We start from the raw sequence: 57,671 nt of genomic DNA, 5'->3' as shown, positions 1-57,671 counted from the left end.
CTATTCCGGGAGCTGACACTTGTCGATGCGCAGGATGCAGCTCGGATCTCCGACGACGTTTTGGATGAGGGGGCGAATCGGATGGAGTACGCTGTTTGGCCTCAAGTGGGGGGAGATCTTTCATCTGCAAGGCGACATGCGGCGTCGTTCCTGGACAATTTACCTGTCGAGAAGGACTACATAGCCATAGGCCGGCAGGACTGGATAGCGAAATGGACAACGATTGGAGATCATCACTGCCTTCTAGGGGAATCGAGTATCAAAAACGGAGCGTTCGATGAAGCGACCGAGGCCTGGCTCTGTGCGCTGACGGCCTTCGAAGTTGCCCGGCGGTTGGTTGACGAAGACGACACACGAAGAGCAGACCTTTCGACCAAAGTCGTTATGGGCATTCAGAGGCTGAAATCCTCCCTGTTGCGTCAAATAGAACAGGTAAAGATAGCGCCATGCGATCTGGCCGAACTCTTGGCCTACTACTTGCCAGCTGGCGATTCCGATGCGCCTGCCCCGGCGATCATTTGCATCAGTATGGAAAACGAAACAGGAGCGACCTTGCTTGGAAGGCTCCTGCCCGTGGTGGTTGGTCGAGGCATGTCGGTTCTCGTTATCTCTCACGACGACATCTCACATCAATCCAGCAGTCAATCGGCGGCCTTGCTATCTTGCTGCTTGGATTACTTGTTAGCTCGACCCGATGTGGATGGAACCCGAATTGGCGTCTTTGGGGAAGGTTTGTCTGCCGCTCTTGCAACTGATCTCGCTGCGTCTGATCGCAGCGTCGCTGCGGCTGTTTGCGACGGTGGTCTTTGGAATTGGGTGCGGACTCGAGCGGGCATCAGGTGGATCACTCGGGCCGTAGATGGAGCAGTCGAACACGATGCAATATCGGCGTGTCGCGCGCAATTAACATGCCCTGCTCTCGTGGTCGCCGGCGGCCGTGGCATCGTCAGCCTTTCGGAGGCGATCCAACTACAAGCTGATTGCATCGCGGCGGGGGCTGATCTGGACTTGGCAGTTCCGCGGATTATCCGTTGCTCGGGCGGCGAGATCGAAAATTTCATAACTTCCGACGACTCCATCTTCGGATGGTTGGAGCATAAGCTCTCCTCAGCTTCCGCTATCGGCAAAGTCTGATCGATGATTTAGATCTGTGGGCCCTTACTGAGCGAGTAGCGTGTTACGCCTTGAGCCTGAACTGCCAACGCGACCTCACCGCGGCGTCCTAAGGACTTCTGTCACGGCGCGATCCGCCAGGACAAAGCTGACAGCAGAAGTCTCTCGCAGCGCAGCGCCGCCCTTCCTCGAAAGCCATGACTGTGCTGCCTATCTCGGCGTCCGTGAAGCTGGCTTCCTACAGCACACCTATGTTCAATTTCTGAGATGCCAATCGGCTACTCCTCGCGATCGCGGCTAGTCGCTTGTTCAGGTAATCAACAGACGCCTCGTCTAGCCCGTCAAACATAGTGGAGTTTAGAGCTTCTCTCTTGATTGATAGTTTCGCAATTTCGGCACGGGCCTTTTCAGTCAACGACATCTGAACAAATCTTGCGTCGTCGAGCGAAGGCACGCGGGCTAGAAACTGGATGCTCTCTAATCTCTTGGTTTGGTTGGTCACAATGGCCGGATGGGTCCGGAGCTTGTTCGCAACCGCTATCCCCGAGACTCCGCGCCCCTCATCGAGTTCGACAATCGCCATTAGAATTAACCACTGCGGTTCGGTTATTCCTAACAGTTGAGCCCAGCCCTTGTGTATCTCCTGGATCTGGGAGTGAATCTCAACAATGTTCCAGATGAAGTCGCTAACGGCTCGGTCGAGCTGTTCTTTTCCGGTCATTTTGGTCTTTCTGCCAACCTTTAGTCTCACCGCTACAGCGCGCGGTGACCCAAGGAAACAACAGGTATCTGCCTTCGGCTAGGGAAAGAAGGCCCCAAAGAGCATGGGCGCCATGTAACTATACAATTGATTTATATAATTGAAAAAGATAATCATATCGGATCGGGCCGCGAATTTCTCGCCACCGACCTTGCGAAACCTCCAAGGAAAAGCCTCTAGGGTGCCCCCTGGGGGCTTTTTTCATTTGAAATTCGCCTTTGGAGCTGCGTTGCAGAATTGACACATGGCGCATCCAAAGAATCGCTTCATAAAAGTAATTAATTGCTACAATTGAAATCAGCAAGTACATGTCAACTGACACCGAGGGGGCGCCTCGAGTCGTTCCGTCAAGCAACCCAGCCCGTGGGGGTGAGGCTAGCCGCGGCGGATCTTTGAAGGACGGAAACGACGTTTCCAACTTGGAGGTTCATCCATGAAACTGACAAAAAGTCTCATCCTGGGCTCCGCAGCCATGCTCGCTGGAGCAGGAGCGGAGGCAGCCGATCTTCCCGTGAAAGCGAAGGCGATCGAGTATGTGAAGGTTTGTTCCTTGTACGGTGCAGGCTTCTACTACATCCCGGGTACCGATACGTGCCTCAGGCTGGGTGGTTACATTCGTGCCGAAGTCGGCTTGGCCACTAACGGTCTTTATGACACCGCCAACGCTGGTGTGGGTGCTGCGCACAACCGTCTCAGCAACTACTACACCGCCAAATCCCGCGAATATCTCTACATCGATACGCGCACCGCGACCGAGTATGGCATGGTCCGTACCTTCTTTGACGGGGCCTTCACCTGGACCTCGGGCGGATATTCCGGTGCCGGCACAAGCGCATTGAATGGCGCGACAGCCTACAGCTCATCGACCACCAATCAGATCTCGGGTGGCGGCCTGTCTGTCTGGAATGCGTTTATCCAGTTCGCTGGTTTCACGTTCGGTAAAGCGAATTCGCAGTTCTCCACGCCCTGGACGAATTATCCGGGTAACAACTTCGACGGTCTGCCGGGCGGCGGCGGCTGGGAGCCCGTGAACCAAGTCACCTATACTGCTGACTTCGGTCAAGGCATCACGGCATCCTTCTCCGCCCAGGATCAGGTCGCCAATTATACAACCAACATCTGGAACGTCAGCGGCGCAACGGCTGCGGGTCTGGCAGCCGGAGCTTATGGTCTGAACAACATTGGCGGTACGCGGTCTCCTGATCTTGTGGCCATGCTTCGGGTTGATCAGGCTTGGGGGCTCTTCCAAGCGTCCTTCGCCGCGCATGACAATCACGCCGGCTATTACGGCGCCGATGAAACGACGGGGCATCCGGGCGACAAGTGGGGCTGGGCTGGACAGCTGGGATTGTCGATCAAGAACATCCCGACTGGCGCGGGTGACACGATCAACGTGTCAGGCGTGTACACGAATGGTGCAAGCCGTTACAACTTCAACAGCTATTTGACCACGACCTTTAATATGTATGGCGGTACGGGCCTCACGGGTGCTTACCAGAGTGTCGGCCTTGCTGGTCTCTCAGACTCTGTATTCGTAACCGGTTCTGGTCAGCAGCTCACCACCACGTATGGCATCATGGGTGCTTACACCCACAATTGGAATCCGTACTGGAACACTGCTCTCTACGGTGGGTGGGCCGCTGTCCGATATAACACCACAGCCAAGGGCTATATCTGCGGTGCTGTCGCGCCGACCCTCGCTCTCTCAAGCGGCCTTGCTGGCTGTAACCCCGACTTCGATTACGGAGTGGTCGGTGTGATCACTCGCTGGACCCCGGTGAAGAATCTGACCTTCTCGGCCGATCTCGCTTACGCCATTCTAGACCAGAAATATGCGGGCGGAAGCACGGTGAACCTTCCGCTGCAATCGGGTCTCGCAAAACCGGCTGCAGCCTATGAGTTGAAGGACCAGGGCGCTCTCACGCTCCTGCTCCGCGCTCAGCGCAACTGGTAAGTCTTTCAAAGCAGCGGAAGGAGAAAAGAAGCGGCTCTACACATCTAGTTTTACCTCCAAGAAGGCCTCCGGCATGCCCGCCGGAGGCCTTTCATGTTGCCGCCACGATGAAGAACTCATATCCAAACGCAGAACATGAGCATCTTGGTCGCGCCGAGCGAGACTATAGCAACAAATCAGGATAACCTGCTCTTAGGTCGCTGTTGTACGCCTCGTAGAACCGGCGACCGCGACGGGAACCATCACCTGTATTCTTGAAGGCTAGGCCGCTCTGTCGAGTGAAGCTCCACGACGGCTCAGCGCCGGTCCGACGTGTTGTGTGCAATCCTTTACCCGAAATCACCACGTCCTTGAATAGCTGCAGCATCGAGCTCGGTCGCCCTTTGACCATCGACAATTTCGACCCGGAACGCTCGCCGAGTTGGAGATCGGCGATAGAATGACTGCGCTCGAGTGCATCGCCGCAACGCAAGCAAGGCGTCAGATTGACCGCGACCTAACGCTCTTTTGTTGACTTCGATGTGGTTGCTGACGCCGACACTCTGCCTGCCACTGCTCACGTCGCGGAAGCCCTTGCGAGTTGCAAGAAGTTCATGAGCAGCAAGTGCCCTTGTTGGGTAAGGATCGATTCCGGATGAAATTGCACACCAAAAGTTGGTTCATAGCGGTGGGCGAGGGCCATGATCTCACCTTCCTCCGAACGCGCTGTCACCATGAGATCGGGCGCGCATGTTTCGTCGAGCTCAACGATTAGAGAATGGTAGCGCCCAACGGACAGTGGGGAGGCGAGCCTATTGAACAATCCGCGGCCGTTATGCGTTATGTACGAGCATCGACCGTGCATTGGGCGACGTGCGCGCGCCACGCGCCCACCGAAAACGCTCCCAATACACTGGTGTCCGAGGCAGATTCCGAGAATTGGGGTGCGCCCCGAAAGTTCGCGGACAACAGCGGTAGATATTCCGGCCTCGGTTGGAGTGCCGGGACCAGGCGATATGACCACCCCAAGCGGCTTAAGGCGAACAAGATCGCTGACACTGATGGCGTCGTTCCGGATCACATCCGTTGCTTCACCGAGCTTGCGGAAGTAGCGGGCAATGTTGAAAACGAAAGAGTCGTAGTTGTCGATAATAACAATCAAAAAGCACCGGCTGCTTCATGAAATGCATCAAAGATCCGCTCGGCCTTGGTGAGCGTTTCCTGGTACTCAGCCTCGGGCTCCGACATTGCGGTTATGCCGCCGCCCGCATGAACCACAGCCAAATTGTCATCGATCGTGACAGTGCGGATTGCAATGTTTGTGTCCATGTGTCCGTTGAAGCCAATAAAGCCGATCGCCCCGCAATAGACCCCTCGCGCCACCCGCTCGATTTCAGTAATAATTCCCATGGATCGTATCTTTGGCGCCCCGGTTATGGAGCCGCCCGGAAAGCTGGCGCGAAGCAGGGTGACCGCGTCATTTGGCGTGGCGAGTTCGCCTGTAACAACCGATACGAGGTGGTGTACCGAGGCATAGGATTCGAGGCCGCATAGCGCTGAAACCTCAATCGAATCCGAGGTGCAAACACGTGACAGATCGTTACGCAGAAGGTCGACGATCATGGTGTTCTCGGCACGGTCCTTTTCCGACGCAAGGAGAATTCCGGCGCGGCGCCGGTCTTCTGCGGAGTCTTCGGAACGCGCAATCGTGCCCTTGATAGGCCGAGTTTCGACCATCCGTCCGTCAAGCTTCAAAAATCGCTCGGGCGAGCTCGATGCAATGGTCAACTTGCCGTAGCGCAGGAGTGCCGCAAAGGGGGCGGGGTTCAATACCCGCAATCGGCAGTAGAGGGCAAGCGGATCAAATGAGGCCGAGACCCGGGCAGTGAACTGTTGCGCGATATTGGCTTGAAAGATGTCGCCCGCTAGAATCAATTCGATGACGCGCTTTATCGCCGCAATGTACTCCTCGCGACTGAAATTCGAATGCCATGAACCGATTGCGCCGGCAAGGGCGGTTTGAGGCGCGGCTGGGCTGGCAAGCAGTGCTGCAAACTCCTCGGCTCTGCGGCGTGCACGCTTTGTCCTCCGTGCAGAATCCTGCTCCGGCCATCCCGTAGAGACGATCCAGCATCTGTCATCGCGGTGGTCGAAGCTGACGACCACGTCATAAAGATGCATGATGGCTTGAGGCAGACGCTGCCCAGCGATTGCCGGCGCTGCCAATCGCTCAAGCGTCCTGTTCAGATCATAACCAATGAAGCCGGCGACGCCGCCCTGGAAAGGCGGAAGATCGGGACAATGCTGCTGCGGGTAGTTGGCGAGCAGCGCGCGCAGAGCTTCCCATGGATCCCCCGCGAGAATCGATCCGTTGCAACTCGCCTGTCCTTCCGCAACTGTATAGGTGCCGAACGGGGCGCAGGTCAGATATGAGTAGCGCCCAAGTAGCTCATGCCTTGCCGCGCTATCGAGGAACGTAAGGTGAGCTCGCCCCGAGAGACGTCGCATCGCCGCGACGGGCTCGATCCACTGCAGCTCGCGGACGTGCATCGGGCGTTAACTACCTATATCTGGCGTGCTGTAAGGCGCGCTCTTGTACGAGATCTCCATCACGCGAGAGCGACCCTCGTCGGCGATCCGCAAGGTTCGATGATTGCGTGTCAGCGTAATCCCCCACCAATTGACCATAACGCAATCCAGGAACCTAGCTTGCCGCTTATGTTGAGCCGGAACATGCATCCGTTAATGCAGTGTAATCAGCCGCAACCCGCAGCTCCCGCAGTGGACGTACCGGCCTGATCGACTCCTGATATAGATCATGCGCTTTGTAAGCCGCGAGTTCAGTCTCGTTGTCGAACTCTCCATAGACCACGACATCGATATCGTTGCCGAGCTGGTCGGTCTTGCGATTGCGAGCCACCTCCAGCCGCCGTGCATGAGGGATTGCGGTGAGGACGGATAGACCGTCGATAATCTGATCGACATCGGCGTTATCTTTCGCGCTGAACAAGACGATGTGACGAATCATGGATGGCCGTGGGTGATGCCGCAAGAAGGTGGCATAACTATCCTCAGATCGAGTCCGCTGCAACATTAACGACCGCCTCCCCGCCAGATCTTCTTTCGAGTCATGACGCGGGAAGAACAAGGCGCTCAATCGCTTGAATGTGGCGCGCAAGCAGGTTGCAAGCGTGATTGACGTTGCGTGCGCGCAGCGCCTGCAGAATCAGGCGATGATCCTGATTGGGTCGCGGTCGCCACCCGCTACTTCGCACCATCGCGAACACCGATCGAGAATTGGCAAGCTGTAGCCCATCGAGGCTCGAAAGCAGGCGCGGCATAGCGCAAGGAGCGACCAGCGCACGGTGGAACTCGCGGTTAGCCATCTCGAAATCCTCAATCGTCCAGGCATTGTCTCCTTCAAGCAGCGCAATCTCGATCTGTGCCAAGTGCAGCGAGATGCGGCCGATCTTGGCTCGCATTGGCACCCGGTCTGATGCTGCCAACTTTTCACCCTTGATACACAGCGATGGCGCTGCCGGCGATGTCGCTGCCGGCATGCCACGTTGGTGCCGGCGCCGGAAGGCATCGAACTGTCGCGCTTAACGCTTGCCCACGAGGCTGCGGCTATCGGCTCCTGCCGGGGGTATTCTCATCAAGCAGGACTTCGTTCTCAAATCGGTTGGGGTTATCGTCCTTCCAGCGCACCGATCCAAACGGGCGCTCCAGCATTCGACGAACCCGTACAGGATCGGGGCCGATGTGAAAGGCTTCCGCCTCTCGCTCCAGCGCGCGCTCCGATAGCGTCGCACGGTTACGCTGCCGCAGGTAGTCGAACCATGTCGGGCAGTGATAGCGCTCGGTCCAGGATTCCGGATCGGCAATGTCGCGCGCTATCGACCATCCATAAGCGCCGTTACGCTGACGGGACAGCTGCACTCCCTGCATGGCATTATGGAACGCTCGCGCATTCTCATGTGCAACTCGATATTCGATCTCGACTACCAACGGCCCGCTTCGGCCGGTCAACGCCAGCTGCACGTTGGGATCATCAAGCAGTTCGGCTTCTTCACCGCGCGCGCCTATGCGTGGCATGGGTAACCAGAGTCCCAACAGAGGCGAGAGTAGCATCAACGCGCCCGACACCAGGAGCGCAGTTTCGACGCCAGCGGCGTCAGCCAGGCTGCCCCATCCCCAACTACCGATGGCAACCCCGCCTGATCCCGCCGCCTGATAAGCCGCGAGCGAACGTCCGGCAACCCAGCGGGGCGCCGACAGCTGTACCCCCACGTTAAACAGGACCCATGCTATCATCCACACGGCGCCGGCCAGCACCAGCGCGGCCGATGTCAAGATCAGGCCCTGGCTCAGAGCCACTGCAACAAGGCTTCCACCCATCGACAGCGTGCAGGCTCGAATGGCTGCCTCGCCACTCAAGCGCTTGCGCATTTCGGGGATGTAGAGTGCGCCGATTACTGCCCCGAGGCCAAAGGCGCTGAGCAGGAGGCCATACGTCTGCGCGCCGCCATGCAGGAGATCTCGTGCAACTATAGGCATCAGGGCAATGATTGCGCCGCCAATTACGCCGGTCACCATGGAACGGATCAAGACGATCTTGATCGAAGGGGAATTCGTAATGTATCGAACGCCGGAGACGATCGCGCGACTGAACTGTTCAGGCGGCAGCCGCGAAGATTGCGCTACGCGCTTCCATAGCAACAAAGCGACCATTAGCGGTAAATACAGCAGAGCGTTTAATGCGAATGCAGCCACTGCGCCAGCGGTCGCAACTATGATACCACCGAGCGCTGGGCCGATGCTGCGCGCGATATTGTAGCTGACACCGTTCAGCGCGACGGCAGCGGGCAGTGCGTCGGGCGGCACCTGCTCACTTATCGAAGATTGCCACGTTGGATCCATCAGCGCCACGCCGCTGCCAACGACAAAGCACAAGGCCAGCAACAGGGTCGGTGTGACCATGTCGAGCCATGCAAGCACTGTTAGCGCACTGGCACCGGTGAATGCAATGCCAAGCGAGATGAGCGACACGATTCGGCGATCATGCATGTCCGCAATCGCGCCGGCTGGCATTGCAATCAACATAACCGGAAGCGTCAGCGCAGTCTGGACGAGTGCGACCATGTCGGCCGATGACGTCATTTGTGTCATCGCCCACGCAGCCCCGACGCTGCGAATCAGAGCCCCCACATTTGAGAGAAGGCCCGCCAGCCAGATGCGACGAAAGGTAACATGGCGGAGCGGCGCGGTGATGCCGTCGCCGCCAAACGTCTCTGGCTTGCGCGTCTGGCTCATATCAGCCCCTGCCGCGCCTCCCTGGACCGAGGAGTCCAAGAGTCAGAAGGAGGCACGATGGTGCGCAGCGTCTGGCCAAGATCAGGTAATGCTTGTCCTGCGCGGTCGTGGGCGTCATTCTGGAAACAGAGCCGCTCGTACTGTAGTTGAACATCGTAAGCCACGGTCGCTCGACGCTTGAGCCCATCAATTTACCTTGGAATTCAGATTGTCGGCGAGTTCTCGCCCTTGGATAACTTTGAGCGTAGATGGATCATTCACTGAAACGCCACTCGCATCCCTCGTCCAGGAGTGCTGAACTCTCAGCAATTGCTAGATTACTGCATTAGCGGTGCAGAAATCTCGCGTAATATAGCGATGTAGCGTCGAAAAAGCGCGCGCAAGGGAGGCGCCTGCATCTCTCGCGTGATGAATCGTGAAGGAACCAGTGTCAAATCCGATCCCCGCTCGAATTGGGCTTCGCAACCTAACGCCAGGCGGGCGTGTTCGAGTACTCACAGTGTCGCACAGAGCGCGTCAAGCGAAGTTATTGGTTCTTTCGAAGCCTGACCATTTGGGTCGCCGAACAAGCCATACTTGATTCATCATGCTCCATGAAACAGCGGACGGTCGGATGCCGTCCAGATAAAAACAGCCAAAACATCGTGCGCGCGGCAAGATGCGATACGTGAATGAGGCCGGGCTGCTCCTCCGATGGAGAGGGCTGCAGTTATGATTGGCTACAAAGTCACATCCGGTTTGGATCAGACCAGATTACAATGATACGGCGTTTATTGTGCGGTGTTCGGGATATTTTGCAGGATTGCGGCTCTGACGACATGTAATGAACATCGAGTAGCTACGTTCGCTCAGCAATTACCGCTGTAGAGTGTCGGCAGAGCGATGGAAATCGCTGCAATTCGTCCAGGACAGCTTGAACGGCGCAAGATCTCTCATGCCGGCATCCTCTCTTTATCCTTGCGCTCGCACTTCTGGTCCTCGTCGGCTCCGCAGAGAGTTCAATCGCCCCTTCGCGGGGTCGTCTCGTTTGCACGCCACCTGTTCGACAAGATCTCTATTGCCTTTGGGGCGAATCTGGGGATATCCGTGCAACTGCCGGTTCTCGACCTATGGCAATGCGTAACGACCGCATCGCGGACGGATGCCTATTGTGGAATAGACCCAATCTACGCTTTCCAGCGATATGGATGGCAATCGCGTTGAAGGGCTGGACATTCGACAAGACGGTCAGTTGGGGTCGAATGCGATACGGGCTTGACGTAAATCGGCGATGGTCGAGGAAAATTATCGTGTCTCAGGCTGCTAGCGTTGCTCGCGAACCGTCGGGCTGCAGCTCCGGCGGCCCTAGCGTCTCCTCGCAGAACGTAGGAAGAGGTGTGAGCTTAGCCCTGCGGCGCGGAAGGGACGAGAAATTTGTCTAGGCGAGCGCGCGTGTCGGCTGCGCACGTTGCCAACAGTCAAATGTGCGATCGCACCATCCTTACTGACGGGGAAATCTGGCACTAAGAGGCCGCTGAGTGACAGCCGGCGGACTCTTCATCTTCGCTCGCAACGTAGTAATGTGCCGCGGCGATATTTTTGTGATGGAGACGTTATGTCTAACGAAGCCGGAAAGCCGATCAGGCCGCATTTGACAGAGAACTATCGTCCTGAGGTGATCAAGAAGAACTACGTGCGTCAGGCGCCTCAGCCAAGTAAAGGCGTTGATGGCAATTACGTTCCTCCGACAGATTCTGCACCAACGCCCACGCCCCCTCCAAATCCAAGAAAGGACTAGACGCGTCGGCGACGAAAATCGATTCGTGCTATCTGGTCTGCTGGGATGTAGGTAACCTCGTCGCCCCAGTAATCATCCGCCAGGGGATCGCGAGGAAAGAAGACCTCAGAAACAGACGATCGCACGTGGGTGACGTACATAAGTACGTCACCCTTTGCGCCGAGTACGCACGGACCATTCGGACTGGACGTGAACCTGCTCAGATCGTTACATTTCAACCAGGTGCCGTCTTTAAGTTTGACCGAAAGCTGGGTTGCAACCCTCTTTTGACTGAATAGCGCGATCCAAGCGCTCGGAAGTTCATCGGCATAACTAATGCGAAGTCTGCGCAAGACCGATTCGGAGATCTTTCGCCCGAATAGGCTCCAGCACCCGCCGACGACCAATGCAAAGATAAAGGCAACGAGCGAGGCCCAGCTTAGGGTAAGCCCAAGCAGAAGCTGGCTCGTGTTGTATGCAAACGCTGCGAAGAACCCAAACACCAGAGTCGAAAAAACAACGTCGATTGTTTTGTGGTGCTCGCGTATCCCTACATTCGCAACGAAGTATCCAGCGTAGCCACTCGCCAGGGTGAGGAGAGTGGCCCATGGTAAATTAATCAGCTTCGTTAAATCGTCCATGTCTTATTTGTATGATTATTTGCTTTCACTGAAAAGCGTAGTTGGATGCGCCTACGCTTGCACCTCGCGCGACGGGCCTATTCTTGCGTCGTTCAGACGAGGTGGTGGAGATAGCAGCCAATCTTGGCCAGCCGCGACAATTTGGAAGGAGTGGTGCGACAGTGGCGATTGCGGTGTGGATCATCGCAGGATTTCTCTGAATTGTCTGAGTAGCTCGTGTTCGCGTCGCATCGACGTGAGAGGGGAGGGTCTATCCTCGTATAACTCCCTCGCATCCCGGGATCGAGAGAGGATCTTCGAACGACTGGAAGAGCCGGCCCGCAAAAGGAGAGCCTATGCGCCAGACCATAAATGTGGAGGAACTGATGGAGACAGTGAGTCGGCGCCGGCGATCGTTTAACGCGACAACAAACGATCCGCTCGCCGTCAACTAAGAAAGCGGTTTTTCCGATTGCGACGAAATATAGCTTGTCTTCGACTCGCGCGGTCGATCTTTCTTTGAGACTATGATTAGCCGCTTGTGTTTGAGGGAATGGAGCGCTGCTGATCTGAAATGACCTCTTCGACGAGCACTATCTCTGAGCTATGTACGTCTAAGCGTCTACGATGGGGCGTCCTGTTGTTGATCTATTCGTTCGCAGAACGCGAACTAGCGCCCACGCCGCTTCTTCGCATCTTCTTGCGATAGTTGCAGCCAGGAGCAAAGTGAAGAGCCTTTCGCCTCTCAATGGTGTGAACAAAGGCGTCATCTGACGTTTAACATGGCAGCATATCTGCTCTGACGGAGCGGCTGGATTACGTGAAGGAGAATTTGAAATGGTGACCACGCGTGAAGTGTCTGTCGATGACGCTACAACGGTGACCCGGATGGTTGCTGCCCTGCTTGCCGAACTTAGGGTCGGCCACACGCAGCCAGCACTGGATGAGCAGCTAGTCGCAGACCTCCTCGCTATTAAGGAGCGCGTCTCAGGATTTCTCGCTTTTTCAGAGGAGTGCCCGGTCGGCATCATCATGTTGTCGGAAAGTGCTGCCCTTTTTGCGCGCGGAACCTACGGCATCATTACCGAGCTTTACGTGGTGCCAGATCAACGGTCGTCCGGGGTTGCGATGCGCCTCATTGAGGCCGCGGTGGGCCTGGGGACGATAAAAGGCTGGGCCCAGCTGGAAGTGGGAGCGCCTAATCAGCCGATGTGGAGCCGTAGCCCCAACTCAGCATTGTACCTGAAGGCCGGTTTTGCAGAGATCGGGCCCCGCCTCAAATTGCCATTGCATGGTCTGGCCAGCCGACGAGCGCAAGCGTGCCCTCCAGCACCATCGCGGTTGGATCCTCGGGGGCGACGTGCATCCCGCTGCGGCATCCCGAATTCATCTGCCGCAAGATTTGCTTGAGCGTCGATTCGTGGGTAAGTGATCGGCTCACGATGAGGTCCAGGACCGGTGTGATTTGCGGAAATTGTGGCTGTTGGGTCGATGATCGGCATGGCTGCGCTATCGTCAATGATTGCCGTCCCGCTGGTGATGTGGTGATGTCTACGCGTATGCTGACCTCGGTCAATCGAGCTCTACAGTTGGTTGTCGGGAGCGTAGCCATCGGGATTGGCGCGACCGACGTTGGCAGAATGATCGTTGATTCTCGTCGCCTTATCACTCTCAAAAACTCCGGGCGACTTCCAGCTCCTGAATAATGGCGCCAGAAATCGCTGCATTTCTGCATCATTCGCCGGACTAATTTGCAACATTGAGGTGCTCGGTCGGAAGGTCGCCGCCCATCAACCGTGCGAACGACCAAGGGCATTACTCCAGTCGGTCAATACTTTCTTGGCTAAGGAGCGCCAGCCGGCCCGAGGCGGGCGAGAGGACATAGCCTTTACGCGTGATCAACGCGATATCGCGCGCCAGCGACGGCTCCCTTATAGCTAGGACCTGCACCTTGGCGTTTGTCCCTGACGGTACGACGCATTTTGGGAGGATTGCAGCGCCCAGGCCGGCATTCGCCATTGAAATAAGGGTTTGGGCCTGCGAGAACTCGAATTTGGTCTGCAACTCGATCCCCACGCTGTTGAACGCCTGATTGAGGAGCTCGCGCAATGCGCTTGCCCGGTTCAGCAGCAGGAGTGGCATGGTCGCAAGTTGCGTCACCGTGACTGCCTTCTGTGTTGTTGGTAGTAGCGTCCGTGGAACGATTGCGAAGAGCCGTTCCTTGAGAATAACCTGGAAGCTTAATTCGGGGTCTTTGATTACGGGGCCAATGGCAAAATCGACTTCGCCCCCGCGCACACTATTGAAGAGGTCCGGGGGATTTTGCTCGCGAACGATCACCCTGATCGACGGATAGTGGTCCTCGAATAAGCTCAGAATTTTTGCCAACCGCGCGGAGGCAATTGTTGGCGAACACGCGATCATTACTCGGCCTCGCCGGATGTCAATCGTCTCTCGGATCTCACGGACGCTGGCGTCGATTGTCCGAATTGCCAAATGAGCCCCTTCAAGAAGCTGCTGGCCTTCAGGCGTCAAGCGGACCTTGCGTGTCGTACGCCGGAACAGCGTCACGCCGACTTGTTCCTCGAGTTGCTTGATTTGATTGCTGACTGCCGACTGCGATCGGAAGGTCAGATCGGCCACATAGCGGAAACTTAGATGGGTGGCGACTAGGATGAAGGTCTGAATGAGCTTGAGGTTTATGTCCGTGATTGGCGCAGGAAGCTCAATCGCACCCTCATTTTTACGCGCGAGCATATAACCCAGCCATTTTCGTGGATTCATCGATGCATCGCTTGGAATATAAAGCTCTCCTGTGAGGATTGTCCAGCTAGCGGCATCAATCGCACAGTTTAATGAATTTATTTCCGTGCACCATGGCTGCTACGTAGCATTCGAAGTTCTCGTCTTAGCGAAGAATGCCGTTAGGCCCGCCCGACGGTCACGGGCGAGAGTCAGACCGCAATGTCAGAAGGTCAAAACACATTGTCAGATTCTGTCGTCGGACCAGCGCCAGCGCTTGCGGGTTTGCGCGTGCTCGACATTGCCACTTTTGTAGCTGCGCCGTTTTGCGGCACAATCCTCGCCGATTTCGGAGCCGAGGTGATCAAAATCGAACAGCCCCAAACGGGCGACGCGCTGCGCAAGTTTGGAACTGAAACGGAGTGCGGTGATACCCTCGTATGGCTAAGCGAGGCGCGCAACAAAAAGACCATGACGTTGGATCTTCGCACTCCTGAAGGCGCCGACATTTTTGGTCAATTGGTCACGAAATCCGACGTGGTTCTGGAAAACTTCCGACCGGGCACATTGGAACGCTGGGGCCTTGGGTTCGCGACTTTATCTGCTATGAACCCTCAACTGATTATGCTGCGTATTAGTGCCTACGGACAGAACGGTCCGAAGAAGGACGAGCCAGGATTCGCGCGGATCGCCCACGCATTCGGCGGGCTCACTTATCTTTCCGGCGAGCCGGGACGCGTTCCTGTTGTTCCTGGTTCCACGTCGATAGCGGACTACATTTCCGGTATGTGGGGTGCGATCGGCGTGCTTATTGCGTTACAGGCGCTCAAAACAACCGGAAAGGGCCAATTCATCGATATCGGACTCTACGAGTCCGTGTTTCGTCTTCTGGACGAGATCGCGCCAGCTTATGCCAAATTTGGAAAGATTCGCGAACGCATGGGCGCCGATACGGTCAACGTCGTTCCGCACAGCCATTATCAGACGCGAACGGGGGAATGGGTGGCAGTAGCCTGCACCAGCGACAAGATGTGGGAGCGGCTTGCCGCGTCGATGGATCGCGCCGACCTTGCAATTGAATATCCAACGGCTCCGATCCGAGACGCTAACAGAGAGACCATCAACCCCATCGTTGCGGAATGGATCGGAAGTCTGAGCTGTGAGGAGGTGATGGCTATCACCGCAAACGGAGGCGTTCCCTGTGGCCCTGTCTATTCCATCGCTGATATTTTCGACGACGCACAATATGCTGCGCGCGAGAACCTGATTGAGGTGGAAGATCCGCGAGTGGGGCGCCTAGTGCTACCGGCGGCCCTACCGCGTCTGTCGGAGACACCTGCCCGCTTTCGGCATGCAGGCCGTCCGTTAGGGGCAGACAACGTTGAAATTCTTAGGACAATTCTCGGGCTTTCCGAGGCTGACGTGGAAGCTATGGCGCGACGCCGTGTGATTTAGATGTTGATTGCCTAATGTATGCTTGGGCTAAACACAGAAGTCTCCAGTTTTGAATCGCCTCCTTTGTGCTAGTCCCGCGAGGAAAATTACCAGTTCTGTCTAGATGTCAACGTCGTCGACGCTTTGCTCGGCTCCAGCGGAGCGATACCTGAATCGTCTGCGCTCTGTCATACCGACCAACCCCTTGAACAGCAAGGTGCTCAACATCAGGATTGCCAGAAAGGCTGTCAGTATGAGCCCACAGGATAGACGATGACTTATTCCCTCTTGGCGGGAATCCGCCTGGTCGAGGTTTCGGCCTTCATCGCCGCTCCGCTCGCCGGTCTCACGCTCGCTCAACTGGGCGCTCAAGTGCTACGCATTGATTTGATCGGGGGCGGTATCGACTATTCGCGCATGCCCTCTATGCCGCAGGGCCGCAGCCTTTACTGGACCAATCTCAATAAGGGAAAGAAGTCGATAGCGATCGATACCCGAAGGCCCGAGGGGCAGGAGTTGGTCGCCGCATTGGCGACGGCGTCCGGCCCAGGAGGTGGCATCCTCCTCACGAACATCCCAACAACCATACCACATATGCGGCTTTCGGCGCTGCGTCCTGACATGATCAGCTGTGTGATCGAGGGCAATTTTGACGGCAGCACCGCCGTCGACTACACCGTCAACGCTGCGACCGGCTATCCGGCCATGACGGGTGGGGGCTCGCTGGAAAGGCCGGTCAACCACGTCCTACCAGCGTGGGATATCGCCTGTGCGCTCCAAGCATCGACGTCGCTGCTCGCCGCCATCATTGCGCGCAGGCAGACAGGCTTAGGCGCAAATATCAGGCTGGCGCTATCGGATGTCGCCTTCGCAACGATGGGGCATTTGGGTATCCTAGCTGAAGCTGAGCTGTTCGGTCGTGACCGTCCAGCGCTCGGAAATGACATCTACGGAGCCTTTGGTCGCGACTTCGCCACCGCAGACGGCCGTCGCGTGATGATCGTCGCGATTTCGATCCGCCAATGGACGTCTCTCGTCGCCGCCACCGCGATGGGACCAAAGATAGCGGCGATAGAAGCCGCCACCGGGCTCGATTTTCGGAGGGAAGAGGATCGATTCGCCGGTCGCGACATCATCGCGGCGCTCGTCAAAATATGGTGTAATTCCTTATCCCTTGCCGAGATTGCCAGCATCTTCGAACAATTCAATGTATGCTGGAGCGAGTATAAGACAGTTCACCAGCTGGTTTCTTCCGACCCGCGGCTCTCCAGTACCAATCCCGTCTTTGAACGTATCTTCACCCAAGGTGTGGGAGAGCACCTCGCGGCCGGCTCCGCGGCGCGAGTCGATGGTATGAAACGCAACCAGACCTCGCCGGCGCCACTCATTGGCGCCGACACGGACTGGGCGCTGGATGAAATACTAGGCCTTCCCTCGCAAGTGATCGGCAACTTGCACGACCGTGGTGTTGTCGCCGGGCCGGATCAAGACCCGTGGAAACGTTGTTGATGTCGCACAATTACTATCAACTCGCGCGGCCCAGGCAGTCGTGTCGACGGACGAGGCTGATCCGTGGCGCATCGAGGCCCTTGCTGCCGTACCAGACTATCGTGAGCCACCCTGGCGAGGGAGCGAGCTTCCGTTTCTTGGCCATTGGCTTTGCTTTCGCCCCTCACTATCCAGTCACATATCGGGCCGGACGGTCATCCAAACGTCTTTACGGAGATCGCCGCTGTTGCTGGGCTTCGCCGAATGTGGGCGGCAAGCCAACTCGAATTCATTGCGTCGATTGTCATGGGTTCCCGACTCGTACACTTCAGCGAGCTTGTATCAATCGAGCGCGAGACGGGCAGAATGGGGCAAATGATCTTCGTGGTTGCCGAGCACCGCATCAAACCCGGCGACGCGCTCGCCATCGTCGAGCGGCAACATATCGTTTATCGCGGGCCCTCGGCCGGAGCGGCGGCCAGCGGAACGCTGGCGGGAGGGGAGCTGGCAGCGTCGGATTCAACCTGATCCCGGCTACGGATGCAGTATTCGGGGCTCACCTTCCAAGTCACTGCATCCACTACGACTTGCCCTACGCAAATGAAAGTCAAGGGTTGCCTCGGCCTGCTCGTCATGGCCACTCGTCACAACACTGCTGATGGATCTCTTCCTGGGCTTCAATCCTGCTGCACGCGTTTCGCGCTTCGCATTCCGAGCGCAGCAACCGCTCTTTGCCAACCGCCCTTTGCGCTTACATGGGCGGCCAAGCGACGACGGTGCGGACTCTGGGCGGCAGATCAGACGGCTATACGGCTATGATAGCGAGGATCTACGTATGACGCGCACGCGCAGCTGGCTATTCACACCAGGCAGTCGCCCGGAGAGATTTGGGAAAGCTCTCGCCTCTGCCGCCGATGTCATCATTCTCGATCTCGAAGACTCGGTGGCTCTTGCTCGCAAGGATGATGCCCGCGAGAGTGTCTTTGGGTTTCTGCATGGGCAACCGGATACGAAGCGCATCGCGGTCCGTATTAACCCACTGAATACGCGATACGGCCTTCTCGATCTCCTTGCAGCCAGTGATAGTAAACCGGCCTGGGTGATCCTGCCAAAGGTCGAAAGCGCAACGCAAGTCGGACAGATCCGCAACTTGATTCCCGAAACTGGTGTCGTTGCCCTGATCGAGAGCGCGAGGGGGTTATTAAATGCTGCGGAGATCGCACAGGGAGGCGCAAACCTTCTCATGTTTGGCGCTGCCGATTATTCTTCCGAACATGGCATTGATCCGAGCTGGCAGACGCTATTGGCAGCGCGCGCCCGCATGATTGAAGCTGCAGTGCTTGCCGGCATCCGCGCGATCGACTCGCCATTTTTCTCAGTTTCCGATCTGGGTGCGCTAATTGACGAAGCCCGCGCGGCTCGGGCGTCTGGTTTTTCGGCAAAGGCGGCTATCCATCCTGGCCAGATCGAAGCCATCAACAATGCCTTTTCGCCGACCGAGCAGGAAACCTGTTGGGCGCGGACCGTCATTAGCGAAAGCGCCAACGGCGTTGCTGTCGTTGACGGAAAGATGGTGGATGGGGCGATGGCACGCCGCGCGATGCGAATTCTCGACGAGACAATTTGAGATTGGGAAGCGTCGTTGTGAAAACCCGCGCCGGCCGCTTCTTTGAGGACTTTCGGATTGGAGACGAGATCCAACATTCTGTTCCACGAACGGTGACGGCCGGTGACGCCGCGGTCCTGCAGACGCTCTATCCCTCGCGATTTGCTCTCTATTCTTCCGACGAGTTCGCGCGCCACTGTGGGTTCCACTCCTCCCCGTTGCAGGACCTTGCGGTCTTTCACATCGTGTTCGGGAAGTCTGTTCCCGACATTAGTCTTAACGCTGTCGCCAACCTCGGCTATGCGCAGTGCCGCTGGCTCGGTCAAGTTTGGGTGGGTGATACACTGACGGCGCGATCCAAAGTGATCGGCAAGCGTCCAACGTCGAACGGCAAGGCGGGCGTGGTCTGGGTCAGGACGAGTGGCGTCAATCAGCATGGCGCGGCCGTGATCGAATTCGTCCGTTGGGTGCTGATCCCGAAGCGTGATCCCTGTGCGGCCGACGAACCCGCACAGATTCCTCGACTAGCTCCTTCGATCGAACCTCGACACCTCATTCTGCCCGTGGGGTTTACATTCACGGAATACGATTTCGCCAAAGCCGGCTCACGGCATCGCTGGGGCGATTATGCGGTTGGCGAGCGCATTGACCATGTCGACGCAGTAACGCTCACGGAAGCTGAGCACATGATGGCGACTCGGCTCTGGCAAAACACGGCCCGTGTGCACTTCGACGCGACGGTAAGGCCAGACGGTCGTCGTCTGATCTATGGCGGACATGTCATGTCGCTCGCCCGTGCGCTCTCGTTCAACGGCCTCGCCAACGCTCAGATGATTGTTGCGCTGAACGCCGGGACACATGCCAATCCATGCTTTGCTGGCGATACTGTCAGGGCTTGGTCCGAGGTTCTCGACCGAACGGAAACCCCGAATCCCTCGGTTGGCGTGCTCCGCCTTCGGCTCATTGCGGTCAAGTCGCAGACGCAGACATTCCCGATGCGTCTTGCAGACGGATCCTATGCGCCCGATGTCTTGCTTGACTTGGATTACTGGGCGTTGCTCCCGACATAGCGGCCTGCACTATTGCTATCGCAAACTTGGGTTGATCGAAATCCTCACGAATTGATTGCGGTCGCCGAGCCGGGCTCGCGCAAGTTCCTCGGCTTCGCTTCTCCGGCGGGACAGAGCCGCGGCGGGGCATCGCGCCGGCCGAGAACGATTGGAACAGGTCCTTTTCCTACGTAGAACAGCTAAGCTGCTTACCTCGGGATAGGCCCCCTCAACCAATCGCAGGAATCGGATGTGGGTCGGCGATTTGAAGTGCGTCAGGAGAAGCTCATGATGTCTAGCGGATGAAAGTTCTGCCGGGGTAGGTCTTAGCCAGACGCCCCGTAGCGAGTCTTGGGTCCGAACCGGTAACGGCAGGACCAAGCGTAGTCAGCAAGCGTGCAGGGTGTGTATTGGGCCACGTAATGGGATCGTCACGGTCGCCGAGGCTGCTTCAAAGGTCGAAGGCAACACCGGGATCCGCGCTAAAGGCGAGCAGGTTCTGGGCCGTCGGGGTCGGAGACCACATCACACACGCACAGAAATCATGGGAACCTGAGAAACCCTCTCATGTGCTTCGGCTCGTCACCGGAGGGAGAATTGGCCGAGCGAAAAGCAGAGGCCCTTCTTCAGGCACGGCAGGGTGGCGGATCGGGGCGTAGTACTATCGATGGCGGCGAAGGCAACGAGTCGACCGGAGGGAAGGCCCCGACTGATGGGAAACTCCGGTGAGCAGGCACGGGACCGGACACAGAGCCGGATCATCCTGTCAGCCAATCTCACCAGGGTGAATGAGGCGGCCAAACGGTCGCGCCAGACTCGGTGTACGGCGCTGCTCCACCACGTTGACGTCGTGCGCTCAAAAGGGCGTATCGGCGATTGCGGCGGCAGGCGGCGCCCGGGGTAGACGGGGGTGTACGGCGCACAAGAGGATGTGCAAAGACCCAATGACCCTATGCGAGAAGAAGGTGGAGGCGTGCGGCCTGACAATCGCACTGTTTCACAAAATTGGTTTGGCCGGTTTCGCAAGGTCGAACTTCCGTAAAGAGAAACTTGATCTATGATGGGTCTTTCCGTTGGGAGATCGCCATGTTCGATACCGCCACCACCGCCCTTTTGCGCGCGGTCTTGGACGAGATTTGCGAGACCGTGCCCCGGTATGACACCGGCGCCCTTGTCCGCGTGACGGCCAAATTTCTGCAAGCGGCCAGCAAAGGTGGGGCCTCACCCGACTGTCTACGGCAGGTCGGCCGCGAAGCTCTCTCGAACGCGCTGACGATGTGGCGACAATAGGGGCAGGGTGAACTTCCAGGTCACGGTTCTTAAGATCCTGGTCAGCTATCCGGATGGGTTTGCCGTGATGGCGGACCTGAAGCGCGACATGGCGATCCTGGCGACAAGCGGCCGGGACTGGGCGGAACGCACCCGAAGATTGGGGTCGCGCCTGCCCGACCTCTACATTTTCTCGCAAGGCCTGATCGAACGTATGAGCGGCGGCTGGCGCATAACCGAAAAGGGACGCGCCGTGTTGGAATTTATGGAAGCGCGCCCCGGCCATCAGGAGCCCGCGAACGAAAAAGCTTCGCCTGAGTGCTCCAGAGCCGCGGCCCCGCTGCAGCTTCCGCCTGTCGCGCGCCCGGGTCGGCGGGACGGCGTCAGCGCCGACGTCTAGGGGGAGGGGCGAACGCTTCCTGACCTGCTGTCGGCGCCACCACTTTGACGTCGCTGTTTGTTGACCGCCTGGAGCGCTGTCAGCACTTCTGACGATCAACATTGAAATCCGTCGAAATAAGACATTAGAACGCGGAATTTAAGCGTCAGGGCTTGGCCATTTGCATCCATCAATATCGCTAGATGGCTATCGTTGAGAAACGGTAACCATTTCACGAGCCGATTGTTTGGAGCCCGAAAGACAATGGCGCGATCCGAGCGCTGGTGCGACGGCTCGAGAATTCCGGATCAGAGACAAGCGGCGGACGGCATCGCCAATCTGAAATCACGCCGGCTTGGACGCAGATGTCTGCCCCAATGGGGGCTGCGCCTCGTGAGCGCGGCGACGGTAGTGCTGGTCGGCATGACTGTGGCCGACGCGGCCGCTTGTCCCCGAGTGGATGCGCTCGGCACCACCCGCGTGCTCACTATCGATGCTGAAACCTACCCGCGGGTGGGCCTGAAGAGCTTTCCGCAGACCCTTCCGCTCGCCGACCACGAGGTCGTGCTGACTTTTGATGACGGGCCGCGGCCCCCGCACACGCAAAAGGTGCTGGCGGCGCTCGCGCAGGAATGCGTGCGCGCCACGTTTTTCGTTGTTGGCAAGTCCTCGGCCGAATTTCCCGAACTCGTACGGCTCGCGTCGGCACAGGGCCACACCATCGCGCATCACACATGGTCGCATCCGATGTCCTCGAAGATCACCTTCGAGCAGGCGACGGAGGACATCGATCGCGGCATTGCAGCTGACGAAATGGCACTGCATGGCGTATCGACGACGACGCCCTCGACCCCATTCTTCCGTTTCCCGTACTTCGACTCGACGCCCGCAACGCTCGATCTCCTGCAGTCACGCAGGATCGTTGTCTTCGGGGCAGACCTGTGGGCCAACGACTGGGAGGAAATGACGGCGGAGCAGGAGCTGAAACTTATTACCAGACGGCTGGATGCCGCGGGCAAGGGCATTATCCTGTTTCACGACGCCAAGGCCAACACGGCGGCCATGATGCCCGCCTTCCTGCGCTACCTGCGAGACAACGGCTATCATATTGTTCACATCGTTCCGACGGTGGCTGCACAAACGAACGCGGATACGCATTGACGGCGGATCGCGACCTGCTCGCGCAGGGCGGTTCGCGATCGGCGAGAACTATCTCGCTCAACGTGGAGAAGCTCGTCTTATTGAAACAAGGCCCCCTGGTTCGATTGGTGCTGACCAGAGCAGATTACTTTGCGCTGGATCAATTCAACTTGGCCGAGAACCGGCAGATTTTGCACTGGGCCAAAGCTGCTCGCCGACCGAGTTCTTATGGCTGCGTGGCCTGGGAGGTCCGGACATCTCTCGGCCACGCTCCTTGCGGAAGGTGTAACAAATGCAGCAACCTCTCAGGAATAAAGACAGGCATCCTCAAATCTTCCTTGGTGATGATGCGGAGTCGCAGAAGCTCGCAGCGGCGCAACTGGCGTCAACGGAGGCATGGATTGCGCGCGTCGTGCAGGTTCTCAAAGGACTTGGGAGGCGGCGCCCGGCCTGACGCGAACGGCAGGACACCCACGGCGGACCGATCCGAATTTCTTGTCGAAGTACTGGCTCTAGCCAGCGAAAAGATCGCGACTATCGTGGATGTCGGTGGCTCGCGAAAGCACCTTTAAGCGCAATCCGCGCTGCGCAAGCCGAACCTCTTCTACGGTACATTGACCGGCGGCATGGACGTGGTTGGGCGAGGCACAAAACAGATCTGATGCTGGCTGCGCGCCGCCAACATCATTACAAAGGCAGCAAGGACGATTAGAAGCCCGCGCATCACAGAAAGCTACTCCACACTCCTTGTTGCAATTATGAAATCGCTTGAGCTCCGATCGGGCTGAAAAGGATTGGCGCAAATTGCGCCTGAACGACGAAGACCTAAGGCTCTCTCGGGACGCTTAAGCCGTGGGCGTCGATAAGCGCTGCGTATCCCACCGGCGCGGCGCGTTCAGGCAGCCTCTTCACGCACGATGTGGGTCGCGCTTCCTCCACCACCTCACAGCGCGTGCAGAGCTTCGAATTGGAGTGGAGCTGCTTCCCGGTCGGGATCTCTCGGGCTCGTTCCGCTCCAAATCCTACGCTCGCGAGGAATTGGTCGGAGATGGCCGGCGCGTTCGTCTGCGCCTCACTTGGCATCGTGCCGACAGTGCGCCATGCCGACTACATCGGCTCATGGCTGGAGGTGCTGCGCGAGGACAACCGCGCCGTCGTGCGCGCGGCGAGCACGGCATCGAAAGCCGCCGATTTCCTGCTTGCCGTTCTACCGCACGCGATCGCCGCTGGCAGCGAGGGCAATGAGGAGGCCGCCTGATGTACCTCCGGTCGTCTCGGCTGGCGTTTGCGGCGGTGCGTCGCAGAGTGAGAGAACGGCCGTGATTTTCGTGACGGGTTGGAGGTCGAGAGAGAGTCTTTCGGCCGCCCGTCGCGGAGAATCCGACATGGCAAGCGCCGTTCAGAAGATCAAACCCAGTCCGTCAGGGACATCCCCTTCAACAAGCTGGTCTTGAGCCAGTCCAACGTTGGCCGCATCAAGGCTGGCGTCTCGATCGAGCAGCTGGCCGAGAGTATTGCGCAGCGCACTTTATTGCAAAGCCTCAGCGTTCGCGCCGTCGTCGATGCCGACGACACGGAGACCGGCATGTTCAAAGTGCCTGCCGGCGGGCGGCGATACCGCGTCCTTGAGCTTCTGTGAAGCAGAAGCGGATGGCACCCGCAGCTGTTTCCCTGAATACGGAAGCGAAGTAGCAGCGAGGCGAACAAAGGGTCCTATGTCAGCGCTGGGTCAGCCGCAGTTAGCCCGGATCGCCGGACAAACACCCATCTTGTAAAACTCTGCCAACTGGGATGTTCGCTCCCTCATGTCACCTTCGCCAGTTCTAGCCCGATTCATCGTCGAACCATGCTTCCGCCTCAAACTGGGTCTTGACTTGGCCCTTTCCCGGTCCCGCCTCAAGCATCTAGGCCGCCAGCGATGGGCAGCGGCGTCGGCCTGCTCCTTGTTCACAGGTCTAATCTTCCTGTTCGGCGCTGCCCTGCTTCGGGACCGAGATTGCCATCCTGCTTCAGTTCATCTCAAGATTTTAGTTCAGCGTGCAAGCGAGCTTTTTCCAGCCTATGCCTGAGTCCCCTAAGGCAGCTAGCCAATCTCGCGAATTCCTGAATACCGAGATAGTCAAAAACAAACTGATCGAGCTCTTCCTGCTGGGGCGCGATGCTCGCAAGACGTTTGCGAGCATTCTCTGTTAGAGACAGATGTACGACACGGGCGTCCTTCGTGCCTGGAGTGCGCCGCAGAAATCGTTTGCTCTCAAGCTGCTTCGAATTTCTTGTGATGAAGGGCGGGCCGACCTTCATTAATTTGGCAACGACATTGACCGGAACACCATCATCCCGTTCCAAGTCGGTGAGGGCCATCAAGATCATCATTTGCGGTCCGGTGACACCGAGAGCATTCGCCTGGAAGCAACGCAGGTCGTCCAGACACACATTGATAGATCTGATCTCCCACGTGAATTGTCTGACTACCTCCTGGGCCGCCTCAGGCCGTTTTCCGAGCCGTTTTGTTAGCTCAGGCAAATTCGGCGCCATGGGATCCAGGAGCTCCATCTTTAGACTGTTCCGCGCTAGCAGAATCAAGGAACTATTTCGGCCGGCCGGCTCGACCGGCCAAGCGTTGGATGTCAGCTCGATGAGCTGCAATCTCTACCTTGCTCCCGGCGCTAACCTTCCATGCAGAAGGTCCGACCCCGAATCTGCCAAGCGTTCGGCGCAACTTCACACAATCATTGTGGTGAAATCCGTCGAAAAAGTCCGCTTAACGCATATTTTAAGCATCCTGTGAGGTTCTCAGGCGCATATTATTGCCAAGTGACCTCAGCGCCACTTGCCGCTTTGGAATGGCTTTGTATCGATCTGGACAATGCGTCCTTGTGGCGCAGATGAACGACGCGATATGGCAATCGTTATCGCCGTCAGGCCCGGAAATTTCAGATCCGCCAAGGGCTCCTTGATCGCGGCCCAGATGGCCATCGACGACTTCGGGCCTCGTTCTCGGCAAGCCGATCAAGCTTCTGAGTGCTGACCACGGCAGCAAGGTCGAACTGGCTGGCACGATTGCCCGCCGCGGGATCGAAGTCGACGTGTCGCCGCAATTGTCGCTGGCGGCTCGTCCGGAGCGGCGCTGGCTATTCAAGAATTTACCAAGCAGAAGCAGCGGATCACCGTCTTTTCCGCTCCGGCCAGCTCCGATCTGACGGGCAGGGCCTGCTCGCCGTACGACTTACGTACGCGCTGGCGAATACGCTGGCAAAGGCGTTCGTCGCGCTAGGCGCGGACACCTGCTTCTTCCTGACGACCGACTATACGTTCGGAAATGCGCTCGAGCGCGAAGCCACCACATTCATCAAGCGAGCGGGCGGCAAGGTGCTCGGGCACGTCCGTCATCCGCTGAACACACCGGACTTCTCCTCCACATCCTTCAGGCTCAGTCATCCGGAGCCAAGATCATTGGCCTCGCCAATTCGGGTGACGACCCGCTCAACGCGATCAAGCAGGCCGCCGAATTCGGCGCGACCGATCGGAGACAGCGGATCGGCGGGCTTCCGCTGCTTCTCAACCAGATCCCTGGTTTGGGCCCGAAAGCAGCGGCCGGTACTTTGGTCACCGAATCCTGCTACTGGCACGTGAATGACGGCACCCGCGCGTTCTCGACCCGTTTCGAGGAGAATGCCGGCAAGAAGCCGAACATGATCCAGGCCGGCGTTTCGGAATCGTCACGCACTACCTGAAGTCGGTCAAGGCGGCGGGTACTGCGGACTTAGGCTCGACAGGACGATTCGTGCGCTGCCGATCTCGTCCACTTTCCTTGCGTCGTCGGGCGGCATGATGCCTCTGAGTCGAAACGGCCCGTTCCAGATCTATGCCATCTCGGCGACATCGTCCCAGTTCATCGAGGGATCGAGCATCTAGGTGAAATCGGCCGCCGCGTGCGCGTCCCAATCTCCGCACCGAAACAGAGCGCAACATCAGGGCGAAGCCCCGGGCAAGGATAGGAACCACCCATTTTGCTGATGCGCAGCTCATGGAATTCCGGTCCGTGGCCGTGCTGCGCCAACAAAAGGGTCTCGCGTCAACATGATGGGCCATCAGCGGATGATTTTCAGGAAGCCGGTGGACTCGCGTGCCCGTGTGTGAGCTTCAGGATCCGGTCCACGAGGAGCAGTCAGATCAAGAATTGCGATCCTTTGGGGCTGTTGCCAACTCAAAGTCTGAGTATAGAATTCGGACGAATCTCTTAGAACGTTGAATTCGGCGCCAGAGCTATTGCGTTACGACATATTGTTTTCGTGGGGGTTCCCCATGCCCGATCCTACCACTGCCGCGCTTCTGCGCGCGGTTATCGATGAGGTCTGCGAAGACGTCCCCCATCATGAGACAGGCGCCCGCGCTCGCGTAACTTTCAAGATTCTAGAAGCCGCCGCGCGAGGCGACACGTCACCCGACCAGCTCAGGCAAATCGGTCGCGCGGCGCTCTGCGATGCCCCGACGATGTGGCGATAGTCGCAAGCGGCGAGGAGATGTGAACTTTCAGGTCACTGTGCTCAAGATCCTGGTCAGCTATCCGGACGGATTTGCCGCAATGGCCGATCTCAAGCGCGACATGGCAATTCTGGCGACCAGCGGAGCCGACTGGACGGAGCGGACTAAGCGCTTGGCCGCGCGCGTGCCGGATCTGGATATCTTCTCGCAAGCGCTTGTCGAGCGCCTAAACGGTGGTTGGCGCATCACCGAGAAGGGGCGCGCGGTGCTTGAGGTCATGGAGGCCCGTTCGCGTGTTTCTGAGCCTGCTGCCAAATAGGCTGCACCTGAGAAGCCCGCTCAGGCCGTGCCGGCGCTACGGCTCCCCGAACAAAGGCCGTGGCGCCGGCGCGAACGTCGCCGGCGGCGACGCGCCGCCCGCGCACGGGATAAGGTTTGGACTGAACCAGCCTGACTCCATTGGCCTGCACCTTGGGTGCGGATGACGCGAGGCCTCCTTATGGCAGTTCCGTGTCCGTTCCTCCTAATACTCAGGGAGCGCCTGCTCTTTCCAACTTGCGATCCAAGTCAGCTTTCATCGTCGCGACGGATCTACGACTAAGGAATATTGACTGGCGGCATAGGCGCGGTCGGGCGCGGCACGAAACTATCGTGGTGCTGACCTCGCGCCGTCAACATGATCATGGAAACTGCAAAGAGAATTAGGAGCCTGCGCATTCCGAAATGTTACTCAGATGGCTGTATCGCAATTATGAAACGGCTCGCTGCCGGTGTCGCATTGAGAAGAAAAAGGGGGCAAGCTCTGCAGCGTTCAATGCGACGGCGCGCCTTGGCTCGTGGGGCCGGTACTTCGTATCCTTTTCGCTTACCGCGAAGCGGCGAACTTAGCTACGTTCTCGCCGGAATTATGCAGCCTTTTCTTACAACGGCCGAAATAGTGCAGCGAGTTTGAATGATAGTCGGTGACGGCTCAATGACGCAGGGCGGCCGCCACGAACCCGGGGGCTATGCGACCCTGACAGGTGCTTCTTGATGGTAACCTCCGCAGGGAGCGCACTGCTCTGCTCCGGCCTTCTCGCATTTGTGTTGATTTAGAGCCCGCGATTGAGCCTTCGTGCCTTACGTTGGTCGAGCGAGCTGTCGGCTGCGGACGTCTAATTTCGTTGCGATGCAAAGCGTTCAACAGCGCCGTTTGGGATTGACGACGTAATGCGTGTCCAGGTCAGGACTGCCCATAAGGCTGCACCTCGTCGAGGATGGGATCCATGGCTTCGCATAGTCGGGGAGAACGAGGGTAGATGAGGCAAGCTGGCTTGCGGGGCCGGAACAACCTTGGGTACATAGTCGGCAGTTTGCTTGATCTGTCGGTGAAAAACAAATGTTCTCGTCTCGTAATCTCGCTGTATGCACGATGGCGTTGGTGCTTTTTTCGTCGTGCGCGAGAGCGCAGCAGCAACAACAACCAGCGCAAGTCGATAGCCAGAAGGCTGCGGTCCCGCAATCGACGTCGGGTGAGAACCGATCCGATCCTTCGAGTCAAAAGTCCGGAACTCCGGTGCCGGGCGCCGATGCCGCTGTCCCAGCGCAAAGCACACCGAGCGATCCGCAGAAGCAATGCGTGAAGCCCGGTGAGTTCGCGGTCGAACTCCGCTCCGGACGCAATCCGGTAGGCGCTCCTATAGTATTCGCGACGAATTTTTTGCCAACAAACCAGCGCGTCGACCTCGGCGTGCGGTCGCCATTCGTCGAGGGCGTCCGATATTTCGCGGGAATCGACTACGGCGACGAGACCTATCTCTTCAAGAGGCAGGACGCCGTTACGCACCGCGCGACGGAGTCCGATCCGTTGGTGCAGAAACATCTGCTCGAGCCGGACCAGACGATCGTGACGCTCAACATGGGTGACGATCTGGCCTGGTTTTGGCGCAGGGTCGACTTGTACCTTTACACCTGCAATAGCCCGGTCGGGCAGTCGCCATGGCGGGTCTCATCCGTGCGCGTGCGTCTCAGTCCGTATTGGTTCAGCATCGGTGCGGTCGTCACCGAGGTCATCGTTCTCTACCTCTGGGTCGCGTTCGCGCTCCGCAAGCGCGATCATACATTCGAATCCTTCCTCCGCGCGCTCAATCCCGCGCAGGTCGCGGCGGGCCCGGACGGGAAGGGCAGTCTCTCGACCTTCCAGACCCTCGCCTTCTCGTTGGCGGTCGCCGCTCTGATTACTTTGCTGCTGTTGCAGACGGGAACTCTGGCAGATCTGTCGGGATCGATTTTGACCCTGCTGGGCATCAGCAGCATCGGCGCCACCATAGCCAAGGGTACGGATAGCCAACGCAACGCCTTGTCGGCGGACAACCGGGCATGGCTGCTGAGGCACAATTGGATTCCGATGGCCAAGACCGCCGTGGATCCGTCGAATGCAACTTGGCGCGACTTCTTCACCACAGACGGCGTGTTCGACGTCTATCGATATCAGAGCTTCATCTTCGGGCTGGTGGTGATTGGCGGACTGATTGCGGCGGGCATGAACCAGCTATCGACGTTCGTCGTGCCGAGCACGATCTTGGGCATCGTCGGGCTCAGCCAGTTCGTCTACATCAGCGGCAAGCTGGTTACGCCCACCAACATTTCCGATCTCAACACAGCCATCTCCGGTCTCCGCTCGGACGAACTGAAGTTTAAGGCCGCCGCCGCTACGGCCAAGCCCGGGCAAATCGCAACCCTGGCCGAGGCGATCCAACTCGCAGGGCAGGACGCTTACGACGCATATCGCCAAAAGGCGAAAGACCTCGCGGCGATCTTCACCGACGCGACCGGCATCGTCGTGGCCGACGCATCACTCGATCCGCTCGTGACCTGAAAAAGGAATTTCGACGTGGCAAAGAATATCCTCGTCTTCGCGGACGGCACCGGAAATGAAGGCGGCCTGCTGCCGGACGAAAGCCGCACGAACGTCTACAAGCTGTATCGGGCGACGCGCACAGGACCTGATTCGGTCATCGATCCGAAGGAGCAGTTGGCACTCTATGTCCCGGGCATCGGGACCCCGGGTCCCAGTCACGACAGTGGCTGGGGCAGGCGGAAGCAGACGTTCCGACAGATGTTCGGGTTCGGTATCACAGAAAAGATCGTCGACTGCTATTTGGCGCTCATCGGCGTCTGGGAGCCGGATGATCGCATCTACTTGTTCGGCTTCAGCCGCGGGGCTTACACGGTCAGATGTCTCGCTCACGTGCTCGAACTTTGCGGAATCCCAACGAAGGAACGGAACGGCGAGCCGATCAGCCTCGACCCGAAATCGCTGCGACGCGTCGCAAAAGAGGCGGTGTCCTGTATTTACCGTCTCGGGATGCCGAGAAACGAAGCAGAGACGACCGAAATGGCGGAGCGCTTTCGGACGGCCTACGCATCGCAGGCCGAACGCGTCCCTGGCGCTTCCCCATACTTCATTGGGATCTGGGACGCCGTGGCCGCCATCGGATGGCAGCGGTTCTTCCCGGACTGGACTTACGATCGGCACTTCACTTCGGACGTCCAGTATGCTCGGCATCTTCAATCGATCGACGAATGCCGAAAGGACTTCAAGCGGGTGCCCTGGGGAGGCAAAGGGACCGTCAAGTGGCCTGATCGAGAGGGAGAACCCGAGCAATTCGATCAGATCTGGTTCGCCGGCAATCATGCCGATGTCGGCGGGAGCTACCCCGAGAACGAATCCCGCCTATCGGACATCACGCTCACCTGGATGGTGGAGTTCATCACCGAGAAAATCCCCGAGGCGGGCCGTATCATCGTCGACAAGGACGTGCTGAGGCTTTACCCGTCGGCCGACGGTATGATGCATGATGAATGCATGGTTGGTATCGGCGGGACCATGCTCAAATGGGGCAAGGCAATCCGCGACGTCCCAGATACCGCGCAGCTTCATGAAACCGTCTACGAACGGCTGGCGATGAAGTCGGTACGCAATTACACGAGCTTCGGACCGTATAGACCGGCTGCTCTTCAGAACCATCGCAGAGCGAGCAAATACTTCGATGAAATCCCCAGCGCGGGGTCGAATTCCTCGAATCCTGCATCAGCCGACGATGGCGGAGCAACTTGATCGCCGATGAAGCTCAATAACTCCACCGGACGGTGTGCCGGGTAACAAGAGCGCATCGCCGGTCTGCAGTCCGCCGAACTGCTCTTGTCTGCGTTGGTCTTATGCGGCCCCGCCCGGATCTAGACCTACGAGTCACGGCGCCTGACGCGTTCGTGACCGATATGCGATTGCGTGCAGCGACGATAGAGCATCGGCGACCGCGCTAGTGGTCTCTGTCTAACATAAGAGTCCCTATGGGGATTCCCTTTGGCGGGCACGCGTGCGAGTCTCCGGTGAACCATTCTGATCGCATATGGTCTCCTCCTGCCCTTGTCGTTGGCCCTTACGCTCGGCGGGATGCTGCTCGTGCGGCGCCGGTGGTTCGGCCACTATCCGAAATCACAAGGACGATGGCCAAGTTTGCTGCTCATGATTTGGATGCTGAGGTGCCCGGCTTGGGTCGGGCAGACGAGATAGGTCGGATGGCAAGCGCGTTGCAAGTCTTCAAAGAGGCGATGATCAATTCCCATCGACATGCCACGGAGCAGGCAGCGGAGCAGGCTGCGAAGGAGCAGCGTACGGCTACCTGTAAATTGGCCTGAAAGCGCGCCCCCTCCAACATCAAGTAAATCAAAGCCGTACTGTGCCGATCGGCGTCAGGACCCCACGCCGATTCACAGCATGTTGTCGATCACGGCTTGGGATCACGCGCTCTCGTCATAAGAGGACTCGCCGATACGAGAGGGATTTCGTCACGCAGCAACAAACGCTGCGTTTTGCCTCAACAAAAGAATACCGCTTTCCCGGATCCGCTGAAAAAGAGTTTGGCTTTGACTCGCTCGTCCATGATTTCTCTGAGAGTATTGATTGCTCGCCGCTGGTGCTCGCGAGGGGAATGCGAATGACCTGCACAGGCCTTTTAGATCGATCTCGAATCTGCGTCGCGCGGCTGACCTCCTGTCGCGCGCCGTCGTGTTGACGCACCGATCGTGCGCGGGCGCGGCCTAAGCACCCTGATCGCGCCAACCTTCCCATAGTTCAAATCTGGCGGTGGCTCGCACGAGCCGCGTCGTAACCCGCTGACCAGGCGCAGCGTGCATGCATCGTACTGCCTGCGTCACGTCCGTCTCGAGCTTCAAACCCCAGGGGGAAATTCCAATGACTGCCAACCATGACAGGATCAAATTCGCCTATTGGGTGCCGAACGTCTCCGGCGGCCTGGTGATCAGCAAGATCGAACAGCGAACCGGATGGGATATCGATTACAACCGCCGCCTGGCGCAGATCGCGGAACAGGCCGGGTTCGATTATGCGCTGAGCCAGATCCGCTTTACTGCGGGCTATGGTGCCGAATTCCAGCATGAGCCGGTCGCCTTCAGCCACGCGCTGCTCGCGGCGACGACGAAGCTGAAGGTGATCGCGGCGCTGCTTCCCGGACCGTGGAATCCGGCGGTCGCGGCCAAGCAGATCGCAACCATCAGCCAGCTCTCCGAGGGGCGCGTCGCAGTCAACGTCGTCAGCGGCTGGTTCCGTGGCGAGTTCACCGCGATCGGCGAGCCCTGGCTCGATCACGACGAGCGCTACCGGCGCTCGGAAGAGTTCATCCGGGCGCTGCGCGGAATCTGGACGCAGGACAGTTTCAGCTTCCGCGGCGATTTCTATCGCTTCACGAATTACACGCTGAAGCCGAAGCCGGCCGAACCCTTGCCCGAGATCTTCCAGGGCGGCAACTCGCGCGCGGCGCGCGACATGGCGGCGCGGGTGTCGGACTGGTACTTCACCAATGGCAACTCGGTCGATGAGATCAAGAAGCAGGTCGACGACATCCAAGCCATGGCGAAGGCCAACAATCATTCCGTGAAGATCGGCGTCAACGCCTTTGCGATCGCGCGCGACAGCGAGGCGGAAGCGCGAACCGTCCTGAACGAGATCATCGCCAAGGCCGATCCGGAGGCCGTCAATGCCTTCGGCCATGAGGTCAAGAACGCCGGCAAGGCCTCGCCGGAAGGCCAGGGTAACTGGGCGCAGTCCAGCTTCGAGGATCTCGTTCAGTACAATGACGGCTTCAAGACCAATCTGATCGGCACGCCGGAGCAGATCGCCGAGCGCATCATCGCGCTCAAGGAGGTCGGCGTCGATCTCGTGCTGCTCGGCTTCCTGCATTTCCAGGAGGAGGTCGAGTATTTCGGCCGCCGCGTCATTCCGCTGGTCCGTGCACTGGAAGCGGACGCGCCGCTGCGCGTCCAGGCCGCCGAGTGATCCGGGAAGCATTGGCGTGACGATGATCGCAGCAAGCGTGGGCGTGCTTCCGCTGGATGGCGCACTTGTCGCGCCGGCGTTCTCTCCCCCCAAGGCCGGACGCGCCGGCACCGGGGAGCGGCTGCTTGCGCCGCGAGGGGATGACGCCGCACGGCCGGTGCTCGCGCTTGCGGACATCTCGCTCTCGTTCGGTTGCGTCGCCGCGCTGCACGACATCGCGCTCGAGGTCGCGCGGGGTGAGATCCGCGCGGTAATCGGCCCCAACGGAGCCGGCAAGAGTTCGCTGCTCAATGTCATCAGCGGGCTCTACCGGCCCGACCGGGGCCGGGTGTGGCTCGGCGAGCATTGCTTCGCCCATGTGCCGACGGCGCGGCTGGCGCAGCACGGCGTGGCGCGGACTTTCCAGAATCTCGCAGTATTCAAGGGCCTCTCGGTGCTCGACAACGTCCTGATGGGACTCGCGCACCGCGTCCGCGCCGGTTTCCTGCGCCAGCTCGCCGGCTCGCCTTTGGCGCGGCGGATCGAGGCGGAGAATCGTGCCGCCGCCGAAGATGTCATCGGCTTCCTTCACCTCACTGAGGTACGTGACCGCGCCGCCGGCACCTTGCCCTACGGACTGCAGAAGCGAGTCGAACTTGCACGCGCGCTGGTGGCGCGGCCGGCGCTGCTGCTGCTCGACGAGCCGTTCGCCGGTGTCTCGTTCGGCGAGAAGCACGAATTGGCCGCGCATGTGCGCAATGCGCGCGACAGCTATGGCGCCACCATCGTGCTGATCGAGCACGATATCGGCGTGGTCATGGGACTGTCCGATCGCGTCGCGGTGCTCGACTACGGCCGCAAGATTGCCGACGGGACGCCTGACCAGGTGAGGTCCGACCAGGCGGTGGTCGATGCCTATCTCGGCGTCGCGCATCCGGACGAAACGGAGCTCGTGCTCTGATGTTCGACTATCAATTCCTGATCGAAGTGCTGGTCGGCGGCCTGCTGTCGGGCGTGATGTATTCGTTGGTCGCGATCGGCTTCGTGGTGATCTACAAGACCTCCGGCGTGCTAAACTTCGCGCAAGGCGCGATGCTGCTATTCGCGGCGCTGACCTTCGTCAGCCTGGTCGAGCGCGGCATCGCCTTTCCGCTCGCGCTGCTGGCGACGCTGGCGATCATGGTCGCGCTCGGGGTCGCGATTGAGCGCGCGGTGTTGCGGCCGCTGGTCAACCAGCCGCCGATCACTTTGTTCATGGCAACGCTGGGGCTGTCCTATGTGATCGAGGGCGCGGCGCAGTTGCTGTGGGGCATCCAGGTCCACGGCCTCGACATCGGCATCAGCGACGTGCCGCTCGATATTGCCGGCGTCTTCATCAGCCGCTTCGACCTGTTCGCGGCGGCGGTTGCAGGCAGCCTGGTGACGCTGTTCGCGCTGTTCTTCCGCTACACCCGCACCGGGTTGTCGTTCCGCGCCGTCGCCGACGACCCGTTCGCGGCGCTGGCGGTCGGCCTGCGCCTGCCGCGGGTCTGGGCCATCGTGTGGACGGTCGCCGGGATCGTTGCACTGGTCGCCGGGCTGCTGTGGGGGGCGCGGCTCGGCGTGCAGTTTTCGCTGTCGCTGGTGGTGCTGAAGGCGCTGCCGGTACTCGTGCTCGGCGGCTTCGATTCGATCGCGGGTGCGATTGTCGGCGGGCTCCTGATCGGCGCGATCGAAAAGCTCGCCGAGGTCTATGTCGGGCCGCTGTTCGGCGGCGGCATCGAAGCCTGGGCCGCCTATGTCGTGGCGCTGGCATTCCTGCTGGTGCGGCCCTCCGGGCTGTTCGGGCAGAAGCTCGTCGAGAGGGTCTAAAACATGGCCGTCATCGCCTCAATGCCGCGTCGCAGCTTGCCTGTCCCCCAAACGATCGTGATCGGTGCCGCCGCCGTGATCGCATTCGGCGTGATCCCGCTGGCCGGCTCGGATTACCTGATGGACGCGGTGCTGACGCCGTTCCTCGCGCTGGCGCTCGCCGCGGTCGGGCTCAATGTTCTCACCGGTTATGCCGGGCAGGTCTCACTCGGCTCGGCGGCATTCCTCGCAGTCGGCGCCTATGCCGCCTACAATCTCCATCTCCGAATTCCCGAGTTGCCGCTGCTCCTCGATCTGGTGCTGGCCGGCCTCGTCGCGGCGACGATCGGCATCGTGTTCGGGCTGCCGAGCCTGCGGCTACGCGGGTTCTACCTCGCAGTTTCCACGCTCGCGGCGCAGTTCTTCGTGCAATGGGCGCTGACCAAGTTCGGCTGGTTCTCCAACGACAACCCGTCCGGCGTGATCGACGCGCCGGCGCTGACCATCGCCGGCTATTCATTCACCAGCGCCGCGGGCCGCTATCTGTTCTCGCTGGCCGTCGTGACGATGGCGACAGTCCTGACCTTACGGCTGCTGCAATCCCAGACCGGCCGCAACTTCATCGCCATCCGGGATCATGAGATCGCCGCGAAGGTCATCGGCGTGCCGCTGCTGCGGACCAAGCTGCTGGCGTTCGGCGTCTCCTCGTTTCTGATCGGAGTCGCCGGCGTGCTGTGGGCGTTTGCCTATCTACGCACGGTCGAGCCGGCCGGGTTCAATCTCGACCGCTCGTTCCAGATCCTCTTCATCATCATCATCGGCGGATTGGCATCGCTGCGCGGCGCGTTTCTCGGCGCGGCCTTTCTCGTGGTGTTCCCGCTGGTGCTGTCACGGCTTGGTGCGTCACTGCTCGGCGGAGTGTTCGATTCGGGCGTGCTCGAGATGAGCCAGCGCATCGTGATCGGCGCGCTGATCATCGCCTTCCTGATCGCCGAGCCGCGCGGTCTGATGGCGCTGTGGGACCGATTTCGCGCGGCGGTCCATCGGCGCGGAGCGGCAGCGACGTGAATTTTCCTGCAACTGATACATGAAGGAGTAGACGATGACGAGGTTACGGCACTTGAAGTTTGTTCTTGGCGTGGTCGGCGCCGTGAGCCTGCCGGGTGCGTCGGGAGCGAAGGCCGACGAGCAGTTCTTCCCGCTGCAAAGCTACCGGGTCGGTCCTTATGCGGCCGGCGGCACCGGGTTCTTCGGCGGCTTCATCGATTATCTCAACCTGATCAACATCCGCGACGGCGGCGTCAACGGCGTCAAGCTGACCTGGGACGAGGGTGAGACCCAGTACGAGGTCGAACGCGGCGTCGAGGTCTATGAGCGGTTGAAGAACCGGCCCGGCGTCGCCGCCTGGAATCCGCTGTCGGTCGGCATCGCCTACGCCATGATCGATCGCATCAGCAGGGACAAGGTGCCGCTGATCACCATCAACCACGGCCGCACCGATTCGACCGATGGCCGTGTGTTCCCCTACGTCTTCCCGTTGCTGCTCAATCCCTACAGCGAGACCTCGGGCATCGTGAACTACATCGCGAGCCGCGAAGGCGGCATCGACAAGCTGAAGGACAAAAAGATCGTCGTGCTCTATCACGGCTCGCCCTACGGCAAGGAGACCATCCCGATCTACAAGCTCCTTGCGGACAAGTACCACTTCAGCGTCGAGCAGATCGAGGTGCCGCATCCCGGCAACGAGCAGCAGTCGCAATGGCTCTCGATTCGCCGCGCCAAGCCCGACTATGTGGTGCTGCGCGGCTGGGGCGTGATGAATCCGGTGGCGCTGAAGACCGCGCAGAAGGTCGGCTTCCCGGCGGACCACATCATCGGCAACGTCTGGTCCAACTCGGAAGAGGACGTGATCCCGGCGGGCGATGCAGCCAAGGGCTACATCGCGATCACCACGCAGGCCTCCGGCGCCGAATATCCGGTGCTGCAGCAGGTGATCAAGACGGTCTATGGCGCCGGCAAGGGCAATCTTGACGATAAGAAGCGGATCGGCAGCGTCTATCACAACCTCGGCATTGTGAACGGCATCCTCAATGTGGAAGCGGTCAGGATCGCGCAGGCGAAGTTCGGCAAGCGCACCCTGACCGGCGACGAGGTACGCTGGGGCTTTGAGCATCTGCAGCTCAATCCGGCGCGCGTCGAGGCACTCGGCGCCAAGGGCCTGTTCCATTCGATTAATGTGACCTGGGACAATCACGAGGGCGACGGCCGCGTCACGTTCCAGCAGTGGGATGGCGCCAAGTGGAAGGTGGTCTCGGACTGGATCGCGCCGGACTGGGCGTCCCTGCGGCCGATCATCGAGAAATCCGCAGCCGCCTATGCCCAAGAGCACGGCATCAAGCCTCGCACCTCCGGCGACGATCCGGTGAGCCAGTAACCGTTCGCCCGGCTGCGGGAGCTCCGTGTCCTCCGCAGCCGGCAACCTCACGGGCCGAACCATGAGCGAGTTCCTGCTTTCAGTCGAAGGCTTGGCCGCGACCTACAATCATGCCATCCGCGCCGTCAGCGACGTGTCGCTTGTGGTGCGGCCGGGCGAGATCGTGGCGGTGCTCGGCGGCAACGGCGCCGGAAAATCTACCACGCTGCAGGCCGTCTCTGCGCTGCTGCCTGCCCGTCGCGGGCAGATGACTGCGGGCCGCATCGTGTTCGATGGCCGCGATCTTGCCGGCGCTTCGGCTGCGACGCTGGTGCGCCAGGGTATCGTGCCGGTGCTCGAGGGGCGGCATTGTTTCGCCTCCTTGACGGTGGAGGAAAACCTCGTCACCGGGGCGATCGGCCGCGATGCGACCCGCGCCGAAGCCGCGGATGACCTCGACCGCGTCTATGCGCTGTTTCCGCAGCTGAAGGAGCGGCGCCGTTCGCTGGCCGGGCTGACCTCCGGCGGCGAGCAGCAGATGACGGCGATCGGTCGTGCCCTGATGTCGCGTCCGCGGCTGCTGGTCCTGGATGAGCCGTCGATGGGCCTCGCGCCGCTCGTCGTCGAAGGGATCTTCCGCGCGCTCAAGCGTCTCAACGGCGAGCAGGGCCTGTCGATCCTGATCGCTGAGCAAAATGCAACGGTCGCGCTTCGCTTCGCTGACCACGCCGTCGTGCTTGAGAACGGCCGCAGCGTGCTCACTGGTGCGGCGGCCGAACTGCGGCAGCGCGGCGATATCAAGACACTTTATCTCGGCGGATCGTCGCAAGGCGATTCGGACGGGCAGCCGACGCAGGCTGTCGCTTGACATCAATCCGGACAGGAGAACGACCATGGTCCACGACAATCTCGCCCGCAAACTCGATGACGACGTCTACGCCCGGCTCGACGCTGCGATCGACGCCACCGTGAAGGTGAACGCCGACCGCAACGACAAGGAGAGCCGGTTTCCGCGCGAAAATCTCCGCGCGCTATCGGAGGCCGGCTGGACCGGCGTGCTGAACGAGCCGCAGTTCGGCGGGCTCGGCCTCGACCACGTCGATTTCGCTGAAGCCGCCTATCGCATCGGGCAGGCCGATGCCTCGACCGGGCTCGTCTATGTGATGCATGTCGGCGCTGCCCAGACCATCAACCTGTTCGGCAGCACCGACCAGAAGGAGCGCTGGCTGAAATCAAGCAATGGCGGCCTGCTCGGCACCTATTCGACCAGCGAGCGCGCCACCGGCGGGCACTGGTGGTACAATCTGTCCGAAGCCTCCCGCGACGGCGAGGACTATCTCGTCAACGCCGAGAAGTCGTTCACGACGAGCTCGGGCCAGGCCGACTATTACGTGGTGCAGACTCGCACGCCAAGTGCGAAAGACCAGACCGACATCGTGTTCTTCATCGTCGACGGCAAGTCGGCAGGCATCGAATCGCGGCCGTGGGATGCGCTCGGTGTGCGGGCCAATCATTCGGGGCCGATCCGCTACACCAATGTGCGGGTGCCGCAGCGCGACCGGCTCGGCGCCGAGGGGCAGGGCAAGGAGATCATCTATGACGGCGTATCGCCGGTCTATTTGATCGGGCTCGGTGCGGTCTGGGAGGGAGTGGCGCGAGGCGCGTTGAACGCTGCGGTCGCGCACACCACGAGCTTCGTGCACAAGGACAGGAACAAGAGCCTGTCGGACTACCAGGCGATCCGGCAGGAACTCGGCGCCGCCAAGGTGCTGGTCGAGACGCTGCGGCCCTGGCGCAATGAACTCGCTGCTCGGCTCGACGCGCTGTGGCGCGCCGACAAGCCGCAAAGCGAGATCTTGATTCCGCTGACCGAGTTCAAGGTGCACGCCGCCGAGGTCGCCAACAAGGTCGCGGCCACGGCGCTGACCGTGACCGGCGGCTATGGCTACCATCGCGGTCCGATCGAGCGCTCCTACCGCGACGCGCGCGCGGCGATCGCAATGGGTCCGTCGAACGTGATCGCGCGCGACTGGATCGGCAAGGCGCTGGTCGGACTGCCGCTGGAGCTGTTCTACGAAGGCGGCGAGTAATGGGTCGCTTGACAGGAGAAGTCACTGCTCCCGGCACCGCGATCGCAAGGCTGAGAGCTGTGGAACAGGAGGTCGGTGGTTCGAGCCCACCCAACTGTACCAGCGAAATCAATAACTTATTCCAGTCTTCGCTGGAAGGCAACGGCCACTAGCTACCAGATAGCTACCACGGCGACGGAAACGCGGTCTGGTTCTAAAAGCAGTCATTCTTAATCACGGGGTCACGAATTCCCTACCGTCGTACCCGCTGATCGCGGCGGCCTGTCAAGGTCAGCGTCCACCCGGTTCGCAATGCGCTATCGGCAGCGAGCCAAAGGCGTTCATGGAAAAGCAAGCCAAGCGAAAAAGATCGTGAGTTTCTTCGAGCGTCTAAAGACAGAAGCATGCGCTGAGTGGCGGGTCTCCGCAACAACTGCCCACGCACCGAGATATTCCACCTTCTCTTTGCCGAACGCTACGGCGTCGAAACGGTTGTCCCATCACTGCGGGCAGAAACAGCATGGCTATCACTCAAACATTCTGACATTCGCGATGAAGTCATTCGCCGCGAACCGTTAACACTTGTGGCTCACGGAGACCCAGGTTCGCTCCCGATCGATGTTCGAGAACGGCTTCTCCTTCAATACGCCACCAAACAAGCGGCGGCACAAATTTCTGACGAGCGCCTCGAGGCACGCGAGCTGTGGATGTTCGCTGACGAACAGCTTGCGCCGGCAGTTCAGAGAGCATGGCAACTCAATAAGCGCGACGACTGTCGCCTCGTTTTATTGCGGTTGATTCGAGAAGGCAGGATTAAAGCCGCTTCCTCATTAGCAAGATCGGTAGCTCTCAATAAGAGAGTTGGCCACACTCATCGGATCGTGGCAGCCCAAGCCGCTGAGGCCTGCGGCGACACAGCAACACTCATGGCCCTCGCAAAGGAGCTCGTCAAGAAACCCGAAGCCGCAAGTCCACCCTTGCGGCGTCGCTCCCGATGGTTCTCTACCCGCAGCATCTCTCGACCCGAGATTTGCTGAAGGTGATTGCCAAATCGCAGAAGCCGCGCGAGTATTCGGCAGATGGCTTTGGCTATCAGCTTCAGCGGCTTTACGAAAAGGCGCCGGATGCTGCTGCGCGTGCAACGCTCCTGGGTGGTCTCGCTGATCTTTGCCTTACCAAACCTTTTACAGATGACTTTCATAGGATTGCAAAGAACTTCGGCGATATCGCGAAGCATCTACATGATCTCGCTCGCAATGAAGCATTGGGCTTAAACACCAATCCTCTGCCAGCTTATCTTATCCGCTTATTGATGGTGGACGAACGCGCCGGCCGCGAGGGGGTCACCGGTGAAGCCAAGCCGCAGCTCTATGAGATCGTGCGCGACAATCGAGACGTAAATCGCGCCCTCTTTTGGGCCGATGTGGCTGAACACCGCGCGAATGCCGCGCACGGTCCAATCGTGCATTATTGGCAGATACAATTCCGCGGTAATGTGTCGCTCTGGAGGTTTTCCGAGGCGGATCTTCCCTGGCTGTATAACGATCTGACATCGCGGATCGCCATTGAAGACAAACAAATCGCGCTCAGCGGCATATTGGACATTCTTCATCATGCCGGGCGCCTGCCTTCAGAGGCTGCCACCATACGGGCCGCAATCGGGACGGAACTTGTGCTCCACGCCGCACTCCAAGCCGCCCCTACACCGCCTCCCGAAAGTCCTGCCATGCTCGCGCATCGCCTGAGACACGCGGAAAACGATCTTAAAGCGAAGGCGCAAAGCACGGCCGACAAGGAATCCTGGATCAAATTTCAGAATGGCCTTCTGAAAGATCCTACTCTGCTTTCCAAACCGTCAAACCTTACGTCATGGAAGGCAGGTATTTTTCGGTTGCACTTTGTAACGAATTGGCTTCGCAGGCGGACAGGTTCGGACACGCCAGGAGCCGCTGTCGAATGGCGGCTTTTAGAGGAAGGATTCAACCGAGCAGTCGCTGAAGCGTATCGCGATGGCATGAAGCGCCTGTGGCGAGCAGTCTCACCGGTCCGGCCAATCAGAAAGCCCGGCGGCCTTATCACGAAAAAGTCCGCATCCATTCTGGCCTTTGCCGGGGTAGGCGTCGAGGCTTCGGAGGATTCCGATTGGGCGCTTCGCCTCACCGATAAGGAGGCTGCTATTGCGGCGCGCCACGCCGGCCGTGCCGAAGAGGGATATCCGGATTGGTTCGACACCCTGACCATGGCTTGGCCCAAGGCTGTTCTGCCCATCCTTAAAGAGCAGATCGAACGCGAATGGGCGGCGCCTCCTGAATCTTCGACGACCTTCCTCTATCGCTACGGCGTCCCCATCTCTTCGATCCAGCAACCCGTGCAGGCGCTCATTGTCGCAGCGATCGTGAAGACTGAAGCCAAGACAATCGAAATTCTCCATACCGCGCTCAGGATCGTTCGCAATCTCAATCCTGATGTCACGCTGCGTGCACAGCTGCTCACGACCGCGAAGGGCCGGTTTCATTCGCATGTCAAAGCCAAGAATGACGATTTTGCACTCGCCTATCTGGCGCTTCTTCTGATGCTAGACCCTGACGCGGCCCTGCCGGTCTTGCAGCAATGGCTGAATGCGCCAATCCTCAAAGACGATCAGGAGGCGAGAGCTGAAAAAACCCTGGGCATGCTGTTCGACCGGCATGACCCACTGACTTCCGGCGCCCTTGCCATCGCTTCCACCAAATGTCTGGAAGCGTTGCTGCACCTCGCCTATAGCCACATCCGGCCGAAAGACGACCTCGTCCATCAGGGAACGTACTCACCCGGCCCGAGGGACAACGCGCAGGAAGCACGCAATGTTATCCTGTCAGTCCTTTTAGAGAGACCCGGAGCCGACGCTTACCAAGCGATGCAACGGCTGGCGGATGACCCAGTCTTCACCCTGCGCTCACATCGCTTCCGTGAATTGGCGCGTGGAAAAGCTGAGCGAGACGCCGAGTTTCCTGCATGGACCGCCGCCGAGGTGCTGACATTAGAACGTAACTCCACTGTCCCAGCCAAGACAGGCGCCGACTTGCTGCGCATCGTGCTTGGTGTGCTCGCAGACATTCAGCATAACCTAACCAGCGGTGACTTTAACTCACGCGCGCTTCTCGAACGCGCTAAGGACGAATATGAAGTACAGCCCTGGCTGGCAGAGCAAATGCTCACACGCGCCAAAGGCCGTTTCCATATAATTCGGGAAGGCGAAATCGCCCTCGGCGACAAGCCGGACATCTTTGTCGCCTCGACCGCATCCACATATCAAGTTGCAGTCGAGATCAAGCACGGTGGCAAGGGCTGGTCGGCACCCGATCTTGAGGATGCCCTACGTACCCAGCTCGCCGAAGATTACCTCAAGCCTGAGTACCGTCGCTATGGCGTTCTTGTCATCACCCATCATCGCGACCGGCGCTGGCAGCGTGCCGGTGACAATAAGAGAATAGAGTTTTCCGACCTGATCAAATGGCTTTCAGGTATCGCCGCAACGATCAAGCAAAACGCCGCTGGCCATATTACGGTCCAGTGCGTAGGGCTCAACGCGTGGAAAAGCGAGCCGAGCCCAGCACGCGCCGAACGCAAAGGAGAGGCACCGGCCAAACGCGGGATCACGAACCAGAAGGGCCGTAAGCCCTTACCCAACAAGTCATCCGCTAAAAAGCGAATGGCGTCGTCCACACGCAAGGCTAAGCGCCTGTATAAGACTGCGCGCAAGGGCTAAATCCATTTGCCCTCGTCCTGCTTGTTGGGCCTTAACGCGCGCCACATCAAGCTCGTAAGCTGTTGGAAGCGCGCAAGAAAAGACAGCTCTCGAACAAAGACCGAATCATGGGTATGCAAGAGAAATGTCTTTTGCCGTGAAAGGCTCCCAAGCCTCCCTCCCAGGTTTCTGTCCGATCGAAGCTGCCGTCGCCACGATGGCAGGTGCGGGCATTGAAGAACGTGGTGCCGTGTTCACACGGCGCGAAGTCGTTGATTTCATCCTCGATCTGGTCGGCTACACCGCCGACAAGCCGCTGCATGAAGCGCGTATCCTCGAGCGGTACAATATTCTGTGTCAGAAATTGACCAAAGAGAACTTGTACACCTCAGCGACCCTGCTTGCGTCGCCGAAGACGGCCGCCGAAACGGGTGAACACTGCGAGTTGTCTGAACTGACCGGCCTTAAGACCTTCGTGACCACCTTTGCCGGTCATATTGCCGCCGAGGCGGCGAGACAAGCCATGTAGTCTCAGTTGCCCGTGACGAGCTCAGCCAGTGGAAGTCTCGTAGCAGCGCTAAACTAATCGGTACCCTCGCATCGTCCTTACGACGTCATTTCAGGTCGATCGCGGCATCCGTTTATTGAATTCGGGTTCGCCGGGTAGGACTATCATTCTCGTCACCGGCTTTTCGTCTCGAACAAGAATAAGGATTTGGTGCTTAGTCTTGAAAGTCTGCCCCATACACTCACGCCTATCGCCGTTGCGATCCGTGAGAACAATGTCGCAGCTTGGAACCATCCGTTGTTTTGAGCCGCGCGGCACTAATCGGTTAAGAGGATGACTCTGGGTTATTGCGGATCCAAACGCTGCGGCGTCGTACATCCTGTTGAAGGTCTTGGAAACAATGATGCGCCTAACATCGGCGCGGTATCCGCTAGGGTCAAACGTCAACGTCGGCTCTAGCACGACTAAGCAACAGGCGCTTGGATTTGTTGTCACATACCGACGGAATGCTGCATAATTCGAACTGCCGAACTGCTTGGCAAGTGCGATGGCGGTTTTGACACCAAATTCGTGTTCATGCGCGTGCTGTGCAAACACATCGCCCTGGAACAATGCCTCCGAAGCAAAAACGTTCGCCTCGCGTTCGAATAGGTCCGTGATGTCGGGATCGAGCGTCTTCTCGCAGTCATGGATCAGCGAGTAGACCTTGCTCTGATGCGGCATGGTGCCGTGCCCCGCCTCATGTAGTTTGACGAACGGGATGCGCGGTACCGGTGTTTCCCTGTCAATAATAACAAGGCGATCATTCGCTTCAAACAATCCGAGCACTTTGCTCAGGGCCGATTTGATAGTAGCGACTCCTGCCTTGGCCGAATTCAAGAACCGGCGCATGAAGGTCTCATTCAGGACCTCGTCGTCGACCACGATGAGCTTTGCCGCCTCCATGATGGTATTGATTGGCGTGGGGAATACGCCAAGCGCTCCGGCGTCACGGAGGAGCCGATCGGCGTGCCGTTGAACGGTAGCAAGCTGCTCGGGGGTCAGGAACGAGTCATCAGGACGGGTCACGCGCGATGCTGCTTCCGAATAAAGGCCAAGTATTCGATCAGCGCACTCTCTTCCTCCGGTGTCAAATCCTTGACCGCAAAAGTCGCGGCGCGTGCTTGCCGCCGCCCCGACGCCTCCTCCGATGCCGCCGGCAGATAGCCAGCGCGCTCCATCAGGTCCTCATAGGAGGTGTTATAAATCCGCGACAGGACGTGCAGAATGTTCGGGGATGGTTTGGCGATCTTGTCATTCTCAAGCTGGCTCAAATATGCATTCGACACCTCCTTGTCCGAGGCCTCCTCGACTTGACGCAGCGAAAGACCCGTCGCTTCCCTCAATCGCGCCAGATGTTTTCCAAAGGTTAACTTTGGTGTGGACCGCTCTCTCTTTTCTGTCATACGTTTACCCGCATCTTATTGATTCATAGAATGAATCTACCGCGATCCGCTTGCTCTGTCAAGCGTCGCATAGCCACTGCTTGACAAACTTAGCACCGCTCCGTATATATAGCTCCCACCCCACGGGCGCACTTATGGAGAACAACATGCAGACGGATGGAGAAAATCTCGACCTGGAAAAGGCGGAGGCCGATCTCGACAAAGGCCTGAAAGACCTCAAGCAGGCCGAGCACGAGATCGAGGAAGCCAAGGAGGAGATCGACAAAGCCAAGAAGGAGCCCCTGGTTGAGTTCGAGGACGTTAATTCGCTCGACACCGCGACCTTCCATACGCCGTGGCACACCACACTGACGTCGGCTTGGGACGAGGCCGTCAATCTCCTTGAAGAGCCCCGCAAGCCGACGGATCGGTTGCAGAGCCATTCCGGCACTGACCTGACGCCGTACCTCGGTCTCACGTTGCGTGAGCTCATCGACAAGAAGATCGTGAAGGCACTCAAGTTCCAGATCGTCGGACCCACGGGCGGCGCCTATGTCGATCTTCGGTAAGGCACCGGTCCAGGATATCGCCCGCGGTCGCGATACCTTCGCCGACCATCTCCAGCGGGCGCTAAAAGGCCGAACACTTGATGATGTGGGCTGGGCCCAGCCGGATGATCTCACCCTGCTGGTCCCGCTCTTCGGCACGCGCGCGGATAATGGTAAGGACGCGTACATGCTGCGTCTTTACTTCGACCATTATCCGACCTGGCCGCCGAGCGCCGTATTCGTCAACCCGCTGACGTTGGAATACAAGCTGGCGGAAGATGCCAAGTGGGTGCCGACCGCGCCGGGCCATCCGGAAATCGCCTTTCACACAAACTATGCCTCCACGGAAAAGCAGCTCATATGCTGCTCGCTCACCCTCGAATTTTACAGAGTGAATCATGCCGTCGAGCAAAATCTCGTCTGGCAAGGCGACAAGCAAACATTCCTGGCGACCATCGCCGCCGTGAAACGCATCCTCATCCAGCCTTATTACCAGGGCCGGACGGCATGATGACTGTATCGCCTTCGCTCATTGTCTCTCCTGATACGATCCGGAGGACGTCAGCCGTGCTTTATTCCATGCGCAACATGGAGGCATGTTGCTTTTGGTTTGGCTTGCGGCCACCTGCGGGTGCCGCAACCGTCTCGGCCATCCTTGTCCCTCGCCAGCAAAACCACCGCGGCCATTACCATGTCGAAGCGGATGCCATGATTGAGATCGCCAATGCAGCGCGCGGTCGAGGTTGGAAAAATGTTGCGCAGGTTCATTCCCATCCTGGTCCCGAGGTTACCCATTCGGGCTACGACGACGAGATGGCGAACAGCCGACGCGCCCTTTCTCTCGTGTTTCCCAACTACGGCTATACGCCCGGCATGTGGCGCTTCCGTAGCTGGCTCAGCCGCCTTTGGCCGGTTGCCTTCCCAGAACAAATCGGCGTGCACGCCTTCCTGGATAGCCGATGGCGACGCTTGAGCCCGAACTCAATCGGTGCCGCACTATCCGTCACCGCAGGACCGTCTCCCGAACTGATCGATTTACGGCCATGAGCCGGAACATCGAAGATCTCGCTGACCGCCATTTCCGGCCGGACCCGCACGACATGCTTGCGGACCCATCCTCTGCGCGGCAGGCCCGCATTCTCGTCGCGATCAGCGATACAGCGGCTCATACTAAGTCCGGCCAGGACACGCTTTGGATGTTGACCAATTTGCTTTGTCGCCAGTTCAAGCTGGTGACAGCAATCGCATACGATATCCCCGCCGAGATCGCGATGCTTCCTCGCGTGGCGGCGTTCGGTGAAGCATCGACCCTACGCGAGACTGCGGCAAATTGTGTGCGCCTCGTCGCCGGCCAGCATGTTGATGTTGGCGCTTATGATGCCTCCTCAGAATTCGCCTACCCGATCGAAATCTTTATCGGCCAGCCTTCGAGCTCGTCGCGGGGATCGGTCCGAGTCGTGCTGTTCGCCGATGGCTGGCGTCTCTTTCTTGGTACCCGTTTTCCCGACGGCGCTTCCTGCACGTCCGATCTAACGTTGGGACCTTATCTTGGTGCCTGCTTCGCGGCCGGGGAAGTCTTCAAGCGCCTCCGAGGGTTGAAGGAAGGCAAGGGGCATCTCCTCGGCGAGGACCGAGAGATTTTCCTCTCGCTTTGGTCCTGCCGAAGCGCGGCTTCCTGGAAGCAACTCGACCCCGATCCAATCATGGCCTCGCTGGCGCTCCCCGCCTTCTATCTGGCAGGAGCCGGTGCCGTGGCACAAGCGTTAGCATTGGCTCTTGCTGGCATGCCGAATGTGGGGGGCTACGCGTCAGTCGCTGATCCAGATTCGCTCGATCTGTCAAACGACAATCGTTACGCGCTCGCGACACTTGAAGATGACCGTCAATCCAAAGCGCCACTGCTTGCACGTTTCCTGAATCACCGCGGTCTTGAGACCTTTCCCTTCCCTGGGACGTGGCAAGACTTCGTAGCGCGCAGCGGCCGCGAGCCAAGCCGTTCCGATCTTGACACGCTGGAACGGAAATATCTCTACCGCCTGCTGCTCTCGTGCGTAGACGACAACAGCGCACGTCACGCCATCCAAAATCTATGGCCCGATTTGATCATCGGAGGGAGCACCTACGGCCTGACGGCCAAGGCAATCATCTATGACATGAGTGGTGACCAGCTTTGCCTCAAATGCTTCAATCCGGTGATCGAGCGCAACGATCGCGTCCGCGAACGCATCGCGCAAGCACTCGCCATGAAGCCCGAAGACCAAGTTCGGTTCTTTGCTGAACTCAACATCGATCCGGTCAGCGCCACGGCCTATTTGCACAACCCCGGATGCGGCAAGCTATCGGAGCAAGACCTCGACCGGTTCGCCGCAGGCGAGCCCATGATGTCAGTTGGTTTCGTTTCGGTCGCGGCGGGCGTGTTGCTCGCGGGGCAGTTGCTGCATCTCCTCCACTCCGGCCGGTCGTCGCTCACCACTGATGGACCTATTCTGATCGCCAATTTCTACCGACCTGGTATTCGCCAATTGAATTCCCAGCCTGAGGCCGCGTGCGATTGCGCCGAACGCCGCCGAACTGATTGGTCCCGACTCTGGCCAGGCTGAAATCGTCGTCCGCGTCACCGGCGACCAGCAAGCCGCAGGCAACGCGGGCGCTCAATGAGCGCCCCAATCCCTGCCGGTGTAAACCGGCAGGGATTTTCTTGCGCGGCTAGGGAGTGAAGTCGCGTCGCGCGAGAACCCAGCGGATATTGCGCAGGGTCATAAGCGCATTCTGTTGTTCGATTGAGCCTTCCGGATGGTCCGGCAAGGCGTTTCTGATTTGCGCTGTCAATCGGCATTGGACTGGGACCCCCGATCGGCATCCAAAGGGCGCTCTGACGCAATTTTGGTGCGGTTGCGGTCACGTAGCGCCGATGAGGCGGGCCTGAAGCAGGTCGAGCTTGGCGCGTCCGTACATTTGACGCTTGACGAGCTTGAGCTTGGTAATTTGGCCCTCTGTCTGTCCGTTGGACAATGACGTCGTGATTGCGGCGTTGACGGCGGCCTTGTCCTTGGTGAGGCCGTTGGCGAAGGACGCGACGAGGCTTGCGCGTGCTCGCTCCAGCCAGGGGTCAAGGTCTGCGTGAGACTTCTTGCGGATCATTGTATGGAAGGCAGTAATGACCTCTCGAGCCTCCACCAGCGGAGGAACGCCATGCTCGATCGCCGCAATGGTGACGGTCTCGGACTTTGACAGCGTATCGCGGCCTGTAGTCATGAGCCGGGCGATGGTTCTGGCGGACGGTACGCGTTGTAAGCTTTTATCATCAGCCTCTTCGGCGCGTCGACGACGCGTCGCCCATTCTGCAACGACCCGTAATGAGCCCCTAAATCCCCGCACCTTGAGGCACCGCCACATGTCGGCACCGTTACGATGACCAGTAGCCCACCGCGCGTCGAGCCAAGGCAGATGGGGTTCAAGCGAACTCTCGCGACCCTGAATACATCGGATCGCTGACCGCGTAGCACCCGGCGGACGAGGCCTCGGCTATGTCCTGTGAGCCGTACGATCTCCTTGATGGAGACGCCTGCCCCAGCCTGCTTTAGGATCGCCGAGTTGGTGTCCTCACGCCGTAGATGGCCGTCATATTGGATGCGCTCGGCAGCTGTAAGCAGGTCGGGGTTTATGGTAGCGGAACCGACCGCGGTGCGGACCTGACGCATGGATTTGCGGACCGCATCGAGGAAGGCGTGACTGGCATTCTCCATGAGGTGCCACCGGTCAGCTACCTGCGTTGCATGCGGCAGTGCCTTGGTCGCGGCAAGAGCGTATCCGCCACCGCGGTCGCGCGCGACCACAGAAATTTGCGGCTGCTCTGCCAGCCAGGCCTGCGCCGTAGCCGGTTCTCTGTCGGGTAGGAGCGTGATCGGTCGTCGCCGCTCAAGGTCACAGATGATTGTTCCGTAGCGCTGATTGCGCCGCCGTGCCCAATCGTCGATGCCGATAACGTTCGGCGCGGCAAAGGCCGGACATCCGCGCCTTCGAACGACGCGAAGCAAGGTATCGTTGCTCACGGGCATCATCAGCCGGCGTGCAAAACTCGCTGCTGGCCGGCCACCCAAAGCAAAGCCAAGGTGATGAACGACAAAATCGAGCCGTGTCGTTCGCCGCGCCCACGGCGCCAAAATGCTATCATCGAAACGCTCGGTGAAAATACGTCGAGCGCACAGAGCAGCGTCGCATCGGAAGCGGCGCGCCACGACCATAAGCCGAACCGGTCGCCCAGCCAGTGGCAAATCCGCAAGACGTCGCTGATACCGGCTATGGATCCGCCCAGAACTGGCTCTGCATCCGGGACAAAGACCTGTCTCACCCGTGGGACGCACGGTGATTACGGTTGCCGCGCCCTCATAGATCGCGCTCTCCACGACAAACCCAGGAGGGACCAGGGCCGACGGACGTAGGGCTCGCTGCATAATGTTGATTCCCTTGTGAAACCAACGCGAGCCCGCGCTCGAACTTCATCAAAAGTGAGTCAGAGCCCTTATTCCATGCCGAAACACACCCTGGTGAGCTCGAATTGCCCCCCTCGCTTTTTTCGCGCTCAAAAATCGGCGAGAAAATCGAGGCGAAATTCGTCAGTTGTGTCAGTGGGATGTAAGATCGAGTCGTTCTCAAAACGAAATCGAGTCGTTCTTAAAGCGGAAATCGAGTCGTTCTCAAAGTGTCCGCACACACCCTTGTAACGCTGGTGGGCCCGGCAGGACTCGAACCTGCAACCAGACCGTTATGAGCGGCCGGCTCTCACCATTGAGCTACAGGCCCCCGCCGCGGGCAATCGCTGAAAGGCGGCCGGACGATCGTTTACAGGGTGGCCGGCATTCCGGCAATCTCATATCGTTTCGAACGAACTAGGGGTGTTGCACGCAGTCCGCGGTTAGCGACGCCATCGATGGCGCGCGCAGTGCATGCCGGCATTCATGTGGCGGCGCTGAGCTTCCGACTGCAGGGTCCAAGCTCAAGATTTTTGCCGCTTGCTCAGAAAAGCGCCTCTGTGCAAGACATTGGTTCCGGAAGCGCAGCAGAGGAACCGCACCGTGACAGCCACTCTTGACGGCGAAATTCGCGGCGGACGCCATCACATGCAGGTCCGGGTCTATTTTGAAGATACAGATTCCGGCCAAATTGTTTATCATGCAAATTTTTTGCGGTTCATGGAGCGCGGCAGAACGAATTACTTGCGCCTGCTCGGAACCAATCAGCAAGCGCTGCTCGAAGAAGCTCGGAACGATGCGCCCGGCTTTGCCTTCGTCGTCCGTTCGATGACAATCGATTTTCTAAAGCCGGCGGTCTTGGACGACGTCCTTGACGTCGTCACGCTCCCACAAGAGGTGAGGGGCGCGTCAATTGACTTGCTACAGGAGTGCAGGCGCGGAAGCGATCTCCTAGTTATGGCGCGTGTGCGTGTGGCGTTTGTCGCAGGCGGAAGAGCGCAGCGCATTCCCAAGACGCTGCGGCTTGCTATGGAAGCGCATAGATAAAATCTGCTCCTCGTTCACGCCCTGATCGTCCATCGACCCATACGATGAGGGCTCCCGCTTTATCCTATAGCGACCGAGCCTACTCCACAGCCCTACTGCATGCCCGTCTGCTTACGGCCCGAATGCACCACGATGCAGTCACTTAAGCACTGCGATCAACTGAGTCACAAGCTTTTCGCGATCTGCGGCACGCAGCTTATCAAGATTGATCTGCTTCCATCGGACTGCGGGAAGCTCTGCCGCTCCATCGACGCCCAACAGAGCCCAATCTGGCTTCCCGAGCTTGAATCCGATCAGAAATTCCCGATGCTCCTTCGGCATCTTTCCAGATACCTCGGCGATCAAGTCCTCCCGGGCCTTCAATAGCTCATTTAGCGAGACTGGATCTGAGGTCATACCCTCGAAGCCGTGCTCGAATTCTTGGCGGATATGGCCGCATCTTTCTACTGTCTGATCCGCTTGGGGGTCGATTAATTCTGCGTCACAGGTGCCAACATGGCATTTGCGATCCGCTAGACAGAGCCGGGCCAAGCCGGACCTCGGGCCAGCACCCGCTGGCTCTTCCCACACGCGTGGACAGCCGCCTAGTCAGCTAAACTCTGCCATAGTCCTGGTTGCACGAACGCGTTCATAGATCCGCGAATTCGGCTGTCAATCGGCGTCCGAAATTGCATTTCGATCTCAACCAAGGCCTATCACGTCGCGCTGTTCGATCTCGAAGCTAACTCTTGCCTCCATGATTGGGCCACGATCATCGCGAACTTCAACTGCCATGCGATGCTGCGGCCCGCCTCCGCCCCATCCGCGGGTTATCTCCGAGAGCGCAGCGGTCGCCTCCTGCCTTGCAGACTCGATGTCCGGCAGCTCTACCCCTTCATCGTCACGGATGAATTGTCTGCCATCGCGAAGATCAAAATAGTATCTCTTCATAGCAACCGACTGGTGAGGCGACCATCGAACAACTCCTGCAGTTCCAGATGATCTGCCTGCGCCCTTGGGGTTCTGCTGCATGGTCCAGCTCCAATCATTTCCTCCGGCGCGCAATAAGGCAGCCAGTATGTTGGCTTTAGATCAAGACAAAGGTGAGGAGGCTCGAGTAAAGCAGCGCGATGCCAGCCGCAGTCAGTGCCAGGAGACTTCCCGAGACAAGGTCGTGATTGGAAATGCATAACGCCCTCGGTTACATCACAGAATGAGAGCAGCAACTCGCTGCCGTCGTAGCTAGATCGGCCAACGCGCAGATTACTATTTGAATCGAGCGCACTATTCCGGCTGTTACCATGAGTAAATGCATTTTTTCAGCGCGATCACTGGGGCCACTCGCCGCCTTGCGGCGAAGAAGCCGCTAAGGATTGGACATCTCCGGCATTACGGGGGGTCAGGCGGCGCGATCGAGCAACTTTTTGGCGTTGCCCTCTAAAGGGAATCAGAGTGCGTTAATTAGGTACAGACCCTAATTCGAGGCGTGCGCCCTAGCAGAAATACGGCGTATCACGCCGGTCAAACGCCGCTAAACGTCCTGATTGCAATGTTAGCGTCCCTCGCCGATCGGCTGGGGGAACAAGTATGGTTAAGGCATTTCGCAATACCGCCATAGCATTCACTTTTGTCGTAGTCGCCGGCAGCAACATAATTTGGAATTTACTGGATGACTACGTCGCCTGCTGCCTTGCAGTAGCCGCTTCAGTCACCGCCGGCTTTTGCGTAGAGCGCGCCTTCATCAATCGGTCCCATCGCGAAATGATCCGTCGCCACGGCGCGGACTGGCAGGCTGGTAGCGAGCAAGCGGATTTGTGATCTCTGTTGGTCTGATCGTTCCGCTTGGTCTGGCGGTCGGCAGGTCAGCCCGGCTCGGCAATCTGCTGAATCCGCTCTGAGACACTCGGGCCGCTCGCCTCGGAGAGTGACGGTGCACAAGACGACCGAGTTCAAGAATGGCGAGATCGACGGCTGCATGGAGGCGCTGCATCTGTGCGAAGCGGTCGATCTCGTGCAGGTTGTGGAAGACGTCGGCTGGAGAGGTGTTCGCATCGATCGTGACCTCCAAAGCGGCAAAGGCAAGCCGACGGGTTATCCGGTCGATCGCGGCACCCTGATCCCGCTCGGAGACTGCGAGTGCCTGCAATGGATGCACGGCGACGTAAAAGGCGTCGCGGAGCGCCCGTACTACCAAGGCGGCCGCAGCACGCCTCGTCCGATCCGATTGGTCCGTCATGCCGGGCACGGGCCGTGGGACGAAACCGCACGGTCGGCTCTTGCGCTCGCAAAGATGGATTGGAACAACGACGCGCTGTACGACATGCTGCCGGTGACCATGGCGTACGCAAAAACGCTCGCGCGCGTTGTCAAACGAATGGACGGATTAGGCTCCGCCCCCTACCAATTTCGCTTCTTCATGTGACGTCGACGGGCCCACCGCGAGCCAAATGACGATCCAAGTCAATTAGTTCCCAATGTGCAACAAGTGGCTCTCCCTGTGACAGCCTCTCTCGATTGCAAAATTCGCGACGGTCGCCATGTACGTCCGCGTCTATCTCGAAGATACGGATGCCGGTCAGATTGTTATCACGCCAATTTTTGCGTTTCATGGAACGCGGCAGAACAAATTACTTGCGTCTGCTCGGAACGAATCAGCAGGAGCTCCTTAAGGAGGCACGGGAAGATGCGCCGGGCTTTGCTTTCGTTGTCAGTTCGATGGAAATCGACTTTTGAAGCTGGCAGTGTTGGACGACCTGATTGAGCTGGTCACGATTCCAGACGAGGTGAGAGGGGCATCGATTACCCTATTGCAGGAATGCGGACGCGGAGACGATCTTTTGGTAAGAGCCTGGGTACGTGTGGCATTTATCTCGGGTAGAAAGGCGCAGCGCATTCCCACGTCCCTGGGGCTCGCTATGGCAGAGCATAAGCAAATATAGCTCTCGTCACGCTGTAGCTTTCCAACGCCCCAATGGAATCAAGTGGTTAGCCTCCTGCTGTTGCGATATCGTCAAATCAGAGTTCTGTCGCCGGGCTTGATTTGAGCGCCGGAAGGATGGCGAGCAGCAGGCCGGCAAGCGGTCTCGAACCGACGTCCGGTCTTTGGGGTGCTGACGACGGTGCCTCGATCAGGCACACCGCTCGGCGAGCGGCGCAAAAGGGGGAGCATGAACAGGCGATTGGCCGCTCGCGCCGCGGGCGGACCACGAGAATCCACGCGCTGAGCGACCCTGATTGCAGACCTTCTGCATTTCGTCTCATCCGGGCCAGGACGCCGATATTGCCGCGGCGCCGGCCCTCTTGGAACTCGCGCCGCCCATGTCTGCCCTCATTGGCGACAAAGGCCACGATGGCGACGGCTTTCGCGCCGAAATAGTCGATCGCGGCGCCAAACCCGTTACCCCAACCAAATCCAACAGGGTGACCCTCCACAGCTTCAGCAAGCGCGTCTACAAGGGCCGCAACGTCATGGAGCGCTGCTTCCGCAGGCTCAAAGATTTCAGGCGTGTCGCAACTCGCTACGACAAACTTGGCGGGAATTTCTTGAATGCCGTCTACCTCGCCGGCATTGTGGCCTATTGGATCAATTGAGTCTGGTCCCTAGCAACTATCGTTTTCGGTAGGTTTCTGGAGCTTGGGTAATCGGCTACGTTCGCTCACAAGACGGATACTATTTGAATTCTCGGAAGACCAGCCCGATCGTTAATCCTAGCGATGGCTCGCCGGCAGCGGTGAGGGCCGCCCGGAAGCCGAAAGCGTGATGGCACTCAGGATGCATCTACTTATTCAAGCATTGGCGCGGCGGTTCGACGCTCTTGCTTATTGACGAGGAGAACATGATGAGATCTTCCACACACGCACTCGTACGTTTACAGCAGTTTTTGTGACCCCCTCGCTTCTTCAGTTCACTTATTCCCTTCCTATCGTCGATGACCACGGCGCGGACCGCAAAGAAAGCACGAGTGAATGTCCCCCGAACTGCTCTACCTGTCGAACGCTGATATCCAAGTTCTGCAAATCTCTCCTCGTGAGGCGCGAGAGGCGGTCCTTGCTGGCTTTCGCGACAACGCGGCTGGCGGTAACATTGGTTTGCCAAAATCAACCATCACCATCGGTCCGAGTTCCTGGTTCAGCTCGATGAATGCGGCATCTAAGACTAACAGCCTGGCGACAACGAAATGGGTTGCGGCTATTCCAGTCGACGGGAATCCCGAGAGATCGACAGTTAACGGCTTAATCTGTGTGAGCGATTACAAGACGGGCGTGCCCGTCGCCGTTCTCGACGGGAACTCCATCACGTTGATGAGGACAGCTGCGACATCTGCGGCCGCAGCCTCCTATCTCGCGCCTGAGACACCCGCAAGTATTGGCTTAGTCGGCTGCGGTTTGCAGGCGCTTAGCCACATTGAGGCGTTTGTCGATTTGTTTCCGTCGCTCCGCAAAATCCATCTCTTGAGCCAAAGCGTCCGCTCTGCTGCGAGGGCTGCCACTGCAGCATCTGAAAAGCAGCTCGATCCAATCATTACCACCGATCCTGATGCCTTGTTGAGTGAAAGCGATGTCGTGATCACGATGGTTCCAAGTTCGCCGGGATTGAAATCGTTTCTGGACGCTCGACTTCTGCCAGTGTCGTGCTTCGTTTCGGCTGTAGATGGGGGAAGAAGTTGGCGCCCGGAAACACTTACTGCTTTCAACATATTTGTCACAGATGCATTGGAGCAATCCTCGGCACCGGTGGATGCCTCAGACCGTTACGTTAACTCGATAAGATTTCAGGATGACCTTGTGCATCTTGCTTGTCGTTCATCGCAGCGTGTTGTTGCCTCGAGCAAGGCCTTCTTTGGTTTCCGAGGTTTCGCTATCGCAGACCTGGCACTTGCGGAATTGGCGCTTCGGAAGGCCCGAGCTATGGGAATTGGAAGAAGTCTGCCGCGATGAGAGGAGTGGTGAGAATGTCATTTCACCAAAGCGCGGGCCAACTTCGCGGTTCTTGAAGCTGCGCTGCCAAAAAGGGGTGAAGATTCTTATCGAGGTGGCAGTGCTCATCCGCTGCATGCCGCAGCCCGGAGCTGCCAAGTTTTTCAGGTCTCAAGGGAAACGCATCGATCATGAGATTGGCTTGACTCAACGAAGCTAGATCAGCGTTTCCTTGGTTCGAATCATACAGGCGGCCTCGGCGAGTCTCTAGGAGCGGGTATGGACGACGGGATAGTGATGGACGTCGTCGATGCCAGCCATGGTCGCCTCATTTAAGTTCTGGCATTGATGTCACCCGGATAAGGTGCAGAATGGAATGGGCGAACTTGAACAAGCCCTCGATGAGGTTGAGCCAGGAGCCGTGCTTGGGCGCGAAGGTAAGCTCGAGACCGCCCGCCGGTCGCGTGTCGAGCCAGGCCTGGTTTCTCTCGAGACGTGCGCAGTGAAGTCTCGATGAACTCTCGGCTGCGGGCCTAAATCGGGGGCGGTCGCCGTCGATCGATCCTTGACTGAGACCGAGTCGACGGCGATCGCCTTCACCTGCGCTCCCGGACGCAGAGTGGTCCCGGGACTCAAGCTGCTCGAGGGCTATCGCGGAATCGTGCAATCCGTTGGCTATGCGGCCAACGAGAAGATTGCCGCCGTCCCGGGAGACGCCATCACCCGAGGCTTGTGCTGACGCATCTGCGCCGCCAGCTCCTCGATATGGTCAAGGGGCGGGATGCGCTAATCGCGAGCGAGGAGTTGGAAGCTGCGCGCTGTTCGATGGAGAAGATAATCCAGAGCGTGATCGCCGATGACTGATGCCGCGTGCGCCGGGACAGGAGTAAGCAACGGTCCGTATCGCTCAAAGCAGGTCGCGCAGCAGCTCGCGCGCGTGTCTGCCAAAGTGAAGATCGCCGACAATATCCGTCGGATCTGAACCAGTGGAATGTCCTTACCCGATTCGCTGGACGATGACCTCATCGAGCTCGGTACCAAGCTAGTCGAGCGTGGCATCCACGCATCGTGCTCAATCGCAAGAACGTACTCTTCGCCGGCCACGATCACGAAGCGGGAAACTCGGCCTGTATCGCCCCGCTTATCGAGACCTGCAAGCTAACGTGCGTCGATCCGCAAGCTCACGTTAATGAGCGCGTCAACTCTGGCCCGCGGCTCGCATCGACCAGCTCAGCCATGGGTTTAGGCGGCTGAGCATTCCAGGAAACTCGAGGCCTGATGCCCCTCCGAGGAAAATCAAGCGGCGCGGGTTCCGTCAAGGTCTTCGCGACACG

The 57,671-nt window shown here is 58.9% G+C and carries 47 protein-coding genes, 1 tRNA gene and 9 pseudogenes; 40 read left to right on the top strand and 17 right to left on the bottom strand.

The window, feature by feature from the left end:
* Positions 1-81 precede the first annotated feature (81 nt).
* Positions 82-1,134 carry an alpha/beta hydrolase family protein gene (locus ACFDR6_RS35615; protein WP_375861248.1) on the top strand — a complete coding sequence of 351 codons (1,053 nt, stop codon included), beginning with the start codon at positions 82-84 and terminating at the stop codon, positions 1,132-1,134.
* 217 nt (positions 1,135-1,351) lie between these two features.
* Here the strand turns inward: ACFDR6_RS35615 and ACFDR6_RS35610 are convergent, their stop codons facing one another.
* Positions 1,352-1,834, bottom strand: coding sequence for a MarR family winged helix-turn-helix transcriptional regulator (locus ACFDR6_RS35610; RefSeq protein WP_375861246.1), 483 nt, complete (start codon positions 1,832-1,834; stop codon positions 1,352-1,354).
* Between the two features lie 472 nt (positions 1,835-2,306).
* On the opposite strand from ACFDR6_RS35610, the gene ACFDR6_RS35605 reads away from it, so the two are divergent.
* Positions 2,307-3,827: a porin gene (locus ACFDR6_RS35605; protein WP_375861245.1), complete on the top strand. Its 1,521-nt coding sequence runs from the start codon at positions 2,307-2,309 to the stop codon at positions 3,825-3,827.
* A gap of 556 nt (positions 3,828-4,383) precedes the next feature.
* Here ACFDR6_RS35605 and ACFDR6_RS35600 read toward each other — a convergent pair.
* From ACFDR6_RS35600 to ACFDR6_RS35575, 6 genes and pseudogenes are all read right to left on the bottom strand, one after another.
* Positions 4,384-4,968: an anthranilate synthase component II gene (locus ACFDR6_RS35600; RefSeq protein ID WP_375861243.1), complete on the bottom strand. Its 585-nt coding sequence runs from the start codon at positions 4,966-4,968 to the stop codon at positions 4,384-4,386.
* Entirely contained in the window at positions 4,965-6,356 is a 1,392-nt protein-coding gene (gene pabB, locus ACFDR6_RS35595) for an aminodeoxychorismate synthase component I (RefSeq protein WP_375861242.1), read from the bottom strand. Before pabB ends, ACFDR6_RS35600 begins: the two co-directional genes overlap by 4 nt.
* Before the next feature lie 166 nt (positions 6,357-6,522).
* Positions 6,523-6,834: a Dabb family protein gene (locus tag ACFDR6_RS35590; RefSeq protein WP_375861241.1), complete on the bottom strand. Its 312-nt coding sequence runs from the start codon at positions 6,832-6,834 to the stop codon at positions 6,523-6,525.
* Between the two features lie 100 nt (positions 6,835-6,934).
* Positions 6,935-7,264: pseudogene (locus ACFDR6_RS35585) on the bottom strand (FCD domain-containing protein); the annotation flags it as partial.
* Positions 7,265-7,433: 169 nt separating this feature from the next.
* A complete protein-coding gene (locus ACFDR6_RS35580) occupies positions 7,434-9,119 on the bottom strand; it encodes an MFS transporter (RefSeq protein WP_375861240.1) in 1,686 nt (561 codons plus the stop codon).
* 1,773 nt (positions 9,120-10,892) lie between these two features.
* Entirely contained in the window at positions 10,893-11,516 is a 624-nt protein-coding gene (locus ACFDR6_RS35575) for a DUF6338 family protein (RefSeq protein ID WP_375861238.1), read from the bottom strand.
* An 816-nt stretch (positions 11,517-12,332) separates the two neighbouring features.
* Between ACFDR6_RS35575 and ACFDR6_RS35570 the strand changes: the two genes are divergently transcribed.
* Complete coding sequence (locus ACFDR6_RS35570) at positions 12,333-12,905, top strand: GNAT family N-acetyltransferase (protein ID WP_375861237.1); 573 nt, start codon at positions 12,333-12,335, stop codon at positions 12,903-12,905.
* 405 nt (positions 12,906-13,310) lie between these two features.
* Here the strand turns inward: ACFDR6_RS35570 and ACFDR6_RS35565 are convergent, their stop codons facing one another.
* Positions 13,311-14,279 carry a LysR family transcriptional regulator gene (locus ACFDR6_RS35565; protein ID WP_375861235.1) on the bottom strand — a complete coding sequence of 323 codons (969 nt, stop codon included), beginning with the start codon at positions 14,277-14,279 and terminating at the stop codon, positions 13,311-13,313.
* Positions 14,280-14,459: 180 nt separating this feature from the next.
* Between ACFDR6_RS35565 and ACFDR6_RS35560 the strand changes: the two genes are divergently transcribed.
* From ACFDR6_RS35560 to ACFDR6_RS35515, 10 genes and pseudogenes are all read left to right on the top strand, one after another.
* Positions 14,460-15,692 carry a CaiB/BaiF CoA transferase family protein gene (locus tag ACFDR6_RS35560; protein WP_375861233.1) on the top strand — a complete coding sequence of 411 codons (1,233 nt, stop codon included), beginning with the start codon at positions 14,460-14,462 and terminating at the stop codon, positions 15,690-15,692.
* Between the two features lie 252 nt (positions 15,693-15,944).
* A complete protein-coding gene (locus ACFDR6_RS35555; RefSeq protein WP_375861232.1) occupies positions 15,945-17,180 on the top strand; it encodes a CoA transferase in 1,236 nt (411 codons plus the stop codon).
* A 144-nt stretch (positions 17,181-17,324) separates the two neighbouring features.
* Positions 17,325-17,687: a hypothetical protein gene (locus tag ACFDR6_RS36400; RefSeq protein ID WP_494516631.1), complete on the top strand. Its 363-nt coding sequence runs from the start codon at positions 17,325-17,327 to the stop codon at positions 17,685-17,687.
* 130 nt (positions 17,688-17,817) lie between these two features.
* On the top strand, positions 17,818-18,786 hold the full coding sequence (locus ACFDR6_RS35545) for an HpcH/HpaI aldolase/citrate lyase family protein (RefSeq protein WP_375861228.1): 969 nt from the start codon (positions 17,818-17,820) through the stop codon (positions 18,784-18,786).
* Positions 18,787-18,803: 17 nt separating this feature from the next.
* A complete protein-coding gene (locus ACFDR6_RS35540) occupies positions 18,804-19,835 on the top strand; it encodes a MaoC family dehydratase (RefSeq protein ID WP_375861227.1) in 1,032 nt (343 codons plus the stop codon).
* A 1,065-nt stretch (positions 19,836-20,900) separates the two neighbouring features.
* Positions 20,901-21,104: a hypothetical protein gene (locus ACFDR6_RS35535; RefSeq protein WP_375861225.1), complete on the top strand. Its 204-nt coding sequence runs from the start codon at positions 20,901-20,903 to the stop codon at positions 21,102-21,104.
* A 7-nt stretch (positions 21,105-21,111) separates the two neighbouring features.
* Positions 21,112-21,483, top strand: a complete 372-nt coding sequence (locus ACFDR6_RS35530; protein ID WP_375861224.1) for a hypothetical protein — start codon at positions 21,112-21,114, stop codon at positions 21,481-21,483.
* 402 nt (positions 21,484-21,885) lie between these two features.
* On the top strand, positions 21,886-22,623 hold the full coding sequence (locus tag ACFDR6_RS35525) for a polysaccharide deacetylase family protein (RefSeq protein WP_375861269.1): 738 nt from the start codon (positions 21,886-21,888) through the stop codon (positions 22,621-22,623).
* A gap of 969 nt (positions 22,624-23,592) precedes the next feature.
* A pseudogene (locus tag ACFDR6_RS35520) lies at positions 23,593-23,860 on the top strand (zincin-like metallopeptidase domain-containing protein); the annotation flags it as partial.
* 127 nt (positions 23,861-23,987) lie between these two features.
* A pseudogene (locus ACFDR6_RS35515) lies at positions 23,988-24,258 on the top strand (ParB N-terminal domain-containing protein); the annotation flags it as partial.
* A gap of 363 nt (positions 24,259-24,621) precedes the next feature.
* Here ACFDR6_RS35515 and ACFDR6_RS35510 read toward each other — a convergent pair.
* Complete coding sequence (locus ACFDR6_RS35510) at positions 24,622-25,248, bottom strand: MarR family winged helix-turn-helix transcriptional regulator (protein WP_375861223.1); 627 nt, start codon at positions 25,246-25,248, stop codon at positions 24,622-24,624.
* A gap of 174 nt (positions 25,249-25,422) precedes the next feature.
* Positions 25,423-25,578 carry a hypothetical protein gene (locus ACFDR6_RS35505; protein ID WP_375861222.1) on the bottom strand — a complete coding sequence of 52 codons (156 nt, stop codon included), beginning with the start codon at positions 25,576-25,578 and terminating at the stop codon, positions 25,423-25,425.
* Between the two features lie 45 nt (positions 25,579-25,623).
* Here ACFDR6_RS35505 and ACFDR6_RS35500 point away from each other — a divergent pair.
* A pseudogene (locus ACFDR6_RS35500) lies at positions 25,624-26,336 on the top strand (ABC transporter substrate-binding protein).
* A gap of 33 nt (positions 26,337-26,369) precedes the next feature.
* Here ACFDR6_RS35500 and ACFDR6_RS35495 read toward each other — a convergent pair.
* Positions 26,370-26,513 (bottom strand): annotated as a pseudogene (locus ACFDR6_RS35495) (alpha-hydroxy-acid oxidizing protein); the annotation flags it as partial.
* Between the two features lie 614 nt (positions 26,514-27,127).
* On the opposite strand from ACFDR6_RS35495, the pseudogene ACFDR6_RS35490 reads away from it, so the two are divergent.
* From ACFDR6_RS35490 to ACFDR6_RS35425, 14 genes and pseudogenes are all read left to right on the top strand, one after another.
* Positions 27,128-27,395, top strand: a pseudogene (locus tag ACFDR6_RS35490) (hypothetical protein); the annotation flags it as partial.
* 1,103 nt (positions 27,396-28,498) lie between these two features.
* On the top strand, positions 28,499-29,944 hold the full coding sequence (locus ACFDR6_RS35485; protein ID WP_375861221.1) for a hypothetical protein: 1,446 nt from the start codon (positions 28,499-28,501) through the stop codon (positions 29,942-29,944).
* A gap of 15 nt (positions 29,945-29,959) precedes the next feature.
* Complete coding sequence (locus tag ACFDR6_RS35480) at positions 29,960-31,186, top strand: T6SS phospholipase effector Tle1-like catalytic domain-containing protein (protein ID WP_375861220.1); 1,227 nt, start codon at positions 29,960-29,962, stop codon at positions 31,184-31,186.
* A gap of 233 nt (positions 31,187-31,419) precedes the next feature.
* Entirely contained in the window at positions 31,420-31,767 is a 348-nt protein-coding gene (locus ACFDR6_RS35475; protein WP_375861219.1) for a HAMP domain-containing protein, read from the top strand.
* A gap of 556 nt (positions 31,768-32,323) precedes the next feature.
* Positions 32,324-33,424 (top strand): dimethylsulfone monooxygenase SfnG, encoded by a 1,101-nt coding sequence (gene sfnG, locus ACFDR6_RS35470; protein ID WP_375861218.1) that lies wholly within the window; start codon positions 32,324-32,326, stop codon positions 33,422-33,424.
* A gap of 22 nt (positions 33,425-33,446) precedes the next feature.
* Positions 33,447-34,364 (top strand): ABC transporter ATP-binding protein, encoded by a 918-nt coding sequence (locus ACFDR6_RS35465; RefSeq protein WP_375861268.1) that lies wholly within the window; start codon positions 33,447-33,449, stop codon positions 34,362-34,364.
* On the top strand, positions 34,364-35,254 hold the full coding sequence (locus tag ACFDR6_RS35460; protein ID WP_375861217.1) for a branched-chain amino acid ABC transporter permease: 891 nt from the start codon (positions 34,364-34,366) through the stop codon (positions 35,252-35,254). The genes ACFDR6_RS35465 and ACFDR6_RS35460 overlap by 1 nt, the downstream gene beginning before the upstream one ends.
* 3 nt (positions 35,255-35,257) lie before the next feature.
* The gene (locus tag ACFDR6_RS35455) at positions 35,258-36,301 is read left to right on the top strand and encodes a branched-chain amino acid ABC transporter permease (protein WP_375861216.1); all 1,044 of its coding nucleotides are present in this window, start codon (positions 35,258-35,260) and stop codon (positions 36,299-36,301) included.
* Between the two features lie 34 nt (positions 36,302-36,335).
* The gene (locus tag ACFDR6_RS35450; protein WP_375861215.1) at positions 36,336-37,667 is read left to right on the top strand and encodes an ABC transporter substrate-binding protein; all 1,332 of its coding nucleotides are present in this window, start codon (positions 36,336-36,338) and stop codon (positions 37,665-37,667) included.
* Positions 37,668-37,728: 61 nt separating this feature from the next.
* Positions 37,729-38,514 (top strand): ABC transporter ATP-binding protein, encoded by a 786-nt coding sequence (locus ACFDR6_RS35445; protein ID WP_375861214.1) that lies wholly within the window; start codon positions 37,729-37,731, stop codon positions 38,512-38,514.
* 25 nt (positions 38,515-38,539) lie between these two features.
* Positions 38,540-39,736, top strand: a complete 1,197-nt coding sequence (locus ACFDR6_RS35440; protein ID WP_375861213.1) for an acyl-CoA dehydrogenase family protein — start codon at positions 38,540-38,542, stop codon at positions 39,734-39,736.
* Between the two features lie 392 nt (positions 39,737-40,128).
* Entirely contained in the window at positions 40,129-40,752 is a 624-nt protein-coding gene (locus tag ACFDR6_RS35435) for a hypothetical protein (protein WP_375861212.1), read from the top strand.
* Positions 40,710-43,463, top strand: coding sequence for a hypothetical protein (locus ACFDR6_RS35430; protein WP_375861211.1), 2,754 nt, complete (start codon positions 40,710-40,712; stop codon positions 43,461-43,463). Before ACFDR6_RS35435 ends, ACFDR6_RS35430 begins: the two co-directional genes overlap by 43 nt.
* Before the next feature lie 124 nt (positions 43,464-43,587).
* Positions 43,588-43,971, top strand: a complete 384-nt coding sequence (locus tag ACFDR6_RS35425) for a PaeR7I family type II restriction endonuclease (protein WP_375861210.1) — start codon at positions 43,588-43,590, stop codon at positions 43,969-43,971.
* Between the two features lie 90 nt (positions 43,972-44,061).
* On the opposite strand, the gene ACFDR6_RS35420 is transcribed toward ACFDR6_RS35425, so the two are convergent.
* Complete coding sequence (locus ACFDR6_RS35420) at positions 44,062-45,018, bottom strand: ImmA/IrrE family metallo-endopeptidase (RefSeq protein WP_375861208.1); 957 nt, start codon at positions 45,016-45,018, stop codon at positions 44,062-44,064.
* Positions 45,015-45,395, bottom strand: coding sequence for a helix-turn-helix domain-containing protein (locus tag ACFDR6_RS35415; RefSeq protein WP_375861207.1), 381 nt, complete (start codon positions 45,393-45,395; stop codon positions 45,015-45,017). Before ACFDR6_RS35415 ends, ACFDR6_RS35420 begins: the two co-directional genes overlap by 4 nt.
* Positions 45,396-45,541: 146 nt before the next feature.
* Between ACFDR6_RS35415 and ACFDR6_RS35410 the strand changes: the two genes are divergently transcribed.
* Genes ACFDR6_RS35410 through ACFDR6_RS35395 form a run of 4 tightly spaced genes read left to right on the top strand, consistent with a single transcriptional unit; the run spans position 45,542 to position 48,522 of the window.
* Positions 45,542-45,943 carry a hypothetical protein gene (locus tag ACFDR6_RS35410; protein WP_375861206.1) on the top strand — a complete coding sequence of 134 codons (402 nt, stop codon included), beginning with the start codon at positions 45,542-45,544 and terminating at the stop codon, positions 45,941-45,943.
* Positions 45,927-46,433: a hypothetical protein gene (locus ACFDR6_RS35405; RefSeq protein ID WP_375861205.1), complete on the top strand. Its 507-nt coding sequence runs from the start codon at positions 45,927-45,929 to the stop codon at positions 46,431-46,433. The genes ACFDR6_RS35410 and ACFDR6_RS35405 overlap by 17 nt, the downstream gene beginning before the upstream one ends.
* A 56-nt stretch (positions 46,434-46,489) precedes the next feature.
* Positions 46,490-46,969 carry a Mov34/MPN/PAD-1 family protein gene (locus ACFDR6_RS35400; RefSeq protein WP_375861203.1) on the top strand — a complete coding sequence of 160 codons (480 nt, stop codon included), beginning with the start codon at positions 46,490-46,492 and terminating at the stop codon, positions 46,967-46,969.
* Positions 46,966-48,522: a ThiF family adenylyltransferase gene (locus ACFDR6_RS35395; RefSeq protein WP_375861202.1), complete on the top strand. Its 1,557-nt coding sequence runs from the start codon at positions 46,966-46,968 to the stop codon at positions 48,520-48,522. The genes ACFDR6_RS35400 and ACFDR6_RS35395 overlap by 4 nt, the downstream gene beginning before the upstream one ends.
* Before the next feature lie 298 nt (positions 48,523-48,820).
* Here the strand turns inward: ACFDR6_RS35395 and ACFDR6_RS35390 are convergent.
* Both ACFDR6_RS35390 and ACFDR6_RS35385 read right to left on the bottom strand, forming a co-directional pair.
* Positions 48,821-50,376, bottom strand: a pseudogene (locus tag ACFDR6_RS35390) (ISL3 family transposase).
* 273 nt (positions 50,377-50,649) lie between these two features.
* A tRNA-Ile gene (locus ACFDR6_RS35385) sits at positions 50,650-50,725 on the bottom strand.
* A gap of 272 nt (positions 50,726-50,997) precedes the next feature.
* Here ACFDR6_RS35385 and ybgC point away from each other — a divergent pair.
* On the top strand, positions 50,998-51,441 hold the full coding sequence (gene ybgC, locus ACFDR6_RS35380) for a tol-pal system-associated acyl-CoA thioesterase (RefSeq protein ID WP_375861201.1): 444 nt from the start codon (positions 50,998-51,000) through the stop codon (positions 51,439-51,441).
* Between the two features lie 138 nt (positions 51,442-51,579).
* Here ybgC and ACFDR6_RS35375 read toward each other — a convergent pair whose 3' ends face one another.
* Together ACFDR6_RS35375 and ACFDR6_RS35370 are read right to left on the bottom strand one after the other, a co-directional pair.
* Positions 51,580-51,972: a hypothetical protein gene (locus ACFDR6_RS35375; protein ID WP_375861200.1), complete on the bottom strand. Its 393-nt coding sequence runs from the start codon at positions 51,970-51,972 to the stop codon at positions 51,580-51,582.
* A gap of 150 nt (positions 51,973-52,122) precedes the next feature.
* Positions 52,123-52,452, bottom strand: coding sequence for a DUF6894 family protein (locus ACFDR6_RS35370; protein WP_375861198.1), 330 nt, complete (start codon positions 52,450-52,452; stop codon positions 52,123-52,125).
* A 555-nt stretch (positions 52,453-53,007) separates the two neighbouring features.
* On the opposite strand from ACFDR6_RS35370, the gene ACFDR6_RS35365 reads away from it, so the two are divergent.
* The 7 genes and pseudogenes from ACFDR6_RS35365 to ACFDR6_RS35335 all read left to right on the top strand — a co-directional run bounded on the left by ACFDR6_RS35365 (position 53,008) and on the right by ACFDR6_RS35335 (position 57,201).
* Positions 53,008-53,238, top strand: a complete 231-nt coding sequence (locus ACFDR6_RS35365) for a hypothetical protein (RefSeq protein WP_375861197.1) — start codon at positions 53,008-53,010, stop codon at positions 53,236-53,238.
* 112 nt (positions 53,239-53,350) lie between these two features.
* Positions 53,351-53,842: an argonaute/piwi family protein gene (locus tag ACFDR6_RS35360; protein WP_375861196.1), complete on the top strand. Its 492-nt coding sequence runs from the start codon at positions 53,351-53,353 to the stop codon at positions 53,840-53,842.
* Between the two features lie 75 nt (positions 53,843-53,917).
* Positions 53,918-54,359: pseudogene (locus ACFDR6_RS35355) on the top strand (thioesterase family protein).
* A gap of 190 nt (positions 54,360-54,549) precedes the next feature.
* Positions 54,550-55,011 (top strand): annotated as a pseudogene (locus tag ACFDR6_RS35350) (IS5 family transposase); the annotation flags it as partial.
* Positions 55,012-55,386: 375 nt separating this feature from the next.
* Complete coding sequence (locus tag ACFDR6_RS35345) at positions 55,387-56,358, top strand: hypothetical protein (RefSeq protein WP_375861195.1); 972 nt, start codon at positions 55,387-55,389, stop codon at positions 56,356-56,358.
* Between the two features lie 544 nt (positions 56,359-56,902).
* On the top strand, positions 56,903-57,076 hold the full coding sequence (locus tag ACFDR6_RS35340) for a hypothetical protein (RefSeq protein WP_375861194.1): 174 nt from the start codon (positions 56,903-56,905) through the stop codon (positions 57,074-57,076).
* A complete protein-coding gene (locus ACFDR6_RS35335; RefSeq protein WP_375861192.1) occupies positions 57,070-57,201 on the top strand; it encodes a hypothetical protein in 132 nt (43 codons plus the stop codon). Before ACFDR6_RS35340 ends, ACFDR6_RS35335 begins: the two co-directional genes overlap by 7 nt.
* Positions 57,202-57,671 lie beyond the last annotated feature (470 nt).

The organism is Bradyrhizobium tunisiense (assembly GCF_042263385.1).
In the GTDB taxonomy this organism is placed as follows: Bacteria; Pseudomonadota; Alphaproteobacteria; order Rhizobiales; family Xanthobacteraceae; genus Bradyrhizobium; species Bradyrhizobium tunisiense.
This window is presented reverse-complemented; position numbering and strand designations above follow the sequence as displayed.

Excerpts from the sequence above, each read along its gene's own strand:
- ACFDR6_RS35425 (WP_375861210.1), top strand. The coding sequence starts at position 43,588 with ATGTCTTTTGCCGTGAAAGGCTCCCAAGCCTCCCTCCCAGGTTTCTGT.
- ACFDR6_RS35525 (WP_375861269.1), top strand. The coding sequence starts at position 21,886 with ATGACTGTGGCCGACGCGGCCGCTTGTCCCCGAGTGGATGCGCTCGGC.
- pabB (WP_375861242.1), bottom strand. The coding sequence starts at position 6,356 with ATGCACGTCCGCGAGCTGCAGTGGATCGAGCCCGTCGCGGCGATGCGA.
- ACFDR6_RS35570 (WP_375861237.1), top strand. The coding sequence starts at position 12,333 with ATGGTGACCACGCGTGAAGTGTCTGTCGATGACGCTACAACGGTGACC.
- ACFDR6_RS35455 (WP_375861216.1), top strand. The coding sequence starts at position 35,258 with ATGGCCGTCATCGCCTCAATGCCGCGTCGCAGCTTGCCTGTCCCCCAA.
- ACFDR6_RS35395 (WP_375861202.1), top strand. The coding sequence starts at position 46,966 with ATGAGCCGGAACATCGAAGATCTCGCTGACCGCCATTTCCGGCCGGAC.
- ACFDR6_RS35460 (WP_375861217.1), top strand. The coding sequence starts at position 34,364 with ATGTTCGACTATCAATTCCTGATCGAAGTGCTGGTCGGCGGCCTGCTG.
- ACFDR6_RS35445 (WP_375861214.1), top strand. The coding sequence starts at position 37,729 with ATGAGCGAGTTCCTGCTTTCAGTCGAAGGCTTGGCCGCGACCTACAAT.
- ACFDR6_RS35535 (WP_375861225.1), top strand. The coding sequence starts at position 20,901 with ATGTTCGATACCGCCACCACCGCCCTTTTGCGCGCGGTCTTGGACGAG.
- ACFDR6_RS35610 (WP_375861246.1), bottom strand. The coding sequence starts at position 1,834 with ATGACCGGAAAAGAACAGCTCGACCGAGCCGTTAGCGACTTCATCTGG.
- ACFDR6_RS35565 (WP_375861235.1), bottom strand. The coding sequence starts at position 14,279 with ATGAATCCACGAAAATGGCTGGGTTATATGCTCGCGCGTAAAAATGAG.
- ACFDR6_RS35575 (WP_375861238.1), bottom strand. The coding sequence starts at position 11,516 with ATGGACGATTTAACGAAGCTGATTAATTTACCATGGGCCACTCTCCTC.
- ACFDR6_RS35370 (WP_375861198.1), bottom strand. The coding sequence starts at position 52,452 with ATGCAGCAGAACCCCAAGGGCGCAGGCAGATCATCTGGAACTGCAGGA.
- ACFDR6_RS35580 (WP_375861240.1), bottom strand. The coding sequence starts at position 9,119 with ATGAGCCAGACGCGCAAGCCAGAGACGTTTGGCGGCGACGGCATCACC.
- ACFDR6_RS35450 (WP_375861215.1), top strand. The coding sequence starts at position 36,336 with ATGACGAGGTTACGGCACTTGAAGTTTGTTCTTGGCGTGGTCGGCGCC.
- ACFDR6_RS35430 (WP_375861211.1), top strand. The coding sequence starts at position 40,710 with ATGGTTCTCTACCCGCAGCATCTCTCGACCCGAGATTTGCTGAAGGTG.
- ACFDR6_RS35555 (WP_375861232.1), top strand. The coding sequence starts at position 15,945 with ATGACTTATTCCCTCTTGGCGGGAATCCGCCTGGTCGAGGTTTCGGCC.
- ACFDR6_RS35345 (WP_375861195.1), top strand. The coding sequence starts at position 55,387 with ATGTCCCCCGAACTGCTCTACCTGTCGAACGCTGATATCCAAGTTCTG.
- ACFDR6_RS35590 (WP_375861241.1), bottom strand. The coding sequence starts at position 6,834 with ATGATTCGTCACATCGTCTTGTTCAGCGCGAAAGATAACGCCGATGTC.
- ACFDR6_RS35560 (WP_375861233.1), top strand. The coding sequence starts at position 14,460 with ATGTCAGAAGGTCAAAACACATTGTCAGATTCTGTCGTCGGACCAGCG.
- ACFDR6_RS35505 (WP_375861222.1), bottom strand. The coding sequence starts at position 25,578 with ATGGCCATCTGGGCCGCGATCAAGGAGCCCTTGGCGGATCTGAAATTT.
- ACFDR6_RS35485 (WP_375861221.1), top strand. The coding sequence starts at position 28,499 with ATGGCGTTGGTGCTTTTTTCGTCGTGCGCGAGAGCGCAGCAGCAACAA.
- ACFDR6_RS35440 (WP_375861213.1), top strand. The coding sequence starts at position 38,540 with ATGGTCCACGACAATCTCGCCCGCAAACTCGATGACGACGTCTACGCC.
- ACFDR6_RS35365 (WP_375861197.1), top strand. The coding sequence starts at position 53,008 with ATGGTTAAGGCATTTCGCAATACCGCCATAGCATTCACTTTTGTCGTA.
- ACFDR6_RS35465 (WP_375861268.1), top strand. The coding sequence starts at position 33,447 with ATGATCGCAGCAAGCGTGGGCGTGCTTCCGCTGGATGGCGCACTTGTC.
- ACFDR6_RS35615 (WP_375861248.1), top strand. The coding sequence starts at position 82 with ATGGAGTACGCTGTTTGGCCTCAAGTGGGGGGAGATCTTTCATCTGCA.
- ACFDR6_RS35415 (WP_375861207.1), bottom strand. The coding sequence starts at position 45,395 with ATGACAGAAAAGAGAGAGCGGTCCACACCAAAGTTAACCTTTGGAAAA.
- ACFDR6_RS35410 (WP_375861206.1), top strand. The coding sequence starts at position 45,542 with ATGCAGACGGATGGAGAAAATCTCGACCTGGAAAAGGCGGAGGCCGAT.
- ACFDR6_RS35405 (WP_375861205.1), top strand. The coding sequence starts at position 45,927 with ATGTCGATCTTCGGTAAGGCACCGGTCCAGGATATCGCCCGCGGTCGC.
- ACFDR6_RS35605 (WP_375861245.1), top strand. The coding sequence starts at position 2,307 with ATGAAACTGACAAAAAGTCTCATCCTGGGCTCCGCAGCCATGCTCGCT.
- sfnG (WP_375861218.1), top strand. The coding sequence starts at position 32,324 with ATGACTGCCAACCATGACAGGATCAAATTCGCCTATTGGGTGCCGAAC.
- ACFDR6_RS35475 (WP_375861219.1), top strand. The coding sequence starts at position 31,420 with ATGGGGATTCCCTTTGGCGGGCACGCGTGCGAGTCTCCGGTGAACCAT.
- ACFDR6_RS35545 (WP_375861228.1), top strand. The coding sequence starts at position 17,818 with ATGGATCTCTTCCTGGGCTTCAATCCTGCTGCACGCGTTTCGCGCTTC.